This window comes from Oryzihumus sp. JJN4-3R (assembly GCF_057747915.1).
On record NZ_CM173229.1, the window covers coordinates 3,152,060 to 3,208,419 of the forward strand.

The following is a 56,360-nucleotide window of genomic DNA, read 5'->3' on the forward strand; positions in this document are numbered from 1 at the left end:
AGGGCCTGGTCAAGCACTACAAGGAGGTCCGGGCCCTCGACGGCCTGGACCTGCAGGTGCCCGAGGGGTCGGTGCTGGGGGTGCTCGGCCCCAACGGCGCGGGCAAGACGACGGCCGTGCGGGTGCTGACGACCCTGCTGCAACCGGACTCCGGGCGCGCCGAGGTCGCCGGCGTCGACGTGCTGGCCCACCCGGCCAGGGTGCGCGGACTGATCGGGCTCAGCGGCCAGTTCGCCGCGGTCGACGACTACCTCACCGGCTTCGAGAACCTCGACATGGTCGGCCGGCTCTACCACCTCGGTCGCGCCGCCTCGCGGGCCCGCGCGCGCGAGCTGCTCGAGCAGTTCCGGCTCAGCGACGCGGGGGACCGGCCGGTGAAGACCTACTCCGGCGGCATGCGCCGCCGCCTCGACCTGGCCGGGGCGCTGGTCGCCCGGCCACCCGTGCTGTTCCTCGACGAGCCGACGACCGGTCTGGACCCGCGCAGCCGCGGCGACATGTGGGACGTCATCACCGACCTCGTCGCCGAGGGCACCTCGCTGCTGCTGACCACGCAGTACCTCGAGGAGGCCGACCGCCTCGCCGACTCGATCGTCGTGGTCAACCAGGGCCGCGTCATCGCCCGCGGCACCGCCGACGACCTCAAGGCCCAGGTGGGCGGCGAGCGGCTCGAGGTCGTCATCGCCGACGCGACCCGCCTGGACCGTGCCCGTCAGGTCCTCTCCCCGCTGGCCGTGGAGGGCGCGGCCGCCGACGTCCAGGAGCACACGAGGCGGATCACCCTGCCCACCGGCGGCGGCACCGCGCCGCTGCTCGAGGCGGTGCGGGCCCTGGACGCCGAGGGCATCGAGGTGCAGGACATCGGCATCCGGCGGCCCACCCTGGACGACGCCTTCCTGGCGCTGACCGGGCACGCCGCCGAGGCGACGACCGAGGGCGGCAGCGCGGCGGGTGCCGAGCGGCCGGCCGTGATGGAGGGATCCCGATGAGCGCGCAGAGTGCCGTCAGCGACGGCCTGGTGGTCGCCAAGCGCAACCTGATCAAGATCAAGCGGGTGCCCGACCTGCTGGTCTTCACCACCCTGTCGCCGATCATGTTCGTGCTGCTGTTCGCCTACGTCTTCGGCGGGGCGATCGACACCGCGGGCGGCGGCGCCCTCTACCGCCAGTTCCTCATCGCCGGCATCTTCGCCCAGACCGTCGTCTTCGGGGCCACGATCACCGGCTCGGCGCTGGCCGACGACGTCAAGAAGGGGATCATCGACCGGTTCCGCTCGCTGCCGATGTCGCCGTCCGCGGTGCTCTTCGGCCGCACCCTGTCCGACGTGGTCAACAACGTCATCGTGCTCGTGGTGATGTCGCTGACCGGGCTGATCGTCGGCTGGCGGATCAACACCTCGCTGCCCGAGGCGGCGCTGGGCTACCTGCTGCTGATCGTCTTCGCCTACGCGATCTCGTGGGTCATGGCCTGGGTCGGGCTGCTGGTGCCGAGCCCCGAGGTGGTCAACAACGCCTCGTTCATCTTCATCTTCCCGCTGACCTTCGTCGCCAACACGTTCGTGCCGCTGTCGACCCTTCCCGGCCCGTTGCAGACGTTCGCCGAGTGGAACCCCGTCTCGGCGGTCACCCAGGCCGCGCGCGAACTGTTCGGCAACATCCCGGCCAGGGCCCCGGCCCCCGAGGGCTGGGCCCTCAACCACCCCGAGCTCTACACCCTGATCTGGGCCGTCGGCGTGCTGCTGGTCTTCGTGCCGTTGGCCAGCGCGCAGTACCGCCGGTCCACCAGCCGCTGACCCCCGCGCCGGCCCGGCGCCGGTGGCCCGCACGCAGGGCACGGGTGTGTCCCGCACGCAGAACGCCGTCTCCCCGCATCGGGGAGACGGCCTTCGTGCGTCGTGCGGCGGGTGGGGTCACCCGCGGAGGTGACTAGCCGGCATACGGCTTGGCGTCGAGGATCTTGACCTCGATGTTCTTGCCGTTGGGGGCCTCGTAGCTGACGGTGTCGCCGACCTTGGCGCCGTTGACCGCGCCGCCGACCGGGGACTTCTCGCTGAAGACCTCCAGGCCGCTGCCCTCGGTGATCTCGCGGCTGCCGAGCAGGAACGTCTCCTTGTCGCCGAACATCTCGACGGTGACGAGCATGCCGGGCACGACGGTGCCGTCGTTCTTGGGCGCCTCGCCGACGGTGGCCGTCTCGAGCAGCTGGGTGAGCTGGCGGATGCGGGCCTCCATCTTGCCCTGCTCCTCCTTGGCGGCGTGGTAGCCGCCGTTCTCCTTCAGGTCGCCCTCGTCGCGGGCCGCCTCGATCTTCTTGGCGATCTCGGTGCGGCCCTCGCCGGTGAGCTGCTCGAGCTCCGCCTTGAGACGGTCGTACGCCTCCTGGGTGAGGAAGCTCCCCGTGGTGGTCGCAGTGTCGCTCACGTCTGACTCCTTGGTTGGGCCCGGCAGGCCGGGCGAACGCGCCGGTATGCCGGGTGACTAAGCAATCGGGTCCGGACCCCGACCGTCGTGGTCGCCGGGTCCAGACCCAAGTGTGAAGCGAACAGCCTACCAAGCGAAGGGGGCGGGGCGCCGCATCGCGGCCGCCGGCGTGACCTGCGCCACGCCGGGCCTGGCCTGCGCCGCGCGGGGCCTGACCTGCGCCGGGGCGGCTCGGTCAGCCGAGCGTGCAGGTCTTGACCACGCCGGTCACCGCCCGTGACGTCGTCTTCACCGTGGTCTCCCGGTGCACGGACTGCTCCGCGGTCCCGGGGATCTGCACCCGCACCGAGCCGACCTCGCCGAAGTGGCTGTCGAGGGCACGGATCACGCACGTGACGTCGCGCCCGGACGGCCGGTGCACGTCGTAGGACACGTCCACCCGCGAGTTGTCCACGACGTGGTAGCCGATGTCGGTCCAGGACACCTGCCCCACGGTGCTCGCCAGGCCGAGCCAGACCGCGATCGCGATGCCGAACGCACAGCCGATGGTGCCGATGACCCACCAGCGTCCGGTTCCGGGGGCGGGGCGGGGCAGCGGCACGGGGAACGACCTTCCGTCGGTGGCCCGTCCGGGACGGGTGACATGATGAGCGCGACCATTCTCCGACATGGGTTCACGAGGTATGCACGGTGGCTGAAGGACTGCGGCTGATGGCGGTGCACGCGCACCCCGACGACGAGTCGAGCAAGGGTGCCGCGACGATGGCCAAGTACGTCGCCGAGGGCGTCGAGGTGCTGGTCGTCTCGTGCACCGGGGGCGAGCGCGGCGACGTGCTCAACCCGGCGCTGAAGGAGGACCCGGAGATCCTGCGGGACCTGCCCGAGGTGCGCCGGCGCGAGATGGCCAAGGCCCAGGAGATCCTCGGGGTGCAGCACACGTGGCTGGGCTTCGTCGACTCCGGCCTGCCCGAGGGCGACCCCCTGCCGCCGCTGCCCGAGGGATGCTTCGCCCTCGAGCCGCTCGAGGTCACCACCGAGGCCCTGGTGCGGGTGGTGCGCGAGTTCCGTCCCCACGTCATGACCACCTATGACGAGAACGGTGGCTACCCCCACCCCGACCACGTCATGACCCACGTGGTGGGCATGTCCGCGTTCCGCGCGGCCGGCGACCCCACGGCATACCCGCACGCGGGCGAGGCCTGGCAGCCGCTGAAGATCTACTACAACCAGACGCTGAGCAAGGGCCGCATCCTGGCCTTCCACGACGCGATGGAGCAGGCCGGCCTGGAGTCCCCCTACGGCGAGTGGATCGCCCGCTGGGAGGACCGCGGCGAGCGCACCATCACCACCCGGATCCCCTGCGCGGAGCACTTCCCGACCCGCGACCAGGCGCTGCTGGCCCACGCCACCCAGATCGACCCCGAGGGGTCGTGGTTCATGGTGCCTCTGGAGATGCAGCAGGAGATCTGGCCCACCGAGGACTTCGAGGCGGCCCTGTCCTACGTGCCGGTCGAGCCGATCGAGGACTGCCTGTTCGCCGGGCTGGGCTCGCTGGCCGAGGCCGACGCGCTGGCCCGCAAGGGCACCCTCGAGCTGCACTACGACGGCACGACGAAGGACGCATCGTGAACACCACCGTGAGCACCAACGTCACGGCCGGGCTGGGGGGCTTCCTGGCCTTCTTCCTCCTCGCCCTCGCCCTGTGGCTGCTGATGCGCAACATGAACGCCCGGCTGCGACGGATGAGCTTCCGCGAGGAGGCCGAGGCGAAGGCCGGCGGCGCTCCGGCGGCGCCCGGCGCGGGTGCGGGTGCGGGTGCAGCGGGCGCCACGCACGCCACCGACGAGCCGGATGAGGACAGCGAGGACGACGAGGCCGGCTCCGACGGCCAGGTCCGCCGCGACGGCGGGACCCGGGACCTTTAGCCCCCTGCCGCGCGACGCCCCGGCGTAGCGTCACGCGACGTGCGGTCGATCGACCGCACGTCCCCGGCAGGGTGGGAGGTGGCCGCCATGAGCGGTCGTGTCGTGCACTTCGAGATCCCGTTCGACGACGCCGAGCGCGCCTCGACGTTCTACCGCGAGGCCTTCGGCTGGCAGATCCAGCCGATGCCGGACATGAACTACACGATGGTCAGCACGGGGCCCATGGGGGAGCAGGGCCCCACCGAGCCGGGCTACATCGGCGGTGGGCTGATGCACCGCGAGGGGGAGTTCACGCACCCGGTGGTGACCCTCGACGTCGACGACATCGACAAGGCGCTGGAGACCGTGGGCACCCTCGGCGGCAGCACCGTCGCGGCGAAGATGCAGGTGGGTGACATGGGCTGGGCCGCCTACTTCAAGGACCCCGAGGGCAACACGATCGGGCTGTGGCAGACAGCCCCGCGCAGCTGAGCAAGGGCGGCGGCCGGGCCGTGACCGTCCGCCCGGTTCGCGTCGGCCCCGTGGGCGGCGGCCGGGTTGGGGGCGGCCCGGCTCCCGGACCGCGCCCTCAGGTGGCCGGTCCGGCGGAGTAGACCGCCATGGACGCCGCCACGTAGTGCACGACGAACGCCGCCACGGTGAACACGTGGAACACCTCGTGGAAGCCGAACCAGCGGGGCGAGGGGTTCGGGCGCTTGGTGCCGTAGACGACGGCGCCGAGGGTGTAGAGCAGCCCGCCGACGGCGATGAGGGTCATCACGACGGCGCCGCCGTGCTGGAGCAGCGGGCCGAAGTAGAAGACGGCCACCCAGCCCAGCGCCACGTAGACCGGCGTGTAGAGCCAGCGCGGGGCCCCGACCCAGAGGACGCGGAAGAGCACCCCGGCCAGGGCGCCGCCCCAGACGATGACCAGCAGCGTCCGGGACTGCTCCGGCGGCAGGAGCAGCAGGGCGAAGGGCGTGTAGGTGCCGGCGATGATCAGGAAGATGTTGGAGTGGTCCATCCGCTTGAGCAGGCCCTGCACCTTCGGTGACCACGTGCCCCGGTGGTAGACGGCGGAGGTACCGAACAGCAGGACGGCCGTGAGGGCGAACACCGCGGCACCGAGCCGGGCGGTGCCGGTGGGGGCCAGGCAGACCAGCACGATCCCGGCAGCCAGGGCCAGGGGGAACGTGCCGGCGTGGATCCAGCCACGCAGGTGCGGCTTGAGGGCGTCGACGGCCGTCTCGACCGCGGTCTCGACGGGGCCCTTCCCGGTCTCGCCGGTCGGGGACAGGGGGGTGCGCGGCTGGCGGGAGCTCATGGCCGACAGGGTAAACCTACGCTGCCGTAAGTTACTAGGACGTAGGTTGTGATCCCGGTCGCGCCGCGGCGTCCGGGGGAACGGTCGGGCGGAGTACGGTGGTCGCGGACTCGGCCGAGGAGGACGACTGTGGGTCTGCGGAACCTGTTGTACGGCGCGTACGAGCGCCGCCTCGCTGCTCGCCTGCCCCGCGAGCGGATGCCGCGTCACGTCGGCGTGATGCTCGACGGCAACCGGCGTTGGGCCAAGGCCAACGGGGCCAACACCGCCCAGGGCCACCAGGCCGGCGCCGACAACATCACCCCCTTGCTGAGCTGGTGCGAGGAGGTCGGGGTCGAGGTCGTCACGCTCTGGCTGCTCTCGACCGACAACCTCAACCGGCCCGCCGCGGAGCTGACCCCCCTGCTGCGGATCATCGAGAACGCCGTGTCCGACCTGGCCGAGTCCGGCCGGTGGCGGATCAACCCGGTGGGGGCGCTCGACCTGCTCCCCGCGGAGACCGCGCGGCGCCTCAAGGAGGCCGCGGACGCCACCCGCGGCGTCGAGGGCCTGCTGGTCAACGTGGCGGTCGGCTACGGCGGTCGGCGCGAGATCGCCGACGCGGTCCGCTCGATGCTCCAGGAGCACGCCGCCAAGGGCACCTCGATCGAGCAGCTGGCCGAGGCCCTGGACGTCGAGCACATCGCCGAGCACCTCTACACCAAGGGCCAGCCCGACCCCGACCTGGTGATCCGCACCTCGGGGGAGCAGCGCCTCGGCGGCTTCCTGCTGTGGCAGAGCGCGCACAGCGAGTTCTACTTCTGCGAGGCCTACTGGCCCGACTTCCGCCACGTCGACTTCCTGCGGGCGCTGCGCGCCTACGCCGAGCGGGAGCGCCGGTTCGGCGCCTGAGCGCTGGCCCACCGGAGCGGGCCTTTGCCCGGAAGGTCCGGAACGTCCCGACGAACGGCCGATGACGGCAGGTGACGGTCGGGTGACACCTGACGACGCGCCGCCGAAATGTCGTCACACCACCCGCGTTTCGACGTACCGTCGACAGTGACGCAGGGCACCCGCCCCGCGTTCGGGAGGTCCCCACATGGAGCGCATCCGGCTCCGGACGGAGGGCCGGACCCGGCCCCACCGTCAGGTGGGGGCCCGGTCCCGGCACCAGGTCCGAGAGTGAGGCACAGCGGAGACGCTGTGCCGAGGGAGTCGGAATTGGCCACGACCCGTCGTTCGTCGACCAGCCCCACCGCCGCAGCGTCCGCGAGCCCCGCACCCGGGGCGGACCGGCAGCCCACCCGGCCCACGAAGGCCACCAAGCGCACCCCTGCGACACACCGCACGTTCGTGCTGGACACCTCGGTCCTGCTCTCCGACCCTCGCGCCATGCTCCGCTTCGCCGAGCACGAGGTGGTCCTGCCGGTCGTCGTGGTCACCGAGCTCGAGGGCAAGCGTCACCACCCCGAGCTGGGCTACTTCGCCCGCCAGGCCCTGCGCCTCCTCGACGAGCTGCGGGTCCGCGAGGGCCGGCTCGACGCCCCCGTCACCGTCGGCGACCACGGCGGCACCCTGCGCGTCGAGCTGAACCACACCGACGCCGACTCGCTGCCGGCCGGCTTCCGTCTGGGCGACAACGACACCCGGATCCTGGCCGTGGCCCGCAACCTCGCCAACGAGGGCTGCGACGTCACGCTGGTCAGCAAGGACCTGCCGATGCGGGTCAAGGCCTCCGCGGTCGGCCTGCCCGCCGAGGAGTACCGCGCCGAGCTGGCCGTCGACACCGGCTGGACCGGCATGACCGAGCTCGACGTGAGCGTGGAGCAGATGGACGCGCTCTACGACGCCGGCCGGGTCGAGCACGAGGCGGCCGCCGAGCTGCCCTGCCACACCGGCCTGGTCCTGCTCTCCCCGCGTGGCAGCGGGCTGGGACGGGTCGGGGCCGACAAGCAGGTGCGGCTCGTGCGTGGCGACCGGGACGCGTTCGGCCTGCACGGCCGCAGCGCCGAGCAGCGGGTCGCCCTCGACCTCCTGCTCGACCCCGACGTGGGCATCGTCAGCCTCGGCGGCCGCGCCGGCACCGGCAAGAGCGCGCTGGCCCTGTGTGCCGGGCTCGAGGCGGTCATGGAGCGGCGGCAGCACCGCAAGGTCGTCGTCTTCCGCCCCCTGTATGCCGTGGGCGGCCAGGAGCTGGGCTACCTGCCGGGCAGTGAGGCCGAGAAGATGGGGCCTTGGGCGCAGGCGGTCTTCGACACCCTCGGGGCCCTGGTCTCCCACGAGGTGGTCGAGGAGGTCATGGACCGGGGGATGCTCGAGGTGCTGCCCCTGACCCACATCCGGGGCCGCTCGCTCCACGACGCCTTCGTCATCGTCGACGAGGCCCAGTCGCTCGAGCGCAACGTCCTGCTCACCGTGCTCTCCCGCATCGGGCAGAACTCCAAGGTCGTCCTGACCCACGACGTCGCCCAGCGCGACAACCTGCGGGTCGGTCGCCACGACGGCGTCGCCGCCGTCATCGAGGCGCTCAAGGGTCACCCTCTGTTCGCCCACGTCACGCTCACGCGCAGCGAGCGCAGCCCGATCGCCGCGCTGGTGACGGACCTGCTGGAGGGCCTCGAGATCTGACGCAAGGCCGCTGAGCAGGGACTTCGGTCCCGAGATCCCGTGACGGCGGGCGTGCTGTCCTTCACACGCCCGCCGTCACTGTGTGTGACGGTCCGTGGGGTGACTTATCCACATGCCCGATGAAAGGTCCCTATTGTCGGGATTGTGGGTTACGCTGCGTGCTCACCGAGACCCCAAGACGGGGCACTGCAATTTGGTGCCGTGTGGAGGGGCTGCCACCGTTGATCGGGTCAGATCTCGGTCAGGTAACGCCGGCGCCCCAATGGCGGGGCGCCTCTTGATGCAGTAGCCCCCTGCTGCATCCGCGTTACGGCATCTGCGTGCACGGGCACACCGCTGTGTGCCCACAACACTGGAGGCGTATTTCTTGACCACGTCCTACGCGGGCCGGCACCGAGGTAACGCACCGTGCCCCCGCACCAGCACGCAGGGCACGGCCTTCGGAAGGCCATTTGTGTTCAACCAAGCTCTCCGGCGTCCCCTGATCTCCTCAGGCGCCGCGCTTGCCACCATCGCCGCCACGGCGGCGGGCTATGCGTCGGCCAACGACCACCAGACGGCGGCGACGTCCTACACCGTCAGTCCCGAGGCGGTCGCCCAGGCGACCGAGCAGTCGGACAGCCAGATCGACAACAACTCCTACCTCGCGTCGGCGAAGATCGCCGCGAACCAGCAGCGCGCCGCCCTCGAGGGCAAGGCCGCTGCGGCGGCCCGGGCGCGTGCCGAGGCGGCCGCGCAGGCCCGCCGTGAGGCCGAGGCCCGCGCCGCGCGCGAGAAGCAGCGTCAGGCGCTGCTCGCCCAGGCCAACGCCAACCCGCGCGCGCTGGCCAAGCTGATGCTCGGCCAGTTCGGCTGGGGCAGCGACCAGTTCGGCTGCCTGGACTCCCTGTGGACCAAGGAGTCCAACTGGAACGTCCACGCCATCAACGCCGGCTCCGGCGCCTACGGCATCGCCCAGGCGCTGCCCGGCTCCAAGATGGCCTCGGTCGGCTCGGACTGGCAGACCAACGCGGCCACCCAGATCAAGTGGGGCCTGCAGTACATCCAGTCCCGCTACGGCACCCCGTGCGGCGCCTGGGGCCACTCCCAGGCCATGAACTGGTACTGAGCCACCCCGCACCACCAGCACGCCCCGGACGGCCCCGCCGTCCGGGGCGTGCTCGCGTCCGTGCCGGGCGGCAGTCGGGCACGGACCCGGTATGCCGCGCGGCATACCGGGGTGGGGCTGTGCTCGGCTCAGGCCGGATTGCTCACCTCAGGCCGCTCCCGGCGCCCCTGACGGGCTGTTCGAGCGGCCTGGGCTGAGCAAAGCCGCGCGGGGTGGGTCAGGCGGGAGGGCGGGTCATGGCGAGGACGTCGAGCGCCTCGTCGAGCTGGGCCTCCGTGAGCTCCCCGGAGGCCACGTGCCCGCGCTCGACGACGACGTCGCGGATCGAGCGCTGCTCCTTCAGGGCCTGCTTGGCGACCGCGGCGGCCGCCTCGTAGCCGATGAACCGGTTCAGCGGCGTCACGATGGCCGGCGAGCCCTGGGCCAGGTCCAGGCAGCGCTGCTCGTCGGCGGTGATCCCGTCGACGCAGCGGTCGGCCAGCAGCCGGGCGGCGTGCGCCAGGAAGGTCAGCGACTCCAGCAGGTTGCGCCCGATGACCGGCAGCATGACGTTGAGCTCGAACGCCCCGCTGGCCCCGGCCGTCGAGATCGTCAGGTCGTTGCCGATCACCTGCGCGCAGACCATGAGCGTCGCCTCCGGCACGACCGGGTTGACCTTGCCGGGCATGATGCTCGAGCCCGGCTGCAGGTCCGGCAGGTGGATCTCGCCGAGCCCGGCGCGCGGGCCGGAGCCCATCCAGCGCAGGTCGTTGCAGATCTTGGTGAGGCTCACCGCGACCACCTTCAGCGCCCCGCTGAGGGCGACGAGGGCGTCCTGGGTGGACTGCGCCTCGAAGTGGTTGGCCGCCTCCCGCAACGGCACGCCGGTGTCGGCCGAGAGCCGCTCGATCACCCTGGCCGCGAAGCCGGGGGCCGCGTTGAGCCCCGTGCCGGCCGCGGTGCCGCCCAGGGGCAGCTCGGCGACGCCGTCCGCCGCGGCGAGGACGCGGTCGCGGCCGAGCTCGACCTGGCGGCGGTAGCCGGAGAACTCCTGCCCGAGGGTGACCGGGACGGCGTCCATGAGGTGCGTGCGCCCGGCCTTGACCACCTCGACGAAGGCGATCTCCTTGCGCCCCAACGCCTGCGCGAGGTGCGCCAGCGCGGGAGCGAGCTCGTCGGCCACGGCCACGGCGGCGGCGACCCGGATCGCAGTGGGGAACGTGTCGTTGCTGGACTGGCCGGCGTTGACGTGGTCGTTGGGGTGCACGGCCAGGTCGCTGCGCAGGTGCGCCAACCGGGCGACGACCTCGTTGACGTTCATGTTGGTCGAGGTCCCCGAGCCGGTCTGGAAGACGTCGACCGGGAAGTGCTCGTCGTGCCGCCCCTGCGCCACCTCGGTCGCCGCCTCGGCGATCACCGCGGCCAGCTGCGGGTCGAGGGCGCCGAGCTCGGCGTTGACGGCGGCGGCCGCCGCCTTGACCCGGGCCAGGGCGTGGACGATCGGCGCGGGCACCGGCAGCCCCGAGATGGGGAAGTTCTCCACCGCCCGGGCCGTCTGCGCGCCCCAGAGGGCCTCCGCCGGGACCCGCACCTCGCCCATCGAGTCGTGCTCCACGCGATCGCTCATGGGGCCATCATCACCCCGAGGCGCGGCCCCCGCCCGGGGTCAGAGCTTGCGCAGGCGCACCCGGCGCACGCTGTGGTCCTCGCCCTTGGCCAGGACCAGGGTCGCCCGCCCACGCGTGGGGCGGACGTTCTCGGTCAGGTTGGGTGCGTTGATCGTGTCCCAGATCCGCTCGGCGGTTGCTCGGGCCTGCTCGTCGGACAACGCGGCATACCGGTGGAAGTAGGAGTCGGGGTCGGCGAAGGCGGTGGAGCGCAGGCGGAAGAAGCGCTCGACATACCAGCGCTTGATGTCCTCGGGACGGGCGTCGACGTAGACCGAGAAGTCGAAGAAGTCGCTGACCGACAGCCCGGCGCGGCCGTCGGGCTGGACCCGGGGTGGCTGCAGGACGTTGAGCCCCTCGACGATGAGCACGTCGGGTCGGCGCACGATGGCCCGCTCGTCGGGGACGATGTCGTAGGTCAGGTGGGAGTAGACCGGCGCGCTGACCTCGTCGCGCCCGGCCTTGACCTCGGCCACGAAGCGCAGCAGGGCACGCCGGTCGTAGGACTCCGGGAAACCCTTGCGCTGCAACAGTCCCCGCCGCTCGAGCTCGGCGTTGGGGTAGAGGAACCCGTCGGTGGTGATGAGCTCCACGCGGGGCGTCCCCGGCCAGCGGGCCAGCAGCTCGCGCAGGATGCGGGCGGTCGTGGACTTGCCCACCGCCACCGAGCCGGCCACGCCGATGAGGAACGGCGTGCGCTCCGGCGCCTCGCCCAGGAAGTCGGTCGTGATGCGGTGCAGCCCCGCCGTCGCGCCGACGTAGAAGTTGAGCAGCCGGGAGATGGGCAGGTAGACCTGCTCGATCTCCTCGAGGTCGAGCCGGTCGCCGAGCCCGCTCAGGCGGGTGACGTCCGCCTCGTTGAGGCTCAGCGGGTGGTGGTCACGCAGCCGCGCCCACGCCGCACGGTCGAGCTCGACGTAGGGCGAGGGCAGGCTGGGTCCGGTCGCGTGCGGCACACCGGCCATTCTGTCCGAGCCGCCGGGCGTGCGCAGACGGGGTGACCGGGCCGTTAGGCTGACGGCCATGTGCGGAATCGTGGGATACGTCGGCCCCAACGCTGACGACAAGGCGCTGGAAGTCGTGCTCGAGGGGCTGGCCCGTCTGGAGTACCGCGGGTACGACTCGGCCGGCGTGGCGCTCGTGACCGGTGACCACGTGTCGACCGAGAAGCGCGCCGGCAAGCTGGTCAACCTCACCGGGGCGCTCGCCGAGAACCCGCTCCCGGCGTCCTCCACCGGCATCGGGCACACCCGCTGGGCCACCCACGGCGGCCCCACCGACGAGAACGCCCACCCGCACCGCGGTGGCGGGGACGGCAAGCTCGCCCTCATCCACAACGGCATCATCGAGAACTTCCACGCGCTGAAGTCCGGCCTGGTCCAGGACGGCGTGCAGTTCCTCTCCGAGACCGACACCGAGGTCGTCGCCCACCTGCTGGCCCGGGCCTACGAGCAGACCCACGACCTGACCACGGCGATGCAGCAGGTCGTCGCGGACCTCGAGGGCGCCTTCACCCTGCTGGCCGTCCACGCCGACCAGCCCGGCGTCGTCGTCGGCGCCCGCCGCAACTCCCCGCTGGTCGTCGGCCTCGGCAAGGGCGAGAACTTCCTCGGCTCCGACGTCTCCGCGTTCATCGGCTACACCCGCGACGCGCTCGAGCTCGACCAGGACCAGATCGTCACGATCACCCCCGACTCGGCCACCGTCATCAACTTCGACGGCACCCCGGCCCAGGGCAAGCACTACGAGGTCACCTGGGACGCCGCGGCGGCGGAGAAGGGTGGCTACCCCAACTTCATGGCCAAGGAGATCAACGAGCAGCCGCACGCGGTCGCCGACACCCTCCTGGGCCGCACCGACCAGTCCGGCCGCCTGGTCCTCGACGAGCTGCGCATCTCCGAGGACGACCTGCGCGCCGTCGACAAGATCGTCATCATCGCCTGCGGCACCGCCGCCTACGCCGGCATGGTCGCCAAGTACGCGATCGAGCACTGGTGCCGCATCCCCTGCGAGGTGGAGCTGGCCCACGAGTTCCGCTACCGCGACCCGGTGGTCAACGACCGCACCCTCGTCGTGGCCATCTCGCAGTCCGGCGAGACCATGGACACCCTCATGGCCGTCAAGCACGCCCGCGAGCTCGGCGCCAAGGTCATCGCCGTCTGCAACACCCACGGCTCGACCATCCCGCGCGAGTCCGACGCGGTCCTCTACACCCATGCCGGCCCCGAGATCGCCGTCGCCTCGACCAAGGCGTTCCTGGCCCAGATCACCGCCTGCTACATCCTCGGCCTCTACCTGGCCCAGCTGCGCGGCGGCACCTACGCCGACGAGGCGCAGGCCGTGATGAAGGACCTGCACGAGGTCCCCGGCAAGATCCAGCAGGTCCTCGACGGCCTCGACCGGGTGCGCGAGATCGCCCGCTTCATGGCCGACACCCGTTCGGTGCTCTTCCTGGGCCGCCACGTCGGCTACCCGGTGGCGCTCGAGGGCGCGCTCAAGCTCAAGGAGCTGGCCTACATCCACGCCGAGGGCTTCGCCGCCGGCGAGCTCAAGCACGGCCCGATCGCGCTGATCGAGCCGGGCCAGCCGGTGTTCGTCATCGTGCCCTCGCCGAGCAGCGAGCACGGCCTGCACGGCAAGGTCGTCAGCAACATCCAGGAGATCCGCGCCCGCGGCGCGCGCACCCTCGTCATCGCCGAGGAGGGCGACGAGGACGTCGTGCCGTTCGCCGACGTGGTGATCCGGGTGCCGCAGACCCCGCCGCTGCTGGCCCCGCTGGTCACCACGGTGCCGCTGCAGGTCTTCGCCTGCGAGCTGGCCACCGCCAAGGGCCTTGACGTCGACCAGCCGCGCAACCTGGCCAAGTCGGTCACGGTCGAGTGACCGTGGCCGGGCGGACGGTCGGGCGGGACGGATGATCCTCGGCGTCGGCATCGACGTGGTCGACGTCGAGCGCTTCGGTGCGACGCTGGAGCGCACGCCCAACCTGTTGGAGCGGCTGTTCACCGAGACCGAGCGTGAGCTCGGCCTGAACTCCCTCGCAGCGCGGTTCGCTGCCAAGGAGGCCCTGGCCAAGGCGCTCGGTGCCCCGGCGGGCATGCACTGGAGCGACGTCACCGTCATGCGCGGCGACGACGGCCGGCCGCACCTGCAGATCATCGGCAGCGTGCAGGCCCGCGCCGACGCCCTGGGCATCCACAGCCTCCACGTCTCCCTGTCCCACGACGCGGGCATCGCCTCCGCCGTGGTCATCGCGGAGGGCTGAGCGGTGATCGACGCCTACGCCGTGACCGACGTCCGCGCCGCCGAGGAGGCGGCGATGGCCGCCCTGCCCGAGGGCGAGCTGATGCAGCGCGCCGCGTCCGGACTGGCCCAGGTGGTCGCCGCGCGCGTCCCGCAGGAGGGCCACGTCGTGGCCGTCGTGGGTGGCGGCAACAACGGTGGCGACGCCCTGTATGCCGCGGCCCGGCTCGCGGAGTCGGGCCTGGCGGTCGGGGTGGTCACCGTCAGCGAGCACGTCCACGAGCGCGGCCTGGTGGCCGCGCGGGCGGCCGGGGTCGAGGTGGTCGCCTCCACCAGCGCCCCGGCCACGCCCGAGGCCGCGCGGTTGCTCGCCGCGGCGGACCTGGTCGTCGACGGGGTGCTCGGCATCGGCGGGCGCCCGGGGCTGCCCCCGGCGGCGCAGGCCGTGCTGGACCTGGTGCCCGACGAGGCCTGGGTCGTCGCCGTCGACCTGCCCAGCGGCACCGACCCCACCGGTCAGCAGCGGTCGGCCGACACGGTGTTCGCCGACGAGACGGTCACCTTCGGGGTGGCCAAGCCGGTCCACCTGCTGCCCGCGACCGAGGTCTCGGTCGGCCGGCTCACCGTGGTCGACATCGGCCTGGAGGTCGACGCCACGCCGGCGGTGCAGCGCCTGACCCACGACGACGTCCACGACCTGTGGCCCGTGCCCGGGCCCGGCGACGACAAGTACTCCCGCGGCGTGCTCGGCGTCGTGGCCGGGGGAGAGCACTACACCGGCGCCGCCCTGCTGTCCGTGACCGCAGCGGTGTGCACCGGCGCGGGGATGGTCCGCTACGTCGGCCCGCCCACCCCGACGACGGTCCTGCGCCATGCGGTCCCCGAGGCCGTCTTCGGCCCGGGACGGGTCCAGGCCTGGGTCGTCGGGCCGGGGCTGGACCCCGAGGACGACTCGCGGCACGGCCGCGACCAGGTGGCGGCGGCCCGCGAGGCCCTGGCCTCCGGCGAGCCGTGCGTCGTGGACGCCGGGGCCCTCGACCTGATCGAGGGCCCGCGCTCCACGCCCACCCTGCTCACCCCGCACGCCGGCGAGCTCGCCCGGATGCTGGCGCGGCTCACCGGCCACCCGGTGACCCGGGAGCACGTGTCGGCCACACCCGTCCGCCACGCCCGCGAGCTGGCCGACCGCACCGGCTGCACGGTGCTGCTCAAGGGCTCGACCACGCTGGTGGTCCCGCCCGGTGACGACGACCTGCCGGTGCGCAGCCAGGCCGACGCCCCCGCCTGGCTGGCCACGGCTGGCTCCGGCGACGTCCTCGCCGGCCTGGCCGGCACGCTGCTGGCCGCCGGGCTGTCCCCGCTGGACGCCGGCAGCCTCGCGGCCCTCGTGCACGGCCTGGCCGGGGACGCGGCCAACCCGGGAGGCCCGGTCCGCGCGCTCGCGGTGGCACACGCCATACCGGGGGTCGTGGCGGGGTTGCTGAACCGACCGCGGGGCCGTTCCTGAGAGACTGTCGGCGATGACTGCGTCCGACACACGCCCGTCCACCGCGCTGAGCGGCGGCGCGCCCGCGCGCGCGACCGTCGACCTCGACGCCATCGCCGGCAACGTCGCCACCCTGCGTGAGCACGCCGGCTCCGCCGAGGTCATGGCGGTGGTCAAGGCCGACGGCTACGGCCACGGCCTCCTGCCCAGCGCCCGTGCCGCGCTCGCCGGCGGGGCCACCTGGCTCGGCGTCGCCCAGCTGCCCGAGGCCCTGGCCCTGCGGGCCGCCGGCATCGATGCCCGCGTGCTGTCCTGGCTCCACGCACCCGGCACCGACTTCGCCGCGGGCATCGCCGCCGACGTGGACCTGTCGGTCTCGGCGACGTGGGCGCTGGAGGAGGTCGCCGCAGCCGCCCGCGGGCTCGGACGCGTCGCCCGCATCCAGCTCAAGGTCGACACGGGCCTGGGCCGCAACGGCGCCTACGGCCCGGACTGGCCCGACCTGGTCGCCGCCGCCCGCGCCCTCGAGGCCGAGGGCGCCGTGCGGGTCGTCGGGGTCTGGTCGCACTTCGTCTACGCCGACGCCCCCGACCACCCGACGGTCCGGCTGCAGCAGGAGCGCTTCGTGGAGGCGGTGCGCGACGTCGAGCGGGCCGGCTGCGACCTCGAGGTCCGCCACCTGGCCAACTCCGCCGCCACGCTGACCAACCCCTCGGCCGCCTTCGACCTGGTCCGCCCCGGCATCGCCGTCTACGGCCTCTCACCGGTGCCGCAGCTGGGCGACCCGGCCTCGTTCGGCCTGGCCGAGGCGATGACGCTCACCGCCAACCTCGCGGTCACCAAGGCCGTCCCGGCGGGGCAGGGCGTCAGCTACGGCCACCAGTACGTCACCCAGCGGGACACCACGCTGGCGCTCGTGCCGGTCGGCTACGCCGACGGGATCCCGCGCAACGCCACCAACGTCGGGCCGGTCAGTCTCGGCGGGCGACGCCACACCGTCTCAGGCAGGGTCTGCATGGACCAGTTCGTCGTGGACGTCGGCCCCGATGCCGACGTCCGGGCCGGTGACGAGGTCGTGGTCTTCGGCCGGGGCGCCGCCGGCGTCCCCACGGCCGAGGACTGGGCCCAGGCCACGGACACGATCTCCTACGAGATCGTCACGAGGATCGGATCGCGGGTCCCCCGCGTCTACGTCGGAGGTGCACGGTGAGTCCCGCGCGAGGCAAGACCCTGGCCGGCCTGGGCGTCGGTCTCGTCGCCGCCGGCGCCGCTGCCGCGGCCGGTGTGGCCGCCGAGCGGCTGATCCGGGCCCGCAGCACCGCGGTCGCCCTGGACTCGGCCGACAGCTACGAGCAGGCCCCCGACGAGGAGCGTGTCGTCGTCGCCGATGACGGGGTGCCGCTGCACGTCGAGGTCGACCACCCGCGCGGACCGGCCGCCGACGGCATGCCCGGCCCGACCCCGACCGTGATCTTCTCCCACGGCTACACGCTCAGCCTGCGCTGCTGGGTCTTCCAGCGACGCGCCCTGGCCGAGGCCGGCTACCGGGTGGTCCTGTGGGACCAGCGCGGCCACGGCCGCTCCGGTGCCGGGTCGCCGGAGTCCTACGACGTCGACCAGCTCGGCCACGACCTGGCCCGGGTGATCGCCGAGGTCGCCCCCGAGGGGCCGCTCGTGCTCGTCGGGCACTCGATGGGCGGCATGACGATGATGGCCCTCGCCGTCGAGCACCATGCCCTCATCCGGGAGCGCGTCATCGGTGCGGCCTTCGTGGCGACCAGCCCCGGCGGGCTCTCCGAGGTCGACTGGGGCATGGGCAACGTCATGGGCAAGCTGGTCCGCCGGCTCGGCCCCGGCGCCATCGGCTCGCTGGCCGAGCGCGAGGGCCTCGTCGCGGCCGCGCGCCGCGCGGGGCGAGGCCTGGAGGACTTCCTCGTCGACCGCTACTCCTTCGCCTCGCCGGTGCCGCTGGGCATCGTGCGCCTCACCGGCGACATGATCCTCGGGACCCGCATGGACGTGGTCTCGGGCTTCATGCCCGGCTTCGACCGGCACGACAAGCGCGAGGCGCTCCGGCAGTTCATCGGCGTGGAGACGTTGGTGCTCAACGGCGCCCAGGACCTGCTCACCCCGCCGGAGCACAGCGAGGAGATCGTCCACCTCGTGCCCGGCGCCGAGCACGTCGTGGTCAACGAGGCCGGCCACATCATCATGCTCGAGCACCCCGACGTCGTCAGCGAGCAGCTGCTCTCCCTCGCCGAGCGTGCCCGCCGCTCCGGGGCCGAGCACGTCGACGTCACCCGCAAGCCCCGCGTCCGCCGCACCGTCACCGACCTGGCCAAGCAGCGCCGGGTCGAGCGCGTGCAGGGCCGGCGCCGCCGCCGTGCCAGCTGAGGTGGTCCTCGACACGGTCGAGGAGACGCAGGCGTGGGGCGCGCGGCTGGGCCGCACGCTCCGGCCGGGTGACCTGCTGCTGCTCACCGGCGACCTGGGGGCGGGCAAGACCACGCTGACCCAGGGCATCGCCGAGGGCCTGGGCGTGCGCGGGCCGATCACCTCCCCGACCTTCGTCATCGCCCGGGTGCACCCCTCGCTCGTCGGCGGCCCGGCGCTGGTCCACGTCGACGCCTACCGCCTCGGGGGCTTCGCCGAGCTCGACGACCTCGACCTCGACGCCGACCTGGCCGACTCGGTCACCATCGTGGAGTGGGGGCACGGCCTGGCTGAGGGACTGTCCGAGGACTACCTCGAGATCACGCTCACCGGCACCGACCGCCGCACCCTCACCATCGAGGGGCACGGCCACCGCTGGGCCGGCCCGGCGGCCGCGGAGCTCGACGCCCTGCTCGCTGGTTAGCCTGACCCCGTGCTGCTGCTCGCGATCGACACCTCCACCACGGCCATCACCGTCGCCCTGCACGACGGGCAGCGGGTCCTGGCCGAGTCCGTCACCCTCGACGCCCGCCGGCACGGCGAGCACCTCGCCCCCGGCGTCGAGCAGGTCCTGCGCGAGGCCGGCCGCCCGGTGGCCGACGTCACCGCGGTCGTCGCCGGCGTCGGGCCAGGGCCGTTCACCGGCCTGCGCGTCGGGTTGGTGACGGCGCGCACGCTCGCCTTCGCCCGTGGCATACCCGTGTATGGCGTGTGCAGCCTGGACGCCCTGGCGCACCAGGCGTGGGTCGAGCGGGCGGACGAGCTCGGCGCGTCCTTCCTCGTCGCCACGGACGCGCGCCGCAAGGAGGTCTACTGGGCCGACTACGCCGTGACCGCCGAGGGCCCGCGCTGTGTCGAGGGCCCGGCCGTGGACAAGCCCTCCGACCTCGTCGACCGCGTCGCCGGCCGCCCCGTGGTCGGCCGCGGCCCGGTGCTCTACCCCGACCTGCTCGGGTCCGGCCTCGCACCGCTGGACGTCAGCGCCGGCCACCTCGCCGCCGTCGCCGCCGGCCGGCTCGCGGCGGGCGAGCCGCTGCTCGCGCCCGAGCCGCTCTACCTGCGCCGCCCGGACGCCGCGCCGTCGGTCACGCGCAAGTCGGTCCTGTGATGCGGCTGCGGCCGATGCAGTGGCAGGACATCCCCGAGCTGGTCGCCCTGGAGCGGCAGCTCTTCGCCGACGACGCATGGAGCGAGCAGACGTGGTGGGCCGAGCTGGCCGGGCGGCCGCGGCGGGCCTACGTCGTCGCCCAGGACGACGGTGCGGTGGCCGGCTACGCCGGGGTCGACCGGGGCGGTGACGTGGCCGACGTCATGACCGTCGCTGTGGCCCCGGGGCACCAGGGCACCGGCCTGGGCCGGGTGCTGCTGGACCACCTCGTGGAGGACGCGCGCTCCAGCGGCGCCGAGCACCTCATGCTGGAGGTGCGGGCCGACAACGACCCGGCCCGCCGGCTCTACGAGCGCAGCGGCTTCGAGCTGCTGACCGTGCGACGCAAGTACTACCAGCCCGGTGGCGTGGACGCCCACGTCATGCGGCTGCACCTGAAGGGAGACACCCCGTGAGCGACCAGCCCCTGGTGCTCGGCATCGAGACCTCCTGCGACGAGACCGGCATCGGCATCGTCCGCGGCGAGACGCTGCTGGTCGACGCGGTCGCGAGCAGCGTCGAGGAGCACGCCCGCTTCGGCGGCGTCGTGCCCGAGGTGGCCAGCAGGGCGCACCTGGAGGCGATGATCCCCACCATCGAGCGGGCCGTCGCGCAGGCCGGTGTCCGGCTGGACGACCTCGACGCGGTCGCGGTCACCTCCGGCCCCGGCCTGGCCGGCGCGCTGCTCGTCGGGGTGGCCGCCGCCAAGGCGCTCGCGGTCGCCCTGGGCAAGCCGCTCTACGGGGTCAACCACCTCGCCGCCCACGTCGCCGTCGACATCGTCGAGCACGGCCCGCTGCCCGAGCCGACCATGGCGATGCTCGTCTCCGGCGGCCACTCCAGCCTGCTGCTCGTCCCCGACGTCACCCACGACATCCGCTCCCTGGGCAGCACCATCGACGACGCCGCCGGCGAGGCCTTCGACAAGGTCGCCCGGGTCCTGGGCCTGCCCTTCCCCGGCGGCCCGCACGTGGACCGTGCCGCGCGCGAGGGGGACACGGCATACATCGACTTCCCGCGGGGGCTGACCTCGGCGCGGGACATGGAGCGGCACCGGTTCGACTTCTCCTTCTCCGGCCTCAAGACCGCCGTCGCCCGGTGGGTCGAGACGCGTGAGCGCGCCGGGGAGCCGGTGCCGGTGGCCGACGTGGCCGCCAGCTTCCAGGAGGCGGTCACCGACGTGCTGACCCGCAAGGCGGTGCTGGCCTGCCGGGAGAACGGCGTCGAGGACCTGCTCATCGGCGGCGGGGTCGCGGCGAACAGCCGGCTGCGCGCGATGGCCCAGGAGCGGTGCGAGGCCGCGGGGATCCGGCTGCGGGTGCCCCGCCCGGGCCTGTGCACCGACAACGGCGCCATGGTCGCCTCGCTCGGGGCGCAGATGGTGGTCCGCGGGCGCACGCCCTCCGCGCTGGACCTGCCGGCCGACTCCTCGATGCCCGTGGCGCTGGTCCAGGCCTGACGCCGATGACCCGCCTGCTCGTCATCGCAGCGGTCCTGGCCGGGCTGTGGGCGCTCAGCTGCGCCCTCATGGTCCTGTTCGCGCACCGGCTGCCACCCGGGCTGCTGCGGGACGTCGCCGAGTTCCTGCCCGCCTGCGTGACCACCGCGCGCCGGCTGCGGCGGCACCCGGACGTGCCGCGGCGGGCCAAGGTGGCGCTGCTCGTGGCCATCGTGTGGGTGGTCTCGCCGATCGACCTGCTCCCGGAGTTCCTGCCGGTGATCGGGCCGCTGGACGACGTCGTCGCCGTGGTCCTGCTGCTGCGGTATGCCGCCCGCAGTGTCCCGCGGGAGACCCTCCTGGGTGCGTGGCCGGCGAGCCCGCGGCTGCTCGAGCGGGTGCTCGACGGGCGTGCCGCGGCGGGGGAGGGGCCCGGGGTGCAGGGCCGTTAGGGTCCCTCCATGCCGCAGACGCCCGGCCTCCCCGTGGTCCTCGACGTCGACACGGGGGTCGACGACGCCTGCGCCGTGCTGCTCGCGGCGCGCCACCCCGGGCTGGACCTGCGCGCCGTGTCCTGCGTCGGCGGCAACGCCAGTGTCGACGACGTCGTGCGCAACACGCTGACCGTGCTCGACGCGGCGGGACGGCCCGACGTGCCGGTGGCCCAGGGCGCCGCCCGGCCGCTGCTGGAGCCGCCGCGCGAGGCGCGCCACGTGCACGGCCAGGACGGGATGGGCGACCTCGACTGGCCCCGCTCGACCCGCGAGCCGGACCCACGCCACGCGGTCGAGATGCTGCTCGACGTGCTCCTCGACGCCGCCGCCGGGCCGCCGTCCAACCGCATCACGCTCGTGCCGCTGGCGCCGCTCACCAACATCGCGCTGCTGCTGCGGATGTGGCCCGAGGCGGCCAGGGGGCTGCGCGAGATCGTCTTCATGGGCGGGGCCGCCCACATCGGCAACGCCACCGCCTCGGCGGAGTTCAACGTCTGGCACGACCCCGAGGCCGCGGCCGTCGTCCTCGAGGCGTGCGCCGAGCTGGGCGTGCCGGTGACGATGTACGGCCTCGACGTCTTCTACGACGTGCGGGTCACCGCCGGCGAGGCGGCGACCCTGCGCGCGGGTGATCCGGGTGGTGCCGGGGACCTCGCGGGGCAGCTCATCGCGTTCCAGTGCGAGCGCTTCGACACCCCGGACGCGACCATCGGCGACGCCGGTGCGGTGTGCGCCGTCATCGACCGCACCGGCCTGCGCACCGAGCAGCTGCCGGTCCGGGTCGAGCTCGCCGGGCACTGGTCGCGCGGGCGCACGATCGTGGACCGCCGCGACTGGTCCGGGGACCTGGCGCATGACCCGCACGGCGTGGCCCCGACGAGCGTGGCGGTGGCGATGGGCGTCGACGCCGAGCGCTACGCCCGGCTCTGGCTCGACACCGTCGGCGGCCGCCGCTGATGGGCACGCCGACGCGCCGGGTCGTCGTCCTCGGGTCGCTCAACGTCGACCTCGTCACCCGCGTCGAGCGGCACCCGCGGCCGGGGGAGACCCTGGTCGGGGAGGGCCTGGAGCGCTTCGCCGGGGGCAAGGGCGCCAACCAGGCGGTGGCCGCCCGGCGCGCCGGCGCGGACGTGGTCATGGTCGGGGCGGTCGGTGAGGACGCGGGTGGCTCGGCCTACCTGGCCCGGCTGGCCGGTCTCGGGATCGACACCGGCGCCGTCGCGGTGGTGGGCGGCGAGGTGACCGGGCACGCGATCATCACCGTGGACGCCGCCGGCGAGAACGCCATCGTGGTGGTGCCCGGGGCCAACGCCGCGGTCTCCGCCGACCACCTCGCCGCGCTGGTGGAGATGGCCCCCGGCGACGTGCTGCTGGTGTCGATGGAGGTGCCCGCCGCGGCGGTGGCCGCCGCCGTGCGCCGGGCCGCCGACCGCGGAGCCCGCGTGGTCCTCAACCTCGCGCCGTATGCCGCCCTCCCGCCCGACGTCGTCGCCCTCGCCGACCCGGTGGTCGTCAACGAGCACGAGGCGCTCGCGCTCGCCGACTCCGAGCTGCTGCCCGGCTCGCTGCTGGTGACCTTCGGGGCGAACGGCGCGGCGTGGGACGGCATACCGGCTCCGGCCGTGGGCGTGCCGGAGGGGGAGGTGGTCGACACGACCGGGGCCGGGGACGCGTTCTGCGGCGCGCTGGCCGCGGCCCTGGCACGCGGCCTCGGGCGCGACGACGCGCTGGCCGCGGCCCTGGCGGCCGGCGCCGAGGCGGTCCGCCACCACGGGGCGCAGCCCGACCCCGAGCTCTGAGAGGTGGTCAGGCGGGGCGGACGGCCAGGACGACCTGCTGGCCGGCGACCCGGGTCAGCACCACGGTCAGCTCGGTGGTGCCGGTCAGGCGCAGCTGGCGGCGCAGCGTGTCGGAGTCGGTGCTGACGCCGCGCTTCTTGATCGTCAGGTTGCCGATGCCGCGCTCGCGCAGCCAGGCGCGCAGCGTCTTGACGTGGAAGGGCATCGCCTCGGTGACCACGAACCGCCTCGCCCACGGCAGGTCCACTGCCCGGTCGGCGCTGACGTAGCCCAGACCGGTGTCCACCTCGACGCCGTCGGTCTCGGCCGTGAGCGCGCCCACCAGGCCGGCGCGGATGACGGCCCGGTCGGGCTCGTAGAGGAACTGGCCCACGTCGGCCAGCGACGCGGCCGTCGGCGCCGGCAGCGGCGCGTCGGCCTGGGTGACCGTCGAGGCCTCGCCGCCGGGTCCGAGGACCAGCGCGCTGCGCCCGGCGCGGTCCACGAGGCCGCCCCACCACACCGCGCACTCGAGGACCTCACCACCGAGGGAGGTCCACTGCGCCTCCGCGCCGGGCGGCAGCGAGGTGTGCGGGAAGGCCGGGCTCAGCTTGGCGCCGGTCGCCGGGAGGGCGGTCGCGATCTCGCGGACGGTGTCCCAGCTGGGGGAGATGGCCTGCAGGCTGAACACGCGTCGGGTCCGGCCCTTGGCGTCGGCGACCCCGGGGGTGCGCCGGGCCGGGTCGAGCCACGCGCCGGCGTGCCGGGCCGCCTCACCGGTGGGCAGCTCGGTCTCCTCGACGGTGCGCACCAGGGTGCGGGCCGAGGGCCAGTGACGCAGGTTGACCCCGGCGATGGCCGCGGCCACCTCGTCGGCGTCGACGGCGGTCACCTCCAGGTCGAGCCCGGCGAACGCCATCGCGTCCGAGCCGATGCCGCAGCCGAGGTCGAGCACGTGCTGGACGCCCGCCTCCCGGAAGCGGGAGGCGTGCCGCGCGGCGATCTCCAGCCGGGTCGCCTGCTCCAGGCCGTCGGCGGTGAACATCATCCCGCCGGCGAACTCCCCGAACTTCTCGCGCGCCCTGGCACGCAGCCGCGACTGGGTCAGCGCCGCGGCCACCAGCTCGGGGTCGAACCCGGCCTCCCGCAGTCGCTGGCCGAGCTGCATGGCCGTGGACTCGTCATACGGGGGGAGCGACTGCAGCAGCCCCCATCCCTCGCCCGAGACGAGCTTCTCCACCGCGGCGAGGTCCATGGCGCACATCCTCCCGCATGAGCGGGCCGTGCCGCGCACCGCTCGCCGGCTGGCACTCGAGTTGACCGAGTGCTAAGTGCAGACCTAGATTCTGACTTGGCACTCGCCCCCGGCAAGTGCCAGCCGCGGCCCCACGGCGCGTCGACCCCCGCGACGGCGACGCACCCGCCAGACCGCACCAGAGCAGTTCCACCAACGTCCACATCGACATTCCCGAAGGGGAGGTCAGCACGTGTCGGTTTCCATCAAGCCGCTCGAAGACCGCATCGTCGTGAAGTCCGTCGAGGCCGAGCAGACGACGGCCTCCGGTCTGGTCATCCCGGACACCGCCAAGGAGAAGCCCCAGGAGGGCGAGGTCCTGGCGATCGGTCCCGGCCGCATCGACGACAAGGGCAACCGCGTCCCGCTCGACGTTGCCGTGGGTGACAAGGTCATCTACAGCAAGTACGGCGGCACCGAGGTCAAGTACGCCGGCGAGGAGTACCTCATCCTCTCCGCCCGCGACGTCCTCGCGGTTGTCACCAGCTGAGCTTCTGCTCCGTATGACGCGCCCCGGCGACGTGCCTGACACCAGGTGCGCGTCGGGGCACGTCCGTTGAACCACCCCTTACGACTGAAGGACACACTTCATGCCCAAGACGCTGGAGTTCGACGACTCCGCCCGCAAGGCGCTCGAGCGCGGTGTGGACGCCCTCGCCAACGCCGTCAAGGTGACGCTCGGCCCCAAGGGCCGCAACGTCGTCATCGACAAGAAGTGGGGCGCCCCCACCATCACCAACGATGGCGTGACCATCGCCCGTGAGGTGGAGCTCGAGGACCCCTACGAGAACCTCGGCGCCCAGCTCGCCAAGGAGGTCGCGACCAAGACCAACGACGTCGCCGGTGACGGCACGACGACGGCCACGGTCCTGGCCCAGGCCATGGTCAAGGAGGGCCTGCGCAACGTTGCCGCGGGCGCCGCCCCCGCCGGCCTCAAGCGCGGCATCGACAAGGCCGTCGAGGCGGTCAACACCCGCCTGCTCGACACGGCCCGCGAGGTCGAGGGCAAGGACGAGATCGCCCAGGTCGCCACGCTGTCCGCGCAGGACGCCACCATCGGCGACCTCATCGCCGACGCGTTCGACAAGGTCGGCAAGGACGGCGTCATCACGGTCGAGGAGTCCTCCACGACCGCGATGGAGCTCGACTTCACCGAGGGCATGCAGTTCGACAAGGGCTACCTCTCGCCCTACTTCGTCACCGACGCCGAGCGCATGGAGACCGTCCTCGAGGACGCCTACGTCCTGATCAACCAGGGCAAGATCTCCGCCGTCGCCGACCTGCTGCCGGTGCTGGAGAAGGTCGTCAAGTCGGGCAAGCCGTTGCTGATCATCGCCGAGGACATCGAGGGCGAGGCCCTGTCCACCCTGGTGGTCAACAAGATCCGCGGCACCTTCAACGCCGTCGCCGTCAAGGCGCCCGGCTTCGGTGACCGCCGCAAGGCGATGCTGCAGGACATGGCCGTCCTCACCGGTGGCCAGGTCATCTCCGAGGAGGTCGGGCTCAAGCTCGACCAGGCCGACCTCGACGTGCTGGGCCAGACCCGCCGCGTCGTCGTCACCAAGGACAACACCACGATCGTCGACGGCGCCGGCGCTGCTGACGACGTGGCGGCCCGCGTGCACCAGATCAAGGCCGAGATCGAGCGCACCGACTCCGACTGGGACCGCGAGAAGCTCCAGGAGCGCCTCGCCAAGCTCTCCGGCGGCGTCTGCGTGATCAAGGTCGGCGCGCACACCGAGGTCGAGCTCAAGGAGAAGAAGCACCGCATCGAGGACGCCATCTCGGCAACCCGCGCGGCGATCGAGGAGGGCATCGTCGCCGGTGGCGGCTCCGCCCTCGTCCACGCCTCCGCGGTGCTCGACACGCTCGCGCTCGAGGGTGACGAGGCCACCGGCGCCAACATCGTGCGCAAGGCCGCGGCCGAGCCGCTGCGCTGGATCGCCGAGAACGCCGGCCTGGAGGGCTACGTCGCCGTCTCCAAGGTCCGCGAGCTCGCGGTCGGCAACGGCCTCAACGCCGCGACCGGGGAGTACACCGACCTGGTCAAGGCCGGCGTCATCGACCCGGTCAAGGTGACCCGCTCGGCGCTGCGCAACGCCGCGTCGATCGCCTCGATGGTGCTCACCACCGACACCCTGGTGGTCGAGAAGAAGGTCGAGGAGGAGCCCGAGGCCGGCGGCCACGGGCACGGTCACGGCCACGGTCACTGACCCACCGCTCCACACGGCGAAGGCCGCAACCCGCTCGGGTTGCGGCCTTCGCTGCGTCTGTATGGCGAACCACCCGCGTGGCTGCGTCCCTGCCGCCCCTCGCCTTGCCTGCGGCTGCGTTCGTCTCCCGGCTCACCTCGCGTGCGGCCGGGGCAATGGCCCGGCGCCTGTCGCTGCGCTCCTTGACGGCGCTGCCGCCATCACCCGAGCCGCCGACGTGGTCACCGTTCAGACCAACGCGGGCGCGCGGCATACCTCTCCTGTCACCGACGGCGGGCCGAGCTGGACCAGTGCCGAACCTGGCATCGCCAGGACGGGACCAGGTTCGTCACACCTGACCCGGTACAAAGCCGCGCGGAGGTGACGAAAGTGCGCGTCCGTCGCCGGGGTCAGGCGGCGACGACGTTGATGACCGTGGTGCCGATCTCGACGGTGCTGCCGACCTGGACCTGGCGGCCGCGGCGGGTCTCGACCTCGCCGTCGACGCTGACCTCCCCGGCCTCGATGGCCGTGCGGGCCTGGGCGCCGTCCTCGACGGCGTTGGCGAGCTTGAGCAGCTGGCCGAGACGGATGGCCTCGTCACGGATGGGCACGTCGATCGTCTGGTTCACGGGTCCATCATCCCGGTTGAGCGGACGACCAGGGCAACGGGCGTGGCACCGGGCCGCAGCCCGCGCGCAGGTTCGTCACAGTTCCGCGGAGACGTAGCCGCGTGGGTGTGACGAAACCGTGTCACGGGCGGTATGCCGGGCGCCCAGACGAGGGGTGCGGGAGGCGAGGGCACGACATACGACAAGGGCCGTGACCCGGGTGGGTCACGGCCCTTGCTGCCAGCGGCGGTGTCAGCTGGCGGCCGGGATGGCCGTCGTGCCGGTGTAGGCCGCCTCGCGCTCGTCCTCGGTCATGCCGCCCCAGACGCCGTAGGGCTCACGCACCTTCAGTGCGTGCGAGCGACACTGGGTGAGCACCGGGCACGCCCGGCAGACGGCCTTCGCGGCGCTGTCACGGTTGCGCCGGGCGGGGCCTCGCTCGCCCTCGGGGTGGAAGAACACATCGGGGTTTTCGCGCCGGCAGGAGCCTTCGAGCTGCCAATCCCACAGATCCGCAACCGGCCCCGGCAAGCGAGAGATTTCGGCCAATGGTGCCTCCTCCATCGTCCCGGCCCCTCGGGCCGGAGCAGCGTGCTGTCTTTCCTGGCCTTGCACTGTCGTCTGTTGCCTGCACAACAGGTCGTGTCGTGGATCGGGCACACCGTGACGTGTGGCCGGCCCAAGCCACCCCCGTCCCCGGGACGCTACCTGTGGCCACCGGGTGTGAACAGGGATCGAGTGTCAAGAAATCTTCAAGACATTGGCGACCACCACCCGAGAGAATCCGGCGACAAGGTATTGGCCCAGCACCTAGGGTGTGCCCACCATCGCTTGGGCGGAAACGTGGGGGGCGCGATGTCGACGGTGCTGGTGTGCGTGGGTGACCCGGGGGCACGGGAGCGGCTGCGCCAGTCGGTGCAGCAGGTCCACGGCGTGACCCGCGTGATCACGGTCGACTCGGCGCAGGAGGCCCTGGCGCGCGTCGTGATGGAGCGCCCGACGCTGACCCTGCTGGAAGCCGACGGGCCGCAGGTCGACGGGGCGGCGATGCTGCCCAAGCTGCTCGAGGCCCAGCCCAGCGCCAACGTCGTGATGATCGCGCCGACCGGCCACACCGACCCGGTGGCCGAGGCGGTGGCCGCCGGGGCGATCGGCTACGTGCACGAGGACGTCGGCCGCGAGCAGCTGGTCCACGTCGTCGCGCAGGGCATCGCGCGGGCGAGCCTGCGTCCCCCGGCGGGCCCGACCCCGCTGACGCCGCGGGAGCTGGCGGTGCTGGAGGGGATGAGCCGGGGGCTGAGCAACCCCGAGATCGGAGCCGAGCTCTTCCTCGCCGCCGAGACGGTCAAGACCCACGCCAAGCGGTTGCTGCACAAGCTCGGCGCTCTGGACCGGGCGCACGCCGTGGCGCTGGCCTTCCGTCAGGGCCTGCTGCGCTGACCTGCCGTGACATGGGCAACGGCTGCCGCCGGCGGCCGTCCGGTGGCGCTCGGGCGCTGCCGTAGAATCGCTCAATGAGCATCGAGGCTGCCCCCGACGTCCCTGCTCCGTTCGCCAACCTCGGCCTGACCTTCGACGACGTCCTGCTGCTCCCGGGCGCGACCGACGTCATCCCCAGCGAGGCCGACACCACGGCCCGCCTCTCGCGCAACATCACCGTCAAGCTGCCGCTGGTGTCGGCGGCCATGGACACGGTCACCGAGGCGCGCATGGCCATCGCCATGGCCCGCCAGGGCGGCCTCGGCATCCTGCACCGCAACCTCTCGATCGAGGACCAGGCCGCCCAGGTCGACCTGGTCAAGCGCTCCGAGTCGGGCATGGTCACCGACCCGGTGACGACCACGCCGGACGCGACGCTGGCCGACGTCGACGAGGTCTGCGGCCGCTTCCGCGTCTCGGGCCTGCCGGTGGTCGACCCCGACGGCCTGCTCGTCGGCATCATCACCAACCGCGACCTGCGCTTCGAGACCGACTTCTCGCGCCGCGTCGAGGAGGTCATGACCCGCATGCCGCTGGTCACGGCCCCGGTGGGGGTCGACAAGACCGAGGCCCTGGCGCTGCTGGCGAAGAACAAGATCGAGAAGCTGCCGCTCGTCGACGGCGCGGGCCGGCTCAAGGGTCTGTTCACCGTCAAGGACTTCACCAAGTCCGAGCAGTTCCCGCTGGCGACCAAGGACGAGTCCGGCCGGCTGCGCGTCGGTGCCGCCATCGGCTTCTTCGGTGACTCATGGGACCGTGCCATGGCACTGGTCGAGGCCGGGGTCGACCTGCTCATCGTCGACACCGCCAACGGCCACGCCCAGGGCGTGACCGACATGATCCGCAAGCTCAAGGGCGAGCCGGCCGCCGCCCACGTGGACATCGTCGGCGGCAACGTCGCCACCCGTGATGGCGCTCAGGCCCTCATCGACGCGGGCGCCGACGGCGTCAAGGTCGGAGTCGGCCCGGGCTCGATCTGCACCACCCGCGTGGTCGCCGGTGTCGGCGTCCCGCAGGTCACCGCGATCTACGAGGCGTCCCTGGCGTGCAAGGCGGCCGGCGTGCCGGTCATCGGCGACGGCGGCCTGCAGTACTCCGGGGACATCGCCAAGGCGCTCGTCGCCGGCGCCGACACCGTCATGCTCGGGTCGCTGCTGGCCGGCTGCGAGGAGAGCCCGGGCGAGCTGGTCTTCATCAACGGCAAGCAGTTCAAGTCCTACCGCGGCATGGGCTCCCTCGGGGCGATGCAGACCCGCGGGCGCGGCCAGTCCTACTCCAAGGACCGCTACTTCCAGGGCGACGTCACCGACGACGACAAGGTGGTGCCCGAGGGCATCGAGGGCCAGGTGCCCTACCGCGGGCCGCTCGCCGCGGTGGCCTACCAGCTCATCGGTGGCCTGCGACAGTCGATGTTCTACGTCGGAGCCCCGACGATCCCCGAGCTGCAGGCCAGGGGCCGGTTCGTGCGGATCACCTCCGCGGGCCTGAAGGAGAGCCACCCGCACGACATCCAGATGACCGTCGAGGCGCCCAACTACAGCCGGCGCTGAGGCCCTCGTGCCGACCGCGCCCGTGCCCCCGCCGATGCGGGGCACGGGCGCAGTTGCGTCGCCGGTAGCCTTGCGGCGTGACTGAGATCGAGATCGGCCGCGGCAAGCGCGGTCGCCGCGCCTACTCCTTCGACGACATCGCGGTCGTGCCCTCGCGGCGCACCCGCGACCCCGAGGAGGTCTCGGTCTCCTGGCAGATCGACGCCTACCACTTCGACCTGCCGGTCATCGCGGCGCCGATGGACTCGGTCATGTCGCCCGAGACCGCGATCGCGTTCGGCAAGCTCGGCGGCCTGCCGGTGCTCGACCTCGAGGGCCTGTGGACCCGCTACGAGGACCCGGCGCCGCTGCTGGCCGAGATCGCCGCGCTCGGCCCGGAGTCGGCGACCTCGCGGATGCAGGAGATCTACGCCGAGGACATCAAGCCCGAGCTGATCTCCCAGCGGCTCAAGCAGATCCGGGAGGCGGGCATCACCGTCGCCGGCGCCCTGTCGCCGCAGCGGACCCAGGAGCACTGGAAGACCGTCGTCGACGCCGGCGTCGACCTGTTCGTCATCCGCGGCACCACCGTCTCGGCCGAGCACGTCTCCGGCCGGGCCGAGCCGCTGAACCTCAAGCGCTTCATCTACGAGCTCGACGTGCCGGTCATCGTGGGCGGGGCCGCGTCCTACACGGCCGCCCTGCACCTCATGCGCACCGGCGCGGCCGGCGTGCTCGTCGGCTTCGGCGGGGGCGCCGCCCACACCACCCGCCTGACCCTGGGCATCCACGCCCCGATGGCCTCGGCCATCGCCGACGTCGCCGCCGCGCGCCGCGACTACATGGACGAGTCCGGCGGCCGCTACGTGCACGTCATCGCCGACGGCGGCATGGGCCGCAGCGGGGAGATCATCAAGGCCGTGGCCTGTGGCGCCGACGCCGTCATGCTCGGCGCGGCCCTGGCGCGCGCGACCGAGGCTCCCGGCCGCGGATACCACTGGGGCCCGGAGGCCCACCACCAGCAGCTGCCGCGCGGCGAGCGCGTCGCGGTGGGGGCGCTCGGCTCGCTCGAGGAGATCCTGCTCGGGCCCGGCCGCGTCGCGGACGGCACCACCAACCTCATCGGAGCGCTGAAGCGGGCCATGGCCACCACCGGCTACTCCGACCTGAAGGAGTTCCAGCGCGTCGAGGTCGTCGTCGCGCCCTACCAGCGCAGCTGACACCCGAGGGAGTCCCGATGGAGTCCACCGCCCTGTCCCCGGCCGAACGCACCCGTGCGCTCGCCGCCATGCAGGAGGAGGAGCTCGACGTCGTCATCATCGGCGGCGGGGTCGTGGGGGCCGGGGCGGCGCTCGACGCCGCCACCCGTGGCCTGTCCGTGGCCATCCTGGAGGCCCGCGACTGGGCCTCGGGCACCTCGAGCCGGTCCAGCAAGCTGATCCACGGTGGCCTGCGCTACCTGGAGATGCTCGACTTCCGGCTCGTGCGCGAGGCCCTGCGGGAGCGGGCGCTGCTGCTGCGCACCCTGGCCCCGCACCTGGTCCGGCCGGTGCCCTTCGTCTACCCGCTGACCCACCGCCTCTGGGAGCGGCCCTACGTCGGGGCCGGCCTGACCCTCTACGACTCCCTGGGCGCGGTGGCGTCCTCCGCCCGGGGCGTGCCCCGGCACCGGCACCTGACCCGGCGGCAGGCGCTGTCGCTGGTCCCCAGCCTGCGCAAGGACTCCCTCGTCGGAGCGGTGCAGTACTACGACGCCCAGGTCGACGACGCCCGGCACACGATGACCCTCGTGCGCACGGCCGTCTCCTACGGCGCGCTCGCCGCGAACCGCGCGCGCGTCACCGGCTTCCTGCGCCAGGGCGAGCGGGTCACCGGGGTCAAGGTCCGCGACCTCGAGACCGGCCGGGAGCTGGAGATCCGCGCCAAGCAGGTCCTCAACGCCACCGGCGTGTGGACTGATGACACCCAGGCGATGGTGGGGCAGCGCGGCCAGTTCCGCGTGCGGGCCAGCAAGGGCATCCACCTGGTCGTGCCGCGGGACCGGATCCAGTCCCAGAGCGGGCTGATCCTGCGCACCGAGAAGTCGGTCCTCTTCGTCATCCCGTGGGGTCGGCACTGGATCATCGGCACCACCGACACCGACTGGAGCCTGGACAAGGCGCACCCGGCGGCCAGCAGCCGGGACATCGACTACCTGCTCGAGCGCGTGAACTCCGTCCTGCTCACCCCGCTCACCCGGGAGGACGTCGAGGGCGTGTATGCCGGGTTGCGCCCGCTGCTCGCGGGCGAGAGCGAGCAGACCTCCCAGCTCTCCCGCGAGCATGTGGTCGGCCACCCCACGCCGGGCCTGGTCGTCGTCGCCGGAGGGAAGTACACGACCTACCGCGTCATGGCCGCCGACGCCGTCGACGAGGTGGCCCGCGGCCTGGACGGGCGCGTGCCGGGCTCGTGCACCGCGCGCATCCCGCTGCTGGGGGCCGAGGGCTACGACGCGGCGTGGAACGCCCGGCACCGCACGGCCACCCGCTACGGCGTGCACGTCGCCCGCGTCGAGCACCTGCTGGGCCGCTACGGCTCGATGGTCGAGGAGGTCCTCGACCTGTGCGCCGAGGACCCCGACCTGGCGCGCCCGCTGCCCGGCGCTGACGACTACCTCGCCGCCGAGGTCGTCTACGCCTGCACCCACGAGGGTGCCCGGCACCTCGACGACGTGCTGACCCGGCGCACCCGCATCTCGATCGAGACGTGGGACCGCGGAGTGTCCACGGCGGAGGCTGCCGCGACCCTGATGGCCTCGGTGCTCGGCTGGAGCGCCGAGCAGCAGCGCAAGGAGATCGAGCACTACCTCGCGCGGGTCGAGGCGGAGCGGGCCTCCCAGGAGCAGCCCGACGACGAGACGGCCGACTCCGCCCGCCTCGGGGCACCGGAGATCGTCCCGCTCAGCTGATTCCCCGGCTGTCCACCGTGGTTACCGACGGGTAGCCAGCCGGGCGGGAGCGAAATACCCTGCCCTCATGCCCCCGGAGACCCTCGCCGACCCCGAGACCGACCCCACCGCGACGTATGCCGTCGACCCGGCCCTCGCACGCCGGCTGACCTCCCTGGTGGTGTGCGCCCCACGCCCGCAGACGGTGCTGACCCACACCCCGATGACCGGGGCGCCGCTGGCCAGCCTGCCGATGAGCAGCGTCGAGGACGTCGAGGTCGCCTTCGCCGGGGCACGCGCCGCTCAGCGCTCGTGGGAACGGACCCCGCTGGCGCACCGTGCGGGGGTGCTGCTGCGCTTCCACGACCTGGTCCTCGCCGAGCAGGTGGAGCTGCTCGACCTCATCCAGCTCGAGTCGGGCAAGGCGCGCCTGCACGCGTTCGAGGAGGTCGCCGACACCGCGATCGTGGCCCGGCACTACGCGCGGCGGGCCTCGTCCTACCTGCGGCCGCGGCACCGCCAGGGCCTGTTCCCCCTGCTCAGCCAGGCCGTCGAGGTGCGCCACCCCAAGGGGGTCGTGGGCATCGTCTCCCCGTGGAACTACCCGCTGTCGATGGCGATCACCGACGCGCTGCCTGCCCTGCTGGCCGGCAACGCCGTGGTGCTGCGCCCCGACACCCAGACCGCGCTGACCGCGCTGAAGGCCGTGGCGCTGCTGCGCGAGGCCGGGGTGCCCGACGGCGTCCTCCAGGTGGTCCTCGGCGACGGGCGCACCATCGGCCAGGCCGTCGTCGACCGCGGTGACTACGTCTGCTTCACCGGTTCCACCGCGACCGGGCGCACCGTCGCCGAGTCCGCCGCGCGGCGCCTGGTCGGGGTCTCCCTCGAGCTCGGCGGCAAGAACACGATGTACGTCGCCGCCGACGCCGACCTGAACCGCGCGGTCGAGGGGGCGGTGCGCGCCTGCTTCTCCTCCGCCGGACAGCTGTGCGTCTCGGTGGAGCGCCTGGCCCTGCACCAGGACATCGCCGAGGCGTTCCTGCAGCGGTTCGTCCCGGCGGTGCAGCAGCTGCGGCTCGGCCCGGAGCTGGCCTACGGCACCGACATGGGCACCCTGGCCTCGGCCGCCCAGCTCGAGCGGGTCAGCGCCCACGTCGAGGACGCCCGCCGCCAGGGCGCGCGCGTGCTGACCGGCGGCATCGCCCGACCCGACCTCGGGCCGTACTTCTACGAGCCGACCGTCCTCACCGACGTCACCCCGGAGATGGCCTGCCGCGACGAGGAGACGTTCGGCCCGGTGGTCTCGGTCTACCTCGTCGGCTCCGACGCCGAGGCGGTCACCCTGGCCAACGACAGCGACTACGGCCTCAACGCCTCGGTCTGGACCCGCGACGTCCGCCGCGGCCGGCGCATCGCCGCCGCCATCAAGGCCGGCACCGTCAACATCAATGAGGCCTACGCGGCCGCCTGGGGCAGCGTCGCCGCGCCGATGGGCGGCATGAAGGACTCCGGGCTGTCCCGCCGTCACGGCGGGGAGGGCATCCACAAGTACACCGAGGTGCAGAACATCACCACGCAGCACGTCCTCGGCTTCGGGCCGCCGTTCGGGATGAGCGACGAGACGTGGGCGCACACCCTGACGCTGGCCCTGTCGGTGATGAAGCGGGTCGGCCGCCGGTGAGCGCCACGCCAGCGACGCCGCGGCAGGTCGACCACGACGTCGTCGTCATCGGCTCCGGCTTCGGCGGCTCGGTCACGGCGCTGCGGCTGGCCGAGAAGGGCTATGGGGTCCACGTCTACGAGGCCGGCCGGCGCTTCGCCGACACCGACTTCGCCCGCACGTCCTGGGACCTGCGCCGCTACCTGTGGGCCCCGCGGCTGAAGTGCTTTGGCGTGCAACGGATCCACCGGCTGCCCGACGTGATGATCCTCGCCGGCGCGGGGGTCGGCGGTGGCTCGCTGAACTACGCCAACACCCTCTACGTGCCCCCGACCCCGTTCTTCCGCGACCCGCAGTGGGGGCACATCACCGACTGGCAGGCCGAGCTGGCGCCCCACTACGCCACCGCCTCCCGGATGCTCGGCGTGGTCACCAACCCCTGCGACGGCCCGGTCGAGCAGCTGATGCGCCAGACCGCCGAGGACCTCGGCGTCGGTGACACCTTCCGCAAGACCCCCGTCGGGGTGTTCTTCGGCCCGCCCGGGCAGCGGGTGCCCGACCCCTACTTCGGTGGCGCCGGCCCCGACCGCACCGGCTGCACCCAGTGCGGCAACTGCATGGTCGGCTGCCGCGTCGGGGCCAAGAACACGCTGGTCAAGAACTACCTCGCCCTCGCCGAGCGGCGGGGCGTGAGCATCGAGCCGCTGCGCACGGTGGTCTCCGTGCGACCCGTGGACGAGGCCCGCCGCGAGGCGGGCTACCTCGTGACCACCGAGGCGACGGGGGCATGGCTGCGCAAGTCACGGCATACGGTCACGGCGGGACAGGTGGTCTTCGCGGCCGGAGCCTGGGGCAGCCAGCAGCTGCTGCACCGCCTCCGGTATGCCGGTGAGCTGGCAGACCTCTCGCCTCGCCTCGGGGAGCTCACCCGCACCAACAGCGAAGCGCTCGGCGGCGCCATGACCGAGCGCGCGCCCCGCGACATCGACCTGACCCGGGGCGTGGCGATCACGTCCTCGTTCCACCCCGACGCCGACACGCACGTGGAGAACGTCCGCTACGGCAAGGGGTCCAACGCGATGGGGCTGCTCGCGACGATCCTCGTCGACGGCGGCGGGCGGGTGCCGCGGCCGGTCCGCTTCCTCGGTGAGGCGCTGCGCCACCCCGTGGTCTTCATCCGCTCCTTCTCGGTCTTCCGCTGGAGCGAGCGCACGATCATCGGCCTGGTCATGCAGAGCCGGGACAACTCGCTGACCGTCTCGCCCCGGCGGGGGCTGTTCGGACGGGTCCGGCTGACCTCCCGCCAGGGCCACGGCGAGCCCAACCCGACGTGGATCCCGGCGGCCAACGTCGCCCTGCGCCGGCTGGCCGCGCGGCTGTCCGAGCGCACCGGCCTGCGCGCCTTCCCGGGCAGCTCGCTGGGGGAGATCGCCGACATCCCGATGACGGCGCACTTCCTCGGCGGTGCGGTCATCGGCGACTCGCCGCAGACCGGTGTGGTCGACCCGTACCACCGGGTGTGGGGCTACCCGGGGCTGCACGTCGTCGACGGGTCCGCGGTCTCGGCCAACCTCGGGGTGAACCCGTCGCTGACGATCACCGCGCAGGCGGAGCGCGCGATGTCGTTGTGGCCCAACGCCGGAGAGGCCGACCCGCGGCCGGCGCAGGGTGTCGCCTACGAGCGCCTGGAGCCGGTGGCGGCCAGGGACGCGGTGGTCCCGGCGGGCTGAGCCGTCAGCCGTCCGGAGGCGCTGCGGAAGGCGGTGCCCCCTGCGAGACGCCCCGAACAGCACGACGCCCCGGACAGCACGACGCCCCGGCCGGACGAGCCGGCCGGGGCGGGACCCCGTGTCACCCCTGTGCAACACAGGGCCCCGGAGTGAGGTGCATCTGCACCCCCCTGCAAGTGCAGATGCACTGAGCTCCGGGGACTGTGGTGCGGCTGCGAACGAGCCGGGGGTGGAGTTCGCAGCCGCACCGAGGCCGGAGCGTGAGCGTCCGACCGCCATGAGAACGACGCGACCTGACCCGGGTTACGGGTGTTTTGTCCCGGATCTGGCCGGCTCCGGCTCGTCCCGCCACGACCGCCAGAGGGCGGCGTAGGCGCCGTCGGCCTCGATCAGCTCGTGGTGCGTGCCGATCTCGGAGATGTCCCCGTCCTCGACCACGGCGACCCGGTCGGCGTCGTGCGCCGTGTGCAGCCGGTGGGCGATCGCGACGACCGTGCGGCCTTCGACGACGGCGGCCAGGGAGCGCTCCAGGTGGCGTGCGGCGCGCGGGTCCAGCAGTGACGTCGCCTCGTCCAGGACGAGGGTGTGCGGGTCGGCGAGGACCAGCCGGGCGAGCGCCAGCTGCTGGGACTGGGCCTCGGTGAGCCGGTGGCCCCCGCTGCCGACGACGGCGTCGAGCCCGTCCGGAAGGGCCAGGGCCCACTCGGCGGCATCGACCGCACGCAGGGCGTCGACCAGGACCTCACGAGAGGCGTCCGGCCGGGCCAGGAGCAGGTTGTCCTCGAGCGTGCCGACGAACACGTGGTGCTCCTGAGTGACCAGGGCGACCTCGCCGCGCAGCCGGTCCAGCTCGAGGTCGACCAGGCGCACGCCGCCGACCTCGACCCGGCCGCTGCGGGGGCCGTCGATGCCGGCGAGCAGCCGCCCCAGGGTGGACTTGCCGGCGCCGGACGGGCCGACGATGGCCAGCCGCTCACCGGGGGTCAGTGACAGCGACACGCCCTTGAGCACGTCGCGGCCGGTGCGGTAGCTGTAGCGCACGTCCTCGACCTCGACGCGCCGGTCGGCCGGCACGGCGCCGGTGGCCTCGCGGTCCGGCGGCACGTCGGCGACGCCGATGACCCGCGCCAGTGACGTCGCCCCGACCTGGATCTCGTCGAGCCAGCCGAGCAGCTCATCGAGCGGGCCGGCCAGCTGCTGGACGTAGAGCACGACCGTGGTGACCGTGCCGACGGTGGCGTGCCCCGCCGCGACGAGCCAGCCGCCCCAGACCAGCGCGCCGGCGACCGGCAGCAGGTAGGCGAACTCGATCTGGGGGAACCACGCCAGGCGCAGCCGCAGGGTGTAGACCTCGGCGTCGAAGCAGGCCCGCAGCGCCTCGTCGATGCGCCGGCGGCGCTGGGGCCCCAGGCCGAGCGCGTCCACGGTGCGGGCGCCGTCGACGGTCTCGGTGATGACGCCGTTGGTGACCGCGTAGGTGGCCCGCTCGCGCAGGTAGCCGTCGGGCGCCCGCCGCAGGTAGCGGCGGGTCGAGAGCCACATGAGCGGCACGCCCAGCACGATCGGCAGGGCCACCAGGGCGCTGGTGAGCACCGCGGCGGCCACGGTCAGCACCGTGGTGACGACCGCGACGAACAGCGACGGGATGCCGAAGCGCACCACCTGCGAGAGGGCCTCGACGTCGTTGGTCGTGCGCGAGACGAGGTCGCCGGTGCCGGCCCGCTCCACGGTGGACAGCGGCAGCGAGGTCACCCGCGCGATGAACTGCTCGCGCAGCTCGGCGAACACCGTCTCGCCCATGACGAACGACTCGCGCCGCGCGGCCCACATCAGCCCCGTCTGCAGGACGACCGACACCGCGAGCCAGAGGGCCAGGGTGTCGACGTGCTGTTGCGTCGTGCCGTGGGTGACGGCGTCGACCAGGCTGCCGATGAGCCGCGGCGCGGCCAGCGCCGCGAGCGCGGCGAGGGCGTGCAGCCCCACGACCCGGGCCATCGCGCCCCGGTGCTCCCGCAGCAGGCCGCGGGCATGGGTGCGCACCGAGGCCACGTTGGCCACGGGCAGGGTCCGCGCGGCCGGTTCGGTGGTCAGTGCCATGTCAGCCCTACTCCCCTCGCGCGACGGTGTCGCGGTATGCCGTGCAGCTCGCCATCAGCTCGTGGTGCGTCCCGGCGGCGACCGCCCGGCCCTGCTCGAGGAAGACGACGCGGTCGGCCTGGTCGAGCACCAGCGGGCTGGCGGTCATCACCACCGTGGTGCGTCCGCGCCGGGCCTCGGCGAGCCGTCCGGCGATCCGGGCCTCGGTGTGGGCGTCGACGGCGCTGGTCGGCTCGACCAGCACAAGGGTTTCGGCGCCGGTGAGCAGCGCACGGGTGAGCGCGAGTCGTTGCCGCTGACCGCCGGAGAAGGACCGGCCGCGCTCCTCGACCTCGCTGTCCAGGCCAGCGGGCAGCGCCTCGAGGACGTCCTCGCCGCTGGCCACCGACAGCGCCTGCAGGATCGCCGCGTCGTCGTGTCGCCCGCGCGGGTCGAGCTCGGCGCGCAGGGTGCCGGTGAACAGCCGGGGGTCGTTCTCGCTGACCACGATCCGGCGGCGCACGGTCCCCAGGGGCAGGTCGGCCAGGTCGACGCCGCCGAGGCGGGCGTGGCTGCGGGTGTGGCCGAACCGGCCCAGCCGGTCGGCGAGGGCCGAGGACTCCTCGGGGCGGACCGAGACCACGGCGGTCATCGTGCCGGGCTCGATGGAGACTCCGCTGGTGGGGTCGACCAGGGCCGAGCCGGCAGCCGGCTCGGCCGCCGGCACCTGCGACGCCCCGGAACCAGGCGCCACGGTCGGGTCGGCGTGGTCGGGCTCGACCGACAGCACGCGGATGATCTTGCGCGCCCCGATGAGAGCCCGGGTGGCCCGGTCGGCGAACTCGGTCGCGGTGCGCAGCGGGATGACGAGGAAGGCCGAGTAGCCGTAGAAGGCGACCAGGTCTCCGGGGGTGATGGTGCCCGCGAGGGCGAACCGCGCGCCGAGCCAGGTGACCAGCACGACGAAGACGCCCGGCAGCAGGACCTGTGCCGCGTCGAGGGCGGCCTGCACCCCCGCGACGTTCACCCCGACCAGGCGCACCTGCTGGGACTGGGCCTCGTAGCGGCGCAGGAACGTCTGCTCGCCGCCGATGCCGCGCAGCACCCGCAGGCCGGCGACGGTGTCGGCGCCGAGGGTGGTCAGCTTGCCGGACTCCTCGCGCTGGGCGGCCTGGCGACTCTGCAGCGGGCGCAGGATGAAGGACAGCGACGCCACGAGAACGGGCACCCCCAGCAGCACCAGCAGGCCGAGCGGCCGGCTCGTGCCGAGCAGCACGACCGCGACGACGACGTAGGACACCACCGCGCCCGCGAAGCGGGCGGTCACGTCATACAGGCCACCGAGGCGCAGGGAGTCGGAGGCGACGGTCGCGACGACCTCCCCGGTCGGGATCGACCGGGGCAGGGCCTCGCCGGTGTCGGCGCCCTTGTAGCCGATGAGCTGCACGGAACGGTAGGAGGAGCGCAGCCAGTTCTCGACGGCGAACCGGTGGCGCGCCGCGCCCGACGCGGCCCCGATCGCGCCGAGCAGCAGGATCACCCCGCCCCACAGCAGCAGGCGGCCCGTGTCGTGGGCGATGACCCCCTGGTCGATGCCGCGGCTGACCGCCAGCGGCAGGAGCGCCTGGCTGACCATCCACACCACGCCGAAGCAGATGCCGCAGAGCAAGGTGCGCCACTGTCCCCGGGCGACCCACCACAGGAGTCGGGACGGGCTGCGCAGGTCGGGGTTGCCGGGGTCGGCGTAGGGCAGCGGCTGCATCAGGGGACCCACGGTAGGGGCGGGCACTGACGCGGGGACACCGGTTTTCGGGCGGGCGACGAGGCGGGCCGGGGGTGGTCGGGCACGGCTCCCAGGGGACGACATCAAGCCCGCTCGAGGTCAACCCGGGGCAGGTGCCGACGGGCCTCCCAGCCACGTCACCTAGCCTGTGGGCGTGCTGCGGACCGCCCTTCGACCCCGCTGGCTGGGGCTGTTGGCCCTGGTCGTCGTCGTCATGGTCACCTTCACGCTGCTCGGGCTCTGGCAGCTCAACGTCGCCCGCGACAAGGGGCGCACCGAGGCCATCAAGGCGGCGCCCTCGCGGCCGGTCGCCGCGCTCACGACGGTGGTGCAGCCCAACGCCTCGTTCCCCCCGGACGGCTCGGGCCGGCGGGTGACCGCCACCGGCCGGTATGACGCGGCGGAGCAGGTCCTCGTGACCCCTCGCCTCCTGCACGGCAGCAAGGGCTACTGGGTGGTCACGCCCCTCGTGGTCGACGGCACGGGCGCGCGCCTGGCCGTCGTCCGCGGCTTCGTCACCGACCCGGCCCGGGCGACGCGGCCCACCACGGGCCCGGTGACCGTCACCGGCAGCCTGGCCCCGGCGGAGGCCCCGGCCGATGCCGCGGCCTCCCTGCCGGAGGGGCAGCTCGGCTCGGTCGACCTGGCTGACCTGGCCAACCGCTGGGACGGGCGCATCTACAACGCCTTCGTGTTCGCCACGGCCGAGCGGCCCGACGTGACGTCGGCCACCGGCCCCGGGATCGTCCGGGTGCCGCCGCCCGCACCCGTGGGCGCGGGGCTGGCACTGCGCAACGCGGCATACGCCGTGCAGTGGTGGATCTTCGCGCTCTTCGCCCTCTACATGTGGTGGAGGATGGTGCGTGACGAGTACGAGCGTGAGCAGAAGGAGGGCCAGGCGCATCCGGCGCCGGCCCCCGAGAGAGAGGTATCGGATGTCTGAGCAGGCGATCGACGGCGCGAAGGCGGAGTCCGTCCGCAAGGCGCTGGGGTTCTACAAGGTGATGTCGGTCGTCGCCGGTATCGCCCTGTTCATCCTCGTCGTCGTGGTGGTCATCCACTACGGCTTCGACAACCCCAAGCCGTCGGAGACCTGGAGCCCGATCCACGGCCTGATCTACTTCGTCTACGTGATCTCCACCGCCAACCTCGGCTTCAAGGCCGGGTGGAGCCTGGGCCGCATGGTCCGGATCATGCTGGCCGGCTTCATCCCCGTGCTGCCGTTCATCGTGGAGCGCAAGGTGGCCCGGGAGGTCGAGGCCCAGCTGGCCGCCGTTACCCTTGCCGGGTGACTGAAGCGCTCCAGGCCCGACCCGTCCTCGTCGTCGACTTCGGGGCGCAGTACGCCCAGCTGATCGCCCGCCGCGTGCGGGAGGCCAACGTCTACAGCGAGGTCGTCCCGCACACCATGCCGGTGGCGGACATGCTCGCCAAGGACCCGGCCGCCGTGGTGCTCTCCGGTGGGCCGTCCTCGGTCTACGACGAGGGTGCCCCCGCGCTCGACGCCGCGCTGCTCGAGGCCGGGGTGCCGGTGTTCGGCATCTGCTACGGCTTCCAGTCGATGGTGCAGGCGCTCGGCGGAACGGTGGCGCACACCGGGCTGCGCGAGTACGGCGCCACGATGGCCACCGTCTCCGACACGGCCTCCACCCTGTTCAACGGGCAGACCCCGGAGCAGTCGGTGTGGATGTCGCACGGCGACTCGGTCTCCGAGGCGCCGGCCGGCATGCGGGTCACCGCCTCGACGCCGGCGGCACCGGTGGCGGCGTTCGAGGACGACGAGCGCAAGCTCTACGGCGTGCAGTGGCACCCCGAGGTGATCCACTCCACGTTCGGCCAGCGGGTGCTGGAGAACTTCCTCCTGCGTGGCGCCGGGCTGGAGCCGACGTGGACCGCGTCCAACGTGGTCGAGGACCTCGTCGAGTCGATCCGCGAGCAGGTCGGCGAGGGGCGCGTGCTCTGCGCCCTGTCCGGCGGCGTGGACTCCTCCGTCGCGGCGGCCCTGGTGCAGAAGGCCGTCGGCGACCAGCTGACCTGTGTCTTCGTCGACCACGGCCTGCTGCGCTCCGGCGAGGCCGAGCAGGTCGAGGAGGAGTTCGTTGCGGCCACCGGGGTCGACCTGGTCGTCGTCGACGCGAAGGAGCAGTTCCTGTCGGCGCTGGCCGGGGTGTCCGACCCCGAGGAGAAGCGCAAGATCATCGGCCGGGAGTTCATCCGGACCTTCGAGCAGGCCGCGCGCGACGTGGTCGGCTCGGCCGACGCCGAGGGCCACCCGGTGGAGTTCCTCGTGCAGGGCACGCTCTACCCCGACGTGGTCGAGAGCGGCGGCGGCACCGGCGCGGCCAACATCAAGAGCCACCACAACGTCGGCGGGCTGCCGGAGGACCTGCAGTTCAAGCTGGTCGAGCCGCTGCGCACGCTGTTCAAGGACGAGGTGCGCCAGGTCGGCCTCGAGCTCGGCGTGCCCGAGGGCATCGTGTGGCGCCAGCCGTTCCCCGGCCCCGGCCTGGGCATCCGCATCGTCGGCGAGGTGACCGCCGAGCGCCTGGAGATCCTGCGCGCCGCCGACCAGATCGCCCGCGAGGAGCTGACCACCGCCGGCCTCGACCGCGACATCTGGCAGTGCCCGGTCGTGCTGCTCGCCGACGTGCGCTCGGTGGGCGTCCAGGGCGACGGCCGCACCTACGGCCACCCGATCGTGCTGCGCCCGGTCTCGTCCGAGGACGCCATGACGGCCGACTGGACCCGCCTGCCGTATGACGTGCTGGCCCGGATCTCCGGCCGGATCACCAACGAGGTGCGCGAGGTCAACCGCGTGGTGCTCGACGTGACGAGCAAGCCGCCGGGCACCATCGAGTGGGAGTGACCTCCCGGCCCTGACGCCGCCCGGCCCGACGTCGCCCGGCCTGACGTCGCCCGGCCTGACGTCGCCCGGCCTGACGTCGCCCGCCCCGACGCCGGCGTCGGGAGCGCCGCCCGGACGCGGTTTCGTCACACCTGCGCGGAGACGTTGCCGTCGATCTGTGACGAACGCGTACCGACGGTGCCGAAAGGGTTGTCCACAGGGGTCGGCCCCGTCGTCCCACCGTCCACAGGCCGGGGCGGGCTGATGGCTCGGGCGCCGACGCCTGGCGACACTGCCGGGGTGAACGACCTCTTCCGGACCCGGCTGCAGGCGCAGCACGGTGTCATCACGGCCGCCGAGGCCGAGGCGTGCGGTGTCGCGCGCGAGATCCTCGCGCGCATGGTGGCCCGGGGCTCGCTGGTGCGGGTGCACCCCGGCTGCTTCGTCGAGTCGGAGCGCATGCGGGCCGCCGGTCCCGAGCAACGGCACGCCCTGCGGGCGATGGCCGTCGTGAGGCGGTATGCCGGGCGGCACGCGGCCAGTCATGTGTCCGCCCTGGCGCTGCACGGCCTCCCCGTGGTCGACGTGCACGACGAGGTCGTCCACGTCACCCGGACCACGCCGGGCCAGGGCCGGCGCACCCGCGCCGTCGTCATCCACCCGACCCGTACCGTGCTCCCCGCACGCCAGGTGTCCGGTGTCCTGTCGGCGCCGCCGGCCCTCGCCGTCGTGCAGGCCACCGCCGCGGCCGGCCTGGTCACCGGCCTGGCTGCCGCCGACCGGGCCCTTCACACCGGGCGCGTGACCGTCGAACAGCTCCGCAAGGCCTTTGCGCTGAGCCGGGTCACCCACGGCGTGGGCGAGGTCCGCACCATGCTCGACATGGCCGACGCGCGCTGCGAGTCGCCCGGCGAGTCGTGGTCACGGGTCGTCTTCCGGTCAGTCGGCCTGCCCGAGCCCGAGCTCCAGGTGCCGATCGCCGACGAGGACGGGTGGGTGTTCGCCGAGGTCGACTTCCTCTTCCGGGGCCAGTGCACCATCGTCGAGTTCGACGGCGCGCTGAAGTACGCCGGCGCCGACGGCAGGGACGCGCTCGTCAGGGAGAAGCGTCGGGAGGACCGCCTGCGCTCGCTCGGCTATGCCGTGGTCCGCCTCACCTGGGCGGATCTCGCCGAGCCCGCACGGGTCAACCGGCTGGTCCGCGCGGCCTTCGCCCGCCAGGCCGGCGCGGCGGCGCGCTGACGCCCCGAGCAGCTCACGGTGTGGGCCCGGAGGCCCCGGCGCGGCGATGCGCGGTTTCGTCACAGATCACCGGGAACGAGAACGGTCATCTGTGACGAAACCGCGCGTGGAGTCGGGACGGGCGCCGAGGGGCCAGCGGAAGACGAGCCACAGGATGAGGGTGCCCAGGAGCAGTCCGGCGACGACGTCGCTGGTCCAGTGGAAGTGCCGCCACACCAGCCCCCATCCGACGAGCAGGGTCCAGCCGCCGGTGACGGCGAGCAGCCGTCCACGCCACCGGGGCCGCAGCCCGGCGAGGAGCAGCGCCACCGTGCCCACGCACACCAGGGCCGACGTGGTGTGGCCGGAGGGGAAGTAGCCCAGGGTCGTGCCCACCTCGCTGCCGGGCGGCCCGGGCCGGCTGAGGACGGACTTGCCGAGCAGCACCGTGAGGGTGAGCAGGACCAGGGCGGGCAGGGCCGCGCGCAGGGGAGACCAGGACCGCGCCCGCCATGCCAGCAGCCCGGCGACGACGGCCGCGGCGACCACGTTGCCGGCCGGCTGCGCCACCGTCGTGACCACCCGGGCCAGCACGTCCAGCGCATGCCACTGCCCGTGCACCGGCACGCTGCCGGCGACCCGCGCGTCCAGCGTGGTGACCCAGCTGCGCGTCGCCACCGCAGCCGTCAGCAGGCCGAGCGCGACGAGCAGCCCGAGCGGGACGAGCACGTCGCGGCGGCCCGGGCGGTGAGGGACCGGACCGGGCGCGGACGGGCCGTCGAGCGCGTCGTCGACGTCGGGGTTGGACCGGGTCACGGCTCCCGAGGCTAGCCAGCCTGGCTGGACGCCGCCTGAGCGCTGACGGGGACCGGCCGGGACGGCGCTCGTCAGCCTCCGGAGGTGGTCACGGCCAGGATCGTCATGCTCAGCGCGAAGGCCGCGATGAGGCCGAAGAACACCCACATCGCCACGAGGCCGGGCATCCGCTGGCGCTCGGGTCCGATCCGCCCGCGCATGAAGGTGAACATCGGCGGCGCGTAGAACAGCCGCTCCTCCTGCCCCTCGGCCAGCGTCACCTGCCCGGACGCCTTCCCGTAGGTCCACATGTACTGGCAGCTGACGTCCAGCGCGTTCGGGCCCGCCCACAGGTCGTAGACGTTCTCGCCCCAGCGCGCCGCGATCGGGTGCCCGTTGACGCGCACCTGCGGCGTCAGCAACGCCCCCCACGTGAGCCGGCTCTTCTGCAACGTGAGGCGCAGCCGGCCGGTGCCGGGCTGCGCCACCCCCATGTCGGTCATGCCGCACACCATAGGGCCGCCCGCGCCTTCCCGGTGCGGTCCACGCACGGTGGGCGGACGGCATACAGGCCCGGTATGCCGTGTGGCTAGGGTTGCCCCGTGCTGAGGACATCGGTGGCGGTTGCGGCAGGCAAGGCGGCGCGGGCCGCCTCCAGACTCAGGGGCGGAGGCTCGGCGCTGCCCGGGCTGGTGGTGGAGCGGGTGGACCCCGCGTTCCTGGCCCACGCCCTGGCCGACCTGCCACGCGGGATCGTCGTGGTCAGCGGCACCAACGGCAAGACCACGACGACCAAGATGCTCAGCGCGATCCTGCGCGAGCACGGGCTGCGGGTCTTCACCAACCCCACGGGCAGCAACTTCACCCGCGGCGTGATCTCCTCGATGATCCCCGAGATCCACCTCGGCGGGAAGCTCGACGCCGACGTCGCGGTGCTCGAGCTCGACGAGGCGCACGCGCTGAAGTTCGCCGCCGCCGTGAAGCCGACGCACTCGCTGCTGCTCAACGTGGCGCGCGACCAGCTCGACCGGTTCGCCGAGATCGACCACACCGCCCAGCTGCTGGCCCAGCTGGCCGAGCAGACCACCGGCGGCGTGGTGCTCAACCTCGACGACTCCTTCGTCGCGCGGATCCGGGACCGGATCGCCGACGGGGTCGAGGTGCGCTACTTCGGCGTCGACCCCTCGATCGCCGACCGGCTGCCGGAGCTCATGGAGGCCGACGTCCGGTTCGAGGACGACTGGGCCGCGCCGACGCCGACCGACGGTGACGGGCTGCTCAAGCCGGCCGACGAGCGCTCCTTCGAGGTGCGCTTCGGCGCCGAGGGCGTCGTCGGGCCGGTCGAGCTGCGCCAGCGCGGGCTCGCCGCGATGATCAACGCGACCGCGGCCACGACCACGGCGAAGATGTTGCTGGGCAACGACTTCCGCGAGGCGCAGGCCGTCAGCGCGCTGCAGAAGGTGCAGCCGCCGTTCGGTCGCGGCGAGATCATCGACGCCGACGGGCAGCCCCTGGAGCTCGTCCTCGTGAAGAACCCTGCCGGCTTCACCGTGGCGCTCGGGACCTACGGCAGCACCCCGGTCGCCTCGATGGTCGCGATCAACGACAACTACGCCGACGGCCGCGACGTGTCCTGGCTCTACGACGTCAGCTTCGAGAGCCTGCGCGAGCGCGGGGTGGCAATGACCTCCGGCGTCCGGGCCTACGACATGGCGCTGCGGCTGAAGTACGACGACGTCGCCGTCGAGGAGGTCGAGCCCGACCTGGACAAGGCGCTGGAACGCTTCCTCACGGCATACCCGGACGAGCCCAAGCGCATCTTCTGCACCTACACCGCCATGATGACCCTGCGTCGCGACCTCGCCGCGCGCTACGGGCTGGCCAACTTCGGGGAGGACCCCCAGTGAGCACCAAGGGCCGGATCAACCTCGTGCACATCTACCCGCGGGAGATGAGCATCTACGGCGACCTGGGCAACACTCGCTGCCTGGCCTCGCGGCTGCGCTGGCACGGCTACGAGCCGGTCGTCCACCAGCACCACCCCGGCACCGACTTCCCCGAGGACGCCCACCTGGTGGTCGGTGGCGGCGGCCAGGACTCCGGCCAGGCCCGCGTCGAGGCCGACCTGGAGCACAACGCCGACCGGTTGCGCGCGCTGGCGGCCGACGGCACGCCGATGCTGATGATCTGCGGGATGTACCAGCTGTTCGGCAACGCGTTCATCACCGTGGAGGGCAAGTCCCTGCCCGGCCTGGGCATCCTCGACGTGACCACCCGCGGCAACGCCAAGCGGATGATCGGGCCGGTGGTGCTCGAGACCGAGTTCGGCGACGTCGTGGGCTATGAGAACCACTCCGGGTCCACGGTGCTCGCCGAGGGCCAGCGGCCGTTCGGCACGGTGCGCTCGGGCATGGGCAACAACGGCACGGACAAGACCGAGGGCGCCGTCACCGGCAACGTCTTCGGCTCCTACCTGCACGGCCCGATCCTGCCGGCCAACCCGGTCTTCGCCGACGCGCTCATCGCGCGGGCGGTGGAGCGGGCCACCGGCCGGGAGTTCGAGCCCGGCCGTCTCGACGACGCCGTCGCCGACCAGGCCCGCCTGCGCCAGGTCCGTCGCCTCGTCGGCTGAGGGCGCGGGCAGCACCGCGCGGACCTGCGGGTATGCCGCGTGGCCGACCCGTGCGCGAGCGCTCAGTCGGTGGGCTGTTCCTTGCGGGTCAGGCCCCAGGCCAGCCACCCCAGCGCGCCCAGCGGGATCTCCATGAGGTGGGTGTAGACCGAGAACAGCACGACACCGGCCGTGGCCCCGGCGGGGTCGGCGCCCCAACCGACCAGCACCGCCGCGGTCCCGGTCTCGGTCACGCCGACCCCGCCGGGCGTGACGCCCACGGCGGTGAGCAGCCGGCCCAGCGCGTAGGCGGCGAACATGTGGGCGAACGAGACGTGCACGCCGGTGGCGTTGAGGCAGAACCAGAACAGCACGTAGTAGACGCCGAAGAAGCCGAGCAGGCCGAAGCTCATGCTGCGCCAGCCGGTCTGCACCACCCCGGAGATGCGCCCGCGCAGGTCGAGCACCAGCTCGTCGATGGCCATGTCGTGGCTGCGCTGGGTGCGCCGGGACAGCGGCTTGAGCACCTTCTCCAGGGTCCGGCCGATGAGGGTGGCCGCCCGGGCCGAGACGAGGAAGGCGATGAACAGCCCGAGCAGCGCCAGGCCGAGCACGCCGCCGACGATGGCACCGCCCGCCACGGCTCGGGGGAGGTCCCCGGCGCCGAAGAGCAGCGCCGCGATGCCCACGATGGGCAGGACCACCCGGGCGAGGACGTTCCAGACCCCGCTGACCACGATCGAGGTGGAGATGTCGCGCCGGGAGAAGCCCCACGAGCGGCACATCGCGTAGGTCGCCGCCACCCCGGCGGCACCGCCGAAGGGAAGCAGGTTGCCCACGGATGAGCCGCAGACGTTGACGATGAGGGCGCGCAGGTGCGACAGGCCCGGCAGCGACCCGGTCAGGGTGAACGTGTAGAGCCAGAGCCCGGCCAGCATGAGGAACAGCAGGCCGAGGGCGGTGGAGGCGCCGACGTGGCGGATCAGCTCGAAGACCTTGTGCCAGCTCGTGCCGACGAAGTGCGGCAGGCCCCAGCCCAGCACGGCGGCGGCGATGACCAGGCCGCCGAGGCCCTGGAGCAGCTGCCGTCCGGTGGGGCGGGTGAACCGGGGGATGTCCTCGCCCCCGGGCCTCGGGCGGGCCACGGTCTCCTCGCGGGCGTTCATGCCAGCCCCGCGAAGACGTCATGCGCCACCGGCGCCCCGGCCGGGTGCCGCGGGTCGACGAACCACTCCCGGCCGAAGACGAGGTCGTAGAGCGGGCGCGGGATGCGCAGGAACGCCGCCAGGGTGCGGTCGGCGCCCCCGTCGGCGCTGGCCTGCGAGGCGTGGGCGCGCATCGAGGCGCGCTTCGCGGCGGCATACCGGCGCACGCTGATCCGGTGGGTGATCGCCGAGCGCGGGCTGAACGAGCGCTCGAAGCTGGTCGGGTCGAACTCCGGGGGGAACCGGTAGACCCGGCCCGCCAGGGCGATGGCGCGGCAGATCGTGTCCCGGGGCACGGTGGCCTCGAGCACCCGCGGGGTGCCCGCCAGCTCCGCCGCCCGGGCGCCGACCTCGTGGACCTTCACGTGGTCACGATGCCCGTAGCCGCCGTTCGCGTCGTACGTCAGAAGGACGTCCACGTCCTCCTCCCGCAGGATCGCCGCCAGGCGCCCCGCGGCCTCCTCGGTGTCGGCCCGGACGAACGGCGTCAGCCCCGGCGCACCGGCGCCCTCCGGGCCGTCCTCCAGCCCGCTGTCGGCGTATCCCAGGTGCTCCACGCGTGCCACCCCCAGTGCCTGCGCGCTGCGGCGCAGCTCCTCCAGTCGTCGTTGCCCCAGCCTGCCGTCCGCGGCGAACTCCGCCGAGGCCAGCCCCCGGTCCCCGTCGGTCGCCACCACGACGATGACACGATGTCCCTCCGCTGCGGCACGCGCCATCGTCCCCGAGGTCAGCAGCGCCTCGTCGTCGGGGTGGGCGTGGAAGGCAAGAAGGGTGTGCGGCATCGGGGTACATCCTGACTCATGGAAGGCTGGGATCCGTGAAGGTCGCCCTGTTGTCGGACTGCTACCTGCCCCGTCTGGGCGGCATCGAGGTCCAGGTCCACGACCTCGCCGCACGGTTGATCGAGCGTGGCCACGAGGTGAGTGTGTTCACCGCCACGCCTGGCGCCCGGGGCGAGCGAGGGGGTTTCGTCGACCTCGTCGACGGGGTGCCGGTCCACCGGATGGCCATCCGGCTGCCGTTCGAGCTGCCGGTCAACCCGTTTGCGCCGCCGGAGCTGCGCCGTCGCCTGCGCGACGGAGGGTATGACGTGGCGCACATCCACATGGGCGTCGTCAGCCCGTTCGCGGTTGACTGCGCGCGGGTCACGACCGGGCTGCGGCTCCCCACCACCATGACATGGCACTGCATGCTCGGGGCGGCCGAGCCGGTCATGCGGGCCGTGCCGTCGGTCCGGCGCTGGGCCGAGGCGGGGGTCGCGATGAGTGCCGTGTCCGCGGTGGCGGCCGAGCCGCTGCAGCGGGTGATCGGCGACGCCGGTGTCGTGGAGGTGCTGCCCAACGGCATCGACGTCCCCGCCTGGGCGGCCGAGCCCGGACCGCGCGAGCCCGGCGACGGCATACGGGTCGTCTCGGCGATGCGCCTGGCGGCGCGCAAGCGCCCCATGGCGCTGCTGCGGCTCATGGAGCGGGTGCGCGAGCTGGTGCCGGCCGAGGTGCCGTTCACGCTGGAGGTGCTCGGCGACGGCCCGGACCGGCCGCGGCTGGAGCGCCACCTCGAGCGGCACGGCATGGCCGGCTGGGTGCGGCTGGCGGGCCGGGTCAGCCGGGAGGAGCTGCGCCGGACGTACGCAGACGCCGACATCTACGTCGCCCCCGCGCGGCTGGAGAGCTTCGGCATCGCCGCCCTGGAGGCGCGCACCGCCGGGCTGCCGGTCGTCGGGCTGTGGGGCAGCGGGCTGGCGGAGTACGTCGAGGACGGCGTGGAGGGCTTCCTCGCCGGCGACGACGAGGCGCTGGCCGGCTGCGTGGCGCGGCTCGTCGTCGACGACGCCCTGCGGAAGGGGATGGCGGCGCACAACCGCGAAGTGCCGCCGGAGCAGTCGTGGGCGCGCGTCGTCGACCGCGCCGAGGCGGAGTACGCCCGCGCCATCGCCCTCGCGGGGGCCCGCCGATGACCCGTCGGCGCACCCCGCAGCCGCGGATCGAGGTGGTCGGGCTGGACCACTCCGGCGACCCGGTCGTCCACCAGGCGCTCGGGCACGGCGAGGACCCGGCGACGCTGCTGTGGTCGCACGGCTGGCGCCTCGTCGACGCCGTGGAGGTGACCAGCGCCACGGCCGAGCGGCACGTGCTGACCGCGACCTTCCGCGTCGCCCCGGCCCAGGGCCGGCCGCCCGTGCCCCGCACCGCCGTCGTGCGCCGCGACCGCGACCTGGTGGTCGCACCGGGGGAGGTGGCCGACCCGTTCCAGCGGGTAGCCGCCTACGCCGTCGTCACCAGCGAGCGCGGGCTGCTGCTCACCCAGCTCTCCGGCGTGACCAGCGAGCCCGGCCGATGGGGGCTGCCCGGCGGCGGCCTGGACCCGCACGAGGCGCCCGTGGACACGGTGCTGCGCGAGGTCTGGGAGGAGAGCGGCCAGCGGGTCGAGGTGACCTCCCTGGCCGGCATCCAGAGCAGCCACTGGGTGGGCCGCGCCCCGGACGGGCACCTGGAGGACTTCCACGCGGTGCGCATCGTCTACCGCGCGACCTGCCACGAGCCCACCGAGCCGGTGGTCCACGACGTCGGCGGCACCACCGAGTCCGCGGCCTGGGTGCCGGTCGGCGACGTGGGCGCCCTGCCACTGACCGCCGGCTGGCGGGCGGCGCTCGCGCTGTGGCCTCCCCATGGCCACGATGGTGCCGGGCACGGCTGACCCGGGGCCATCAGGGACTGCCCTGAGCTGACCCCGGGTCGCCCCGGCTCAGCTGGCCTTGTCGACGAACTGCGTCGTGTAGGTCTCGTCGAGCTTGATCGAGGCCTTCTTCGCCTTCACCGTGTCGTTGAACGTCCCGAGCACGTCGAGCACCGTCTGCGGGCCGCCCTCGGGCATCCGGCCGTCGGCGGTGAACATCGGCGAGGAATCCTTGATCGACTTGACGTAGAGCGCGCTGTTGCCGCCGGCGTAGTCGGCCGGCATCTTCGCGGCGATCTGACTGGCGTCGTGGCTGCCGATCCACTTCATCGTCTTGACGAACGCGTTGACGACCTTCTGCACCGTCGCCGGGTTGGCCTTGACGTAGTCGCAGCCCATGTAGAGCGAGGCCGCCGGGTAGAGGCCGCCGAGCGCCGCGCGGGTGCCCTCCTCGGTGCGCATGTCGACCAGCACCTTGCCGATGCCCTTGGCCTCGACGTTGGCGATGGTCGGGTCGGTGGTCATGCCGGCGTCGATCCCGCCGTTGGACAGGGCCGCGATGAACGTCGAGCCCGCCCCGGCCTTGACCGTGGAGTAGTCCGCGGCCTTGATGCCGCTCTTCGCCGCGAGGTACTGCGTCAGGTAGTCGGTCGAGGACCCCGGGGAGGTGACGCCGAGCTTCTTGCCCTTGAAGTCCTTGGCTCCGGCCAGGGTGGCCGCCGCCTGGGTAGAGACGACCTCGGCCTCTCCGGGGGTCTTGGCCAGCTGCACGACGCTGGTCAGGCACTTGCCCTGGGCCTGGAGGGTCACGGTGTGGTCGTAGAACCCGACCACGCCCTGCACCTGCCCGGCGAGCAGGACGTTCTCGGCCGAGGCGCCCGAGGGCTCGGTGAGCAGCTGGACGTCGACGCCGGCGTCCTTGAAGTAGCCGAGCTGCTCGGTGAGCTTGGCCGGGAGGTAGATCACCTTGTCGATGCCGCCGACCATGATCTTGACCTGCGGGGTGCCGGCCGCGTTGGTGGCCGTTGCCCCGGCGCGGGAGTCGCGACAGGCGGACAGGGACACGAGGGCCAGGGGGACGACGGCGAGGGCGGCGAGCGTGCGGGTGCGCGAGGGCATGGTGGTGCTCCGTTTCGAGGAAGGTGTGGGAAGCGAGGAACGACAGCGGTATTCGCGGGTGCGACAGTCGGTGGCGACGTCACCGGGGACGGTGGTCGCCGCGGCGGCTACAGGCCGGCGGCGGCGTTGCCCTTGACGGTGGGACGCCATGCGGTGAGGCGGACCTCGACCTTGCTGATGAGCCACTCGGCGACGAGGGCGATGACGGTGGTGACGATCATCCCGGCGTAGATGCCGGCGGCGTCGAAGTTGCCCTGGGCGTGGTTGATGAGGATGCCCAGGCCCTTGTCGGCGCCGGTGAACTCGCCGACGATCGCGCCGATCAGGGCGAAGCCGAAGGCCACGTGAAGGCTGGCGAGGATCCACGACGTGGCGCTGGGCAGGATGATCGTGCGCAGCATGTCCCAGCGTCCGGCGCCGAGGATGCGGGCGTTGTCGACGAGCACCTTGTCGACCTCGCGGGCGCCCTGGAAGGCGTTGAAGAAGACCGCGAAGAAGACGAGGACGAAGCTGGTGGCGACCTTGGAGCTCATGCCCAGGCCGAACCAGATGACGAACAGTGATGCGAGCACGATGCGCGGGATCGCGTTGGCGCCCTTGATGAACGGGGCGAGGACGTCGGCCAGGAACGGGCTGCGACCGAGGGCCACGCCGAGCAGCACGCCGGCGAGGCTGCCGAGGGCGAAGCCGTAGACCGCCTCCTGCAGGGTGATAGCGATGTTCTCCCAGATCGACCCCTGCGAGGTGCCGACCGTGAACCAGTCGACGAGCCTGGCCCAGATCTGGCTGGGCATCGAGTAGTAGAAGGGGTCGATCACCGTGCGGGCAGCCAGCTCCCACGAGGCGATCCACACGGCGACGAGGGCGACCCGCACCAGGTTGACCACGAGCGCGGAGTGGCCGGATCGCCCGCGCAGGAACGCGATCGGCCCGGAGGACGGGGTGGGGGCGGTGGGGGCGGCCTCGGCCGCGGGGGCGGTCGTCGTCGACGCCCGGTCGGTCCGCTCAAGCAACACGGGAGGCTCCTCGGGCACGGGTGATCTCCACTTCCTCGCGCAGGCTGTCCCACACGCGGCGGTACAGCTCGGTGAACTCGGGCGTCAGGCGGATCTCCTCCACCCGGCGGGGCCGGGGCAGGTCGACGGCGACGACGTCCTTGACGGTGGCCGGCCCGGCGGTCATGACGACCACGCGGTCGGCGAGGCTGATCGCCTCGGTGAGGTCGTGCGTGACGAACACGACCGCGGCGCCGGTGCCGGACCACAGCCGCAGCAGCTCGTCCTGCATGAGCTCGCGGGTCTGCACGTCCAGGGCGCCGAACGGCTCGTCCAGCAGCAGCAGCGACGGCTCGGTGATGAGCGTCTGGGCCATCGCGACGCGCTTGCGCATGCCGCCGGAGAGCTGGTGGGGGTAGCGGTCCTCGAACCCGGACAGGCCCACCCGGGCGATCCAGTCGTGGGCGCGCTCGCGGGCCTGGGCGGTGGGCACCTTGCGGTAGCGCAGCCCCAGGGCGACGTTGTCGAGCACGTTCTTCCACGGCAGCACCGCGTCGGACTGGAACATGTAGCCCACGCCGTCGGGGATGCCGGTGACGGGCTGCCCGTGCACCTGGACCGTGCCGGCGCTGGCCGGCTCGAGCCCGGAGACCAGGGAGAGGGTGGTCGACTTGCCGCAGCCCGTGGGGCCGACGACGGTGACGAACTCACCGGCGGCGACCGTGAGGTCCACGTCGGTGATGGCGGTGAAGGCCGAGCCGTCACGGGTGGCGAACCTCTTGGTCGCCCCCCGCAGCGTGATGGCCGGTGCGGTGGTCTGGCTCATGACGGGCGACCGTAGGAGTGGAGTGACCCAGAGCACATCCCTTGCGTGCGTTACCGCCTCATTTCCCACAAGTTTCGTTCTGCGCATTCTGATCACGGCCCCGGGAGGCGAGCACCCGCCATACCGTGTCGGGGTGCTCACACGCCCCTCCCGCGGCCGGCGACGCCTGCCGCTGCGCGCGCAGGCGATCCTGTTCCAGGTCGCCGTCCTCGCGCTGGTGCTCGTCCTCGCGACGGTCGTCTCCACGCTGGTGCTGCGCCGGGACCTGGAGCAGCAGTTCGAGCAGCGTGCGCTGGGGGTCGCCCGCACCGTGGCGCAGCAGGAGGGGCTGGCCGCGCAGGTGAGCGGCACGCGCCCGTCCACGGACGGGCCGGTCCAGCGGTATGCCGAGCGGGTGCGGCGCGCGACCGGCGCGCTCTACGTCGTGGTCACCGACGACGCGGGCATCCGGTTCAGCCACCCGACCGTGGCGCTCATCGGCAAGCGGGTCAGCACCGACCCCTCCGAGGCGCTGGCCGGCCGAGAGGTCGTGGCGATCCAGCGCGGCACGCTCGGCGACTCCGCCCGGGGGAAGGTGCCGCTGCGGGCGGGAGACGGGCACGTCGTCGGCGAGGTCAGCGTCGGGATCGACATCGCCGACCTCAACGCGCGGATGTGGCAGCTCGCCCTGCTGCTCACGCTCGTGGCCGCCGCGGCGCTCGCCGTCGGCGCGGTCGGCGCGGTGGTCCTGGCGCGCCGGCTGCGGCAGACCACCCTGGGCCTGGAGCCGGAGGACATGGCGGACCTGCTGCGCGAGCACGAGGCGGTGCTCGGCGGGGTGCGCGACGGCGTGCTGGCCGTCGATGACCGCGGACGGGTGAGCGTGTGCAACGCCGAGGCGACCCGTCTCATCGGCGCCAGCGTCGCGCTCGGTGCGCCGCTGGCCGACTCCGGCGTGCCGGCGGAGGTGCAGGACCTGCTGGCGGTGGACCCGGCGCCCGCCGGGGAGCTGGGCGTGGTTGGGGAGCGGGTCGTGCTGGCCACCCGGCTGCCGGTGCGCCGGGAGGGGCGCGACCTGGGACGGGTGCTCATCCTGCGCGACCGCTCCGACCTCGACGAGCTCGGCCGCGAGCTCGAGGCGACCCGCGCGCTGACCGACGCGCTGCGGGCGCAGGCGCACGAGTACACCAACCGGCTGCACGCGCTCAGCGGCCTGCTGCACCTCGGCCACGTCGAGGAGGCTCAGGGCTACCTGGACGACCTTCAGGACGGCGCGATGCTCGGCGCCGGCGTCGAGGACCCTTATCTGGCAGGCCTGCTCGCGGCCAAGGCCGCGGCGGCGTCGGAGTCCGGCGTGCTCCTGGCCGTGGGCGAGCCGACCTGGGTCCCGGCCCGGTTGCGGCACCCGCTGGACGCGGTGACGGTGGTGGCCAACCTCATCGACAACGCGGTGCGTGCGGCCGCCGACGGACCCCGTCGCCCGGCCTCGGTGGAGGTGACGCTGGTGGCCGACGGCGCGGACCTGGTCGTCCACGTGGTCGACTCCGGCGCTGGCGTGGCGCGGGAGGAGGCCGGGCGGGTCTTCGCCAGCGGGTTCACCACCCGCGAGGACGAGCACGGGCGCCACGGCATCGGGCTCGCGCTGGCGCGCCAGACCGCCCGGCGCCACGGCGGCGACGTGGAGCTCGTCGACGCCGGGGGCGACGGGCACGGCGCCGTCTTCCGCGCGAGGATGGGCGCCGTGCTGCTGCGCGAGGACGAGACCGCCGGCGCGGGAGAG

General features: G+C 73.2%; 54 protein-coding genes (2 of these 54 running past the window's edge). 37 read left to right on the forward strand and 17 right to left on the reverse strand.

What is annotated here, in order from left to right; genetic code table 11:
• Both AC3ANM_RS15105 and AC3ANM_RS15110 read left to right on the forward strand, forming a co-directional pair.
• On the forward strand, positions 1-989 hold the 3' portion of the coding sequence (locus tag AC3ANM_RS15105; RefSeq protein WP_488285236.1) for an ATP-binding cassette domain-containing protein. The gene continues 22 nt to the left of window position 1, outside the view; only the last 989 of its 1,011 coding nucleotides appear in the window; its start codon lies beyond the left edge, outside the window; its stop codon occupies positions 987-989.
• Positions 986-1,792, forward strand: coding sequence for an ABC transporter permease (locus tag AC3ANM_RS15110; RefSeq protein WP_488285237.1), 807 nt, complete (start codon positions 986-988; stop codon positions 1,790-1,792). Before AC3ANM_RS15105 ends, AC3ANM_RS15110 begins: the two co-directional genes overlap by 4 nt.
• 133 nt (positions 1,793-1,925) lie before the next feature.
• Here AC3ANM_RS15110 and greA read toward each other — a convergent pair whose 3' ends face one another.
• Together greA and AC3ANM_RS15120 are read right to left on the reverse strand one after the other, a co-directional pair.
• A complete protein-coding gene (gene greA / locus AC3ANM_RS15115; protein ID WP_488285238.1) occupies positions 1,926-2,420 on the reverse strand; it encodes a transcription elongation factor GreA in 495 nt (164 codons plus the stop codon).
• Between the two features lie 235 nt (positions 2,421-2,655).
• The gene (locus AC3ANM_RS15120) at positions 2,656-3,021 is read right to left on the reverse strand and encodes a DUF4307 domain-containing protein (RefSeq protein WP_488285239.1); all 366 of its coding nucleotides are present in this window, start codon (positions 3,019-3,021) and stop codon (positions 2,656-2,658) included.
• A gap of 89 nt (positions 3,022-3,110) precedes the next feature.
• Here AC3ANM_RS15120 and mca point away from each other — a divergent pair, with 89 nt between their 5' ends.
• From mca to AC3ANM_RS15135, 3 genes are all read left to right on the forward strand, one after another.
• Entirely contained in the window at positions 3,111-4,049 is a 939-nt protein-coding gene (mca, locus tag AC3ANM_RS15125) for a mycothiol conjugate amidase Mca (RefSeq protein ID WP_488285240.1), read from the forward strand.
• Positions 4,046-4,345, forward strand: a complete 300-nt coding sequence (locus AC3ANM_RS15130) for a hypothetical protein (protein ID WP_488285241.1) — start codon at positions 4,046-4,048, stop codon at positions 4,343-4,345. The genes mca and AC3ANM_RS15130 overlap by 4 nt, the downstream gene beginning before the upstream one ends.
• 87 nt (positions 4,346-4,432) lie before the next feature.
• On the forward strand, positions 4,433-4,816 hold the full coding sequence (locus tag AC3ANM_RS15135; RefSeq protein ID WP_488285242.1) for a VOC family protein: 384 nt from the start codon (positions 4,433-4,435) through the stop codon (positions 4,814-4,816).
• Positions 4,817-4,913: 97 nt separating this feature from the next.
• Here AC3ANM_RS15135 and trhA read toward each other — a convergent pair whose 3' ends face one another.
• Entirely contained in the window at positions 4,914-5,648 is a 735-nt protein-coding gene (gene trhA / locus AC3ANM_RS15140) for a PAQR family membrane homeostasis protein TrhA (RefSeq protein WP_488285243.1), read from the reverse strand.
• A 129-nt stretch (positions 5,649-5,777) separates the two neighbouring features.
• Here trhA and AC3ANM_RS15145 point away from each other — a divergent pair, with 129 nt between their 5' ends.
• From AC3ANM_RS15145 to AC3ANM_RS15155, 3 genes are all read left to right on the forward strand, one after another.
• Positions 5,778-6,539 carry an isoprenyl transferase gene (locus AC3ANM_RS15145; protein WP_488285244.1) on the forward strand — a complete coding sequence of 254 codons (762 nt, stop codon included), beginning with the start codon at positions 5,778-5,780 and terminating at the stop codon, positions 6,537-6,539.
• A 480-nt stretch (positions 6,540-7,019) separates the two neighbouring features.
• Positions 7,020-8,255: an RNA 5'-3' helicase PhoH2 gene (gene phoH2, locus AC3ANM_RS15150; protein WP_488287962.1), complete on the forward strand. Its 1,236-nt coding sequence runs from the start codon at positions 7,020-7,022 to the stop codon at positions 8,253-8,255.
• Positions 8,256-8,709: 454 nt separating this feature from the next.
• The gene (locus tag AC3ANM_RS15155; protein WP_488285245.1) at positions 8,710-9,363 is read left to right on the forward strand and encodes an aggregation-promoting factor C-terminal-like domain-containing protein; all 654 of its coding nucleotides are present in this window, start codon (positions 8,710-8,712) and stop codon (positions 9,361-9,363) included.
• Positions 9,364-9,580: 217 nt separating this feature from the next.
• Here AC3ANM_RS15155 and AC3ANM_RS15160 read toward each other — a convergent pair whose 3' ends face one another.
• Both AC3ANM_RS15160 and coaA read right to left on the reverse strand, forming a co-directional pair.
• Positions 9,581-10,969: a class II fumarate hydratase gene (locus tag AC3ANM_RS15160; RefSeq protein WP_488285246.1), complete on the reverse strand. Its 1,389-nt coding sequence runs from the start codon at positions 10,967-10,969 to the stop codon at positions 9,581-9,583.
• A 39-nt stretch (positions 10,970-11,008) separates the two neighbouring features.
• Positions 11,009-11,974 carry a type I pantothenate kinase gene (gene coaA, locus AC3ANM_RS15165; protein WP_488285247.1) on the reverse strand — a complete coding sequence of 322 codons (966 nt, stop codon included), beginning with the start codon at positions 11,972-11,974 and terminating at the stop codon, positions 11,009-11,011.
• Between the two features lie 58 nt (positions 11,975-12,032).
• On the opposite strand from coaA, the gene glmS reads away from it, so the two are divergent.
• The 12 genes from glmS to AC3ANM_RS15225 are packed head-to-tail and all read left to right on the forward strand — an operon-like array spanning position 12,033 to position 23,049.
• Positions 12,033-13,892, forward strand: a complete 1,860-nt coding sequence (glmS, locus tag AC3ANM_RS15170) for a glutamine--fructose-6-phosphate transaminase (isomerizing) (protein WP_488285248.1) — start codon at positions 12,033-12,035, stop codon at positions 13,890-13,892.
• 31 nt (positions 13,893-13,923) lie between these two features.
• A complete protein-coding gene (locus AC3ANM_RS15175) occupies positions 13,924-14,274 on the forward strand; it encodes a holo-ACP synthase (RefSeq protein WP_488285249.1) in 351 nt (116 codons plus the stop codon).
• Between the two features lie 3 nt (positions 14,275-14,277).
• On the forward strand, positions 14,278-15,759 hold the full coding sequence (locus AC3ANM_RS15180) for an NAD(P)H-hydrate epimerase (protein WP_488285250.1): 1,482 nt from the start codon (positions 14,278-14,280) through the stop codon (positions 15,757-15,759).
• A 13-nt stretch (positions 15,760-15,772) separates the two neighbouring features.
• Complete coding sequence (gene alr, locus AC3ANM_RS15185) at positions 15,773-16,948, forward strand: alanine racemase (RefSeq protein ID WP_488285251.1); 1,176 nt, start codon at positions 15,773-15,775, stop codon at positions 16,946-16,948.
• Complete coding sequence (locus tag AC3ANM_RS15190; RefSeq protein ID WP_488285252.1) at positions 16,945-18,132, forward strand: alpha/beta fold hydrolase; 1,188 nt, start codon at positions 16,945-16,947, stop codon at positions 18,130-18,132. Before alr ends, AC3ANM_RS15190 begins: the two co-directional genes overlap by 4 nt.
• Positions 18,122-18,595, forward strand: coding sequence for a tRNA (adenosine(37)-N6)-threonylcarbamoyltransferase complex ATPase subunit type 1 TsaE (tsaE, locus tag AC3ANM_RS15195; protein ID WP_488285253.1), 474 nt, complete (start codon positions 18,122-18,124; stop codon positions 18,593-18,595). Before AC3ANM_RS15190 ends, tsaE begins: the two co-directional genes overlap by 11 nt.
• Before the next feature lie 9 nt (positions 18,596-18,604).
• Complete coding sequence (gene tsaB, locus AC3ANM_RS15200; RefSeq protein ID WP_488285254.1) at positions 18,605-19,279, forward strand: tRNA (adenosine(37)-N6)-threonylcarbamoyltransferase complex dimerization subunit type 1 TsaB; 675 nt, start codon at positions 18,605-18,607, stop codon at positions 19,277-19,279.
• Between the two features lie 14 nt (positions 19,280-19,293).
• Positions 19,294-19,734 carry a ribosomal protein S18-alanine N-acetyltransferase gene (gene rimI, locus AC3ANM_RS15205; RefSeq protein ID WP_488285255.1) on the forward strand — a complete coding sequence of 147 codons (441 nt, stop codon included), beginning with the start codon at positions 19,294-19,296 and terminating at the stop codon, positions 19,732-19,734.
• Positions 19,731-20,777 carry a tRNA (adenosine(37)-N6)-threonylcarbamoyltransferase complex transferase subunit TsaD gene (gene tsaD, locus AC3ANM_RS15210; protein WP_488285256.1) on the forward strand — a complete coding sequence of 349 codons (1,047 nt, stop codon included), beginning with the start codon at positions 19,731-19,733 and terminating at the stop codon, positions 20,775-20,777. The genes rimI and tsaD overlap by 4 nt, the downstream gene beginning before the upstream one ends.
• A gap of 5 nt (positions 20,778-20,782) precedes the next feature.
• Positions 20,783-21,208 carry a YkvA family protein gene (locus AC3ANM_RS15215; RefSeq protein ID WP_488285257.1) on the forward strand — a complete coding sequence of 142 codons (426 nt, stop codon included), beginning with the start codon at positions 20,783-20,785 and terminating at the stop codon, positions 21,206-21,208.
• A 9-nt stretch (positions 21,209-21,217) separates the two neighbouring features.
• Complete coding sequence (locus AC3ANM_RS15220) at positions 21,218-22,207, forward strand: nucleoside hydrolase (RefSeq protein ID WP_488285258.1); 990 nt, start codon at positions 21,218-21,220, stop codon at positions 22,205-22,207.
• On the forward strand, positions 22,207-23,049 hold the full coding sequence (locus AC3ANM_RS15225; RefSeq protein ID WP_488285259.1) for a ribokinase: 843 nt from the start codon (positions 22,207-22,209) through the stop codon (positions 23,047-23,049). Before AC3ANM_RS15220 ends, AC3ANM_RS15225 begins: the two co-directional genes overlap by 1 nt.
• A gap of 7 nt (positions 23,050-23,056) precedes the next feature.
• Here AC3ANM_RS15225 and AC3ANM_RS15230 read toward each other — a convergent pair whose 3' ends face one another.
• Complete coding sequence (locus AC3ANM_RS15230) at positions 23,057-24,283, reverse strand: THUMP-like domain-containing protein (protein ID WP_488285260.1); 1,227 nt, start codon at positions 24,281-24,283, stop codon at positions 23,057-23,059.
• Positions 24,284-24,515: 232 nt separating this feature from the next.
• Here AC3ANM_RS15230 and groES point away from each other — a divergent pair, with 232 nt between their 5' ends.
• Together groES and groL are read left to right on the forward strand one after the other, a co-directional pair.
• Positions 24,516-24,812 carry a co-chaperone GroES gene (gene groES, locus AC3ANM_RS15235; protein WP_141787203.1) on the forward strand — a complete coding sequence of 99 codons (297 nt, stop codon included), beginning with the start codon at positions 24,516-24,518 and terminating at the stop codon, positions 24,810-24,812.
• A gap of 100 nt (positions 24,813-24,912) precedes the next feature.
• Positions 24,913-26,535, forward strand: coding sequence for a chaperonin GroEL (gene groL / locus AC3ANM_RS15240; RefSeq protein ID WP_488285261.1), 1,623 nt, complete (start codon positions 24,913-24,915; stop codon positions 26,533-26,535).
• A gap of 389 nt (positions 26,536-26,924) precedes the next feature.
• On the opposite strand, the gene AC3ANM_RS15245 is transcribed toward groL, so the two are convergent.
• Positions 26,925-27,146, reverse strand: coding sequence for an RNA-binding S4 domain-containing protein (locus tag AC3ANM_RS15245; RefSeq protein ID WP_488285262.1), 222 nt, complete (start codon positions 27,144-27,146; stop codon positions 26,925-26,927).
• 231 nt (positions 27,147-27,377) lie between these two features.
• Positions 27,378-27,674 (reverse strand): WhiB family transcriptional regulator, encoded by a 297-nt coding sequence (locus AC3ANM_RS15250; protein ID WP_488287963.1) that lies wholly within the window; start codon positions 27,672-27,674, stop codon positions 27,378-27,380.
• Between the two features lie 306 nt (positions 27,675-27,980).
• Between AC3ANM_RS15250 and AC3ANM_RS15255 the strand changes: the two genes are divergently transcribed.
• The 6 genes from AC3ANM_RS15255 (at position 27,981) to AC3ANM_RS15280 (ending at position 36,449) form a co-directional block, all read left to right on the forward strand.
• Positions 27,981-28,565, forward strand: coding sequence for a LuxR C-terminal-related transcriptional regulator (locus tag AC3ANM_RS15255; protein ID WP_488285263.1), 585 nt, complete (start codon positions 27,981-27,983; stop codon positions 28,563-28,565).
• 74 nt (positions 28,566-28,639) lie between these two features.
• Positions 28,640-30,154, forward strand: a complete 1,515-nt coding sequence (gene guaB / locus AC3ANM_RS15260) for an IMP dehydrogenase (protein ID WP_488285264.1) — start codon at positions 28,640-28,642, stop codon at positions 30,152-30,154.
• A 77-nt stretch (positions 30,155-30,231) separates the two neighbouring features.
• Positions 30,232-31,353: a GuaB3 family IMP dehydrogenase-related protein gene (locus tag AC3ANM_RS15265; protein WP_488285265.1), complete on the forward strand. Its 1,122-nt coding sequence runs from the start codon at positions 30,232-30,234 to the stop codon at positions 31,351-31,353.
• A 17-nt stretch (positions 31,354-31,370) separates the two neighbouring features.
• The gene (locus AC3ANM_RS15270; protein WP_488285266.1) at positions 31,371-33,080 is read left to right on the forward strand and encodes a glycerol-3-phosphate dehydrogenase/oxidase; all 1,710 of its coding nucleotides are present in this window, start codon (positions 31,371-31,373) and stop codon (positions 33,078-33,080) included.
• 67 nt (positions 33,081-33,147) lie between these two features.
• The gene (locus tag AC3ANM_RS15275) at positions 33,148-34,740 is read left to right on the forward strand and encodes a succinic semialdehyde dehydrogenase (protein WP_488285267.1); all 1,593 of its coding nucleotides are present in this window, start codon (positions 33,148-33,150) and stop codon (positions 34,738-34,740) included.
• Entirely contained in the window at positions 34,737-36,449 is a 1,713-nt protein-coding gene (locus AC3ANM_RS15280; RefSeq protein WP_488285268.1) for a GMC oxidoreductase, read from the forward strand. The genes AC3ANM_RS15275 and AC3ANM_RS15280 overlap by 4 nt, the downstream gene beginning before the upstream one ends.
• A 303-nt stretch (positions 36,450-36,752) precedes the next feature.
• Here the strand turns inward: AC3ANM_RS15280 and AC3ANM_RS15285 are convergent, their stop codons facing one another.
• Both AC3ANM_RS15285 and AC3ANM_RS15290 read right to left on the reverse strand, forming a co-directional pair.
• A complete protein-coding gene (locus AC3ANM_RS15285) occupies positions 36,753-38,546 on the reverse strand; it encodes an ABC transporter ATP-binding protein (protein WP_488285269.1) in 1,794 nt (597 codons plus the stop codon).
• Between the two features lie 7 nt (positions 38,547-38,553).
• Positions 38,554-40,287 (reverse strand): ABC transporter transmembrane domain-containing protein, encoded by a 1,734-nt coding sequence (locus AC3ANM_RS15290; RefSeq protein WP_488285270.1) that lies wholly within the window; start codon positions 40,285-40,287, stop codon positions 38,554-38,556.
• Between the two features lie 175 nt (positions 40,288-40,462).
• Here AC3ANM_RS15290 and AC3ANM_RS15295 point away from each other — a divergent pair, with 175 nt between their 5' ends.
• The 4 genes from AC3ANM_RS15295 (at position 40,463) to AC3ANM_RS15310 (ending at position 44,395) form a co-directional block, all read left to right on the forward strand.
• Positions 40,463-41,251: an SURF1 family protein gene (locus AC3ANM_RS15295; RefSeq protein WP_488285271.1), complete on the forward strand. Its 789-nt coding sequence runs from the start codon at positions 40,463-40,465 to the stop codon at positions 41,249-41,251.
• A complete protein-coding gene (locus tag AC3ANM_RS15300) occupies positions 41,244-41,600 on the forward strand; it encodes a DUF3817 domain-containing protein (RefSeq protein WP_488285272.1) in 357 nt (118 codons plus the stop codon). The genes AC3ANM_RS15295 and AC3ANM_RS15300 overlap by 8 nt, the downstream gene beginning before the upstream one ends.
• Positions 41,597-43,174 carry a glutamine-hydrolyzing GMP synthase gene (guaA, locus tag AC3ANM_RS15305; RefSeq protein WP_488285273.1) on the forward strand — a complete coding sequence of 526 codons (1,578 nt, stop codon included), beginning with the start codon at positions 41,597-41,599 and terminating at the stop codon, positions 43,172-43,174. Before AC3ANM_RS15300 ends, guaA begins: the two co-directional genes overlap by 4 nt.
• A gap of 279 nt (positions 43,175-43,453) precedes the next feature.
• On the forward strand, positions 43,454-44,395 hold the full coding sequence (locus tag AC3ANM_RS15310; RefSeq protein ID WP_488285274.1) for a type IV toxin-antitoxin system AbiEi family antitoxin domain-containing protein: 942 nt from the start codon (positions 43,454-43,456) through the stop codon (positions 44,393-44,395).
• A gap of 66 nt (positions 44,396-44,461) precedes the next feature.
• Here AC3ANM_RS15310 and AC3ANM_RS15315 read toward each other — a convergent pair whose 3' ends face one another.
• Entirely contained in the window at positions 44,462-45,190 is a 729-nt protein-coding gene (locus AC3ANM_RS15315) for a phosphatase PAP2 family protein (RefSeq protein ID WP_488285275.1), read from the reverse strand.
• Between the two features lie 71 nt (positions 45,191-45,261).
• Positions 45,262-45,672: a hypothetical protein gene (locus AC3ANM_RS15320; protein WP_488285276.1), complete on the reverse strand. Its 411-nt coding sequence runs from the start codon at positions 45,670-45,672 to the stop codon at positions 45,262-45,264.
• A gap of 99 nt (positions 45,673-45,771) precedes the next feature.
• Here AC3ANM_RS15320 and AC3ANM_RS15325 point away from each other — a divergent pair, with 99 nt between their 5' ends.
• Positions 45,772-47,076: a DUF1727 domain-containing protein gene (locus AC3ANM_RS15325; RefSeq protein WP_488285277.1), complete on the forward strand. Its 1,305-nt coding sequence runs from the start codon at positions 45,772-45,774 to the stop codon at positions 47,074-47,076.
• Positions 47,073-47,801 carry a type 1 glutamine amidotransferase gene (locus AC3ANM_RS15330; RefSeq protein ID WP_488285278.1) on the forward strand — a complete coding sequence of 243 codons (729 nt, stop codon included), beginning with the start codon at positions 47,073-47,075 and terminating at the stop codon, positions 47,799-47,801. The genes AC3ANM_RS15325 and AC3ANM_RS15330 overlap by 4 nt, the downstream gene beginning before the upstream one ends.
• A 62-nt stretch (positions 47,802-47,863) precedes the next feature.
• On the opposite strand, the gene AC3ANM_RS15335 is transcribed toward AC3ANM_RS15330, so the two are convergent.
• Positions 47,864-48,946: a lysylphosphatidylglycerol synthase transmembrane domain-containing protein gene (locus AC3ANM_RS15335; protein WP_488285279.1), complete on the reverse strand. Its 1,083-nt coding sequence runs from the start codon at positions 48,944-48,946 to the stop codon at positions 47,864-47,866.
• Positions 48,943-49,767, reverse strand: coding sequence for a PIG-L deacetylase family protein (locus AC3ANM_RS15340; protein WP_488285280.1), 825 nt, complete (start codon positions 49,765-49,767; stop codon positions 48,943-48,945). The genes AC3ANM_RS15335 and AC3ANM_RS15340 overlap by 4 nt, the downstream gene beginning before the upstream one ends.
• 35 nt (positions 49,768-49,802) lie before the next feature.
• On the opposite strand from AC3ANM_RS15340, the gene AC3ANM_RS15345 reads away from it, so the two are divergent.
• Both AC3ANM_RS15345 and AC3ANM_RS15350 read left to right on the forward strand, forming a co-directional pair.
• Entirely contained in the window at positions 49,803-50,942 is a 1,140-nt protein-coding gene (locus AC3ANM_RS15345) for a glycosyltransferase (protein ID WP_488285281.1), read from the forward strand.
• Entirely contained in the window at positions 50,939-51,682 is a 744-nt protein-coding gene (locus tag AC3ANM_RS15350; protein WP_488285282.1) for an NUDIX hydrolase, read from the forward strand. The genes AC3ANM_RS15345 and AC3ANM_RS15350 overlap by 4 nt, the downstream gene beginning before the upstream one ends.
• Before the next feature lie 48 nt (positions 51,683-51,730).
• Here the strand turns inward: AC3ANM_RS15350 and AC3ANM_RS15355 are convergent, their stop codons facing one another.
• The 3 genes from AC3ANM_RS15355 to AC3ANM_RS15365 form a co-directional block, all read right to left on the reverse strand.
• Positions 51,731-52,780 (reverse strand): ABC transporter substrate-binding protein, encoded by a 1,050-nt coding sequence (locus AC3ANM_RS15355; protein ID WP_488285283.1) that lies wholly within the window; start codon positions 52,778-52,780, stop codon positions 51,731-51,733.
• A gap of 107 nt (positions 52,781-52,887) precedes the next feature.
• Entirely contained in the window at positions 52,888-53,796 is a 909-nt protein-coding gene (locus tag AC3ANM_RS15360) for an ABC transporter permease (protein WP_488285284.1), read from the reverse strand.
• Complete coding sequence (locus AC3ANM_RS15365) at positions 53,786-54,601, reverse strand: ABC transporter ATP-binding protein (RefSeq protein WP_488285285.1); 816 nt, start codon at positions 54,599-54,601, stop codon at positions 53,786-53,788. The genes AC3ANM_RS15360 and AC3ANM_RS15365 overlap by 11 nt, the downstream gene beginning before the upstream one ends.
• A gap of 133 nt (positions 54,602-54,734) precedes the next feature.
• Between AC3ANM_RS15365 and AC3ANM_RS15370 the strand changes: the two genes are divergently transcribed.
• On the forward strand, positions 54,735-56,360 hold the 5' portion of the coding sequence (locus AC3ANM_RS15370) for a sensor histidine kinase (RefSeq protein WP_488285286.1). 15 nt of this gene lie beyond the right edge of the window; the window shows 1,626 of its 1,641 coding nt (coding positions 1-1,626); it begins with the start codon at positions 54,735-54,737; the stop codon falls past the right edge of the window.

Excerpts from the sequence above, each read along its gene's own strand:
- AC3ANM_RS15110 (WP_488285237.1), top strand. The coding sequence starts at position 986 with ATGAGCGCGCAGAGTGCCGTCAGCGACGGCCTGGTGGTCGCCAAGCGC.
- AC3ANM_RS15135 (WP_488285242.1), top strand. The coding sequence starts at position 4,433 with ATGAGCGGTCGTGTCGTGCACTTCGAGATCCCGTTCGACGACGCCGAG.
- trhA (WP_488285243.1), bottom strand. The coding sequence starts at position 5,648 with ATGAGCTCCCGCCAGCCGCGCACCCCCCTGTCCCCGACCGGCGAGACC.
- phoH2 (WP_488287962.1), top strand. The coding sequence starts at position 7,020 with ATGCTCCGCTTCGCCGAGCACGAGGTGGTCCTGCCGGTCGTCGTGGTC.
- AC3ANM_RS15160 (WP_488285246.1), bottom strand. The coding sequence starts at position 10,969 with ATGAGCGATCGCGTGGAGCACGACTCGATGGGCGAGGTGCGGGTCCCG.
- coaA (WP_488285247.1), bottom strand. The coding sequence starts at position 11,974 with ATGGCCGGTGTGCCGCACGCGACCGGACCCAGCCTGCCCTCGCCCTAC.
- glmS (WP_488285248.1), top strand. The coding sequence starts at position 12,033 with ATGTGCGGAATCGTGGGATACGTCGGCCCCAACGCTGACGACAAGGCG.
- AC3ANM_RS15175 (WP_488285249.1), top strand. The coding sequence starts at position 13,924 with ATGATCCTCGGCGTCGGCATCGACGTGGTCGACGTCGAGCGCTTCGGT.
- alr (WP_488285251.1), top strand. The coding sequence starts at position 15,773 with ATGACTGCGTCCGACACACGCCCGTCCACCGCGCTGAGCGGCGGCGCG.
- rimI (WP_488285255.1), top strand. The coding sequence starts at position 19,294 with ATGCAGTGGCAGGACATCCCCGAGCTGGTCGCCCTGGAGCGGCAGCTC.
- AC3ANM_RS15215 (WP_488285257.1), top strand. The coding sequence starts at position 20,783 with ATGACCCGCCTGCTCGTCATCGCAGCGGTCCTGGCCGGGCTGTGGGCG.
- AC3ANM_RS15220 (WP_488285258.1), top strand. The coding sequence starts at position 21,218 with ATGCCGCAGACGCCCGGCCTCCCCGTGGTCCTCGACGTCGACACGGGG.
- AC3ANM_RS15225 (WP_488285259.1), top strand. The coding sequence starts at position 22,207 with ATGGGCACGCCGACGCGCCGGGTCGTCGTCCTCGGGTCGCTCAACGTC.
- AC3ANM_RS15230 (WP_488285260.1), bottom strand. The coding sequence starts at position 24,283 with ATGGACCTCGCCGCGGTGGAGAAGCTCGTCTCGGGCGAGGGATGGGGG.
- groL (WP_488285261.1), top strand. The coding sequence starts at position 24,913 with ATGCCCAAGACGCTGGAGTTCGACGACTCCGCCCGCAAGGCGCTCGAG.
- AC3ANM_RS15255 (WP_488285263.1), top strand. The coding sequence starts at position 27,981 with ATGTCGACGGTGCTGGTGTGCGTGGGTGACCCGGGGGCACGGGAGCGG.
- guaB (WP_488285264.1), top strand. The coding sequence starts at position 28,640 with ATGAGCATCGAGGCTGCCCCCGACGTCCCTGCTCCGTTCGCCAACCTC.
- AC3ANM_RS15270 (WP_488285266.1), top strand. The coding sequence starts at position 31,371 with ATGGAGTCCACCGCCCTGTCCCCGGCCGAACGCACCCGTGCGCTCGCC.
- AC3ANM_RS15275 (WP_488285267.1), top strand. The coding sequence starts at position 33,148 with ATGCCCCCGGAGACCCTCGCCGACCCCGAGACCGACCCCACCGCGACG.
- AC3ANM_RS15285 (WP_488285269.1), bottom strand. The coding sequence starts at position 38,546 with ATGGCACTGACCACCGAACCGGCCGCGCGGACCCTGCCCGTGGCCAAC.
- AC3ANM_RS15290 (WP_488285270.1), bottom strand. The coding sequence starts at position 40,287 with ATGCAGCCGCTGCCCTACGCCGACCCCGGCAACCCCGACCTGCGCAGC.
- AC3ANM_RS15300 (WP_488285272.1), top strand. The coding sequence starts at position 41,244 with ATGTCTGAGCAGGCGATCGACGGCGCGAAGGCGGAGTCCGTCCGCAAG.
- AC3ANM_RS15320 (WP_488285276.1), bottom strand. The coding sequence starts at position 45,672 with ATGACCGACATGGGGGTGGCGCAGCCCGGCACCGGCCGGCTGCGCCTC.
- AC3ANM_RS15335 (WP_488285279.1), bottom strand. The coding sequence starts at position 48,946 with ATGAACGCCCGCGAGGAGACCGTGGCCCGCCCGAGGCCCGGGGGCGAG.
- AC3ANM_RS15340 (WP_488285280.1), bottom strand. The coding sequence starts at position 49,767 with ATGCCGCACACCCTTCTTGCCTTCCACGCCCACCCCGACGACGAGGCG.
- AC3ANM_RS15350 (WP_488285282.1), top strand. The coding sequence starts at position 50,939 with ATGACCCGTCGGCGCACCCCGCAGCCGCGGATCGAGGTGGTCGGGCTG.
- AC3ANM_RS15355 (WP_488285283.1), bottom strand. The coding sequence starts at position 52,780 with ATGCCCTCGCGCACCCGCACGCTCGCCGCCCTCGCCGTCGTCCCCCTG.
- AC3ANM_RS15365 (WP_488285285.1), bottom strand. The coding sequence starts at position 54,601 with ATGAGCCAGACCACCGCACCGGCCATCACGCTGCGGGGGGCGACCAAG.